This is a genomic window from Janthinobacterium sp. GW822-FHT07H11, assembly GCF_058798615.1.
In genome coordinates, this window is the sequence record NZ_CM179507.1 from 2844193 (window position 1) to 2897888 (window position 53696).

Here is a 53696-nt window from a genome sequence, read left to right on the forward strand (position 1 = left end):
TCGGGCATCGAACAGGTGAACCAGGCGATCGCGCAGATGGACCAGGTGACGCAGCAGAACGCGGCCCTGGTGGAAGAGGCGGCCGCCGCGGCGGAAAGCCTGCAGGACCAGGCCAGCACCCTGGCGCAGGTGGTGGGCGTGTTCAAGCTCGATGCGGGACAGGCGCCGGCCGTGGCGCCGCAGGCGGCCAGGCCGGTGGCGCGGCCGCCCGCCCCGGCGCGCATCGCGCAGGCGCCGGCCGCCAGGGCCGCAGCGCAGCGCAAGCCGGAATCGAACGAGGAGTGGGAAACCTTTTAAGCGGGGCCTCAAGCGCGGCGTGGCGCCAATGCCGGCGCCAGCTGCCGGGCCACTTCCAGGAAGGCGCTGGTGGCCGGCGTGTTCTGGCGCCGGTCGCGCACGGCCAGGCCCACCTTGCGGCTGACGGGCGGATCCAGGGGCAGGGCCACCAGGCCCGGGTATTGTTCCTGGAGCCGCTGCGGCAGCGCCAGTTCGGCCACGATGGAGACGCCGTCGCCGCGGCTGACCATGTCGAGGATGGTGATGACCTGGCTGATACGGTAGGGCACGTGCGGCTGCAGCCCCGCGTTGGCGAACAGCGGTTCGATCAGGCAGGCGCAGCCCGCCTCGGACATGATGAACGGCGCATCGCACAGCTGCGCCAGCGTGATGGCAGCCGCGTTCGCCAGCGCGTGGCTGCGCGGCAGCAGCGCCATCATCTGGTCTTCCACCAGCGGCACCGTATCGTAGCGCTCGTCGGGCAGCACGACGAAGCCCACGTCGACGCGGCGCTCGCGTATCCATTGCAGCACTTCATGGTCGGCGCCTTCGTCGATGCGCAGGGCGATGCCCGGATAGCGCAGGCGGAACTGCGCCGTGATGGCCGGCAGCAGGTTCAAGGACGAGGTGGGGCCGAAGGAGCCGATGCGCAGGCTGCCCTGGCGCTGGCCCAGCACGTCGGCCGCTTCCTGGCGCATGGCTTCGGACAGGCCGAGGATTTCGCGCGCGCGCACCAGCAGCTGGCGGCCCACGTCCGTCAGCTCGGCCGACGCCTGGTGGCGCACGATCAGGTCCACCCCCATCTCCTTCTCCAGCGCTTTCAAGGCATGCGAGACGGCCGACTGGCTGATGCCCAGCTGCGCGGCGGCGGCGGAAAAGCCGTGCAGTTCGGCCACCAGCGTAAAGATTTCCAGTTGCGTGAAGGTCATGCCGTGGCTTTCCTGTGTTATGAGTATTTGCTCATTATTTCATGAGTTGATATTAGTATTAGTATATGAGTATACCGCAGGTGCAGCGTCCGCCGCACGAGCGACATCATAGGACTTTCCATGCGCACTACCGCCTTGCCCTCCGCCGCCTTGCCTGCCGTGCAATCGCCGCTCGTCTATCTGAAACTGATCTGCGTCGCCCTGTTCTGGGGCGGCACTTTTATCGCCGGCAGGGTGCTGGCGCAGCAGATGCCGCCCATGACGGCCGCCAGCGGGCGCTTCGGCGTGGCCGTGCTGCTGCTCGTCGTGCTGGCGTGGAAACTGGAAGGGGGCTTGCCGCGCCTGGACCGCAGGCAGTGGATGACGACGGCCGCGCTGGGCCTGACGGGCATCTTTTTGTACAACCTGTGCTTCCTGGCGGCGCTGTCGCGCATGCCGGCCGGGCGCACGGCCCTGTTCGTGGCCCTGAACCCCATCGTCACGGCGCTCGCTTCGGCCTTCCTGTTCCGCGAGCGGCTCGGATCGTTCAAATGGCTGGGCATCGTGCTGGCGTTTTGCGGCACGTCCATCGTCATCACGCGCGGCGATCTGGCCGGCGTGCTGCATGGCACGGGCGGCGGCATCGGCGCCGGTGAAATCTTCATGTTCTGCGGCATTTCCAGCTGGGCCGCCTACACCCTGATCGGCCGGGTGGCGCTGAAGGGCCTGTCGCCGATTGCCGCCACCACGTATGCGTCGATGTGGGGCCTGGCCTTTTTGCTGGTGGGCGCGGCCGTGGAGTTCCCGAGCGTGCCGTGGCGCAGCTACGGCTGGCAGGTGTGGGCCGCCATCGGCTACCTGGGCGTGTTCGGCACGGTGATCGGCTTTGTCTGGTATTACGAGGGCGTCAAGGCGCTGGGACCGTCGCGCACGGCCGTCTTCAACAACCTCGTGCCCGTGTTCGGCATCGTGCTGGCGGCGGGATTGCTGGGCGAGCCCGTGCTGGCCTCGATGCTGGTGGGCGGCGCGGTGACGATTGCCGGCGTGGTGATGACCAACCGGCAAGCGAAGTAATTATTTTGCGCGGCGGCGCTTGGACGGTTTCGCCGGCGCCTTCTTGTGCCGGCTGACGGAAGCGCGCGTCACCTTCGGTTCTTCGATGCCGTTCTCGGCCGCCAGCATGCGGCGGATGTTGACGGCGTCCATGGCGCGCACGGAATTGGCGCGCGCGTTGAGCAGGATCATGGTGGCGAACTTGCCGGCCGACTTGATGCGCATGATCAGGCAGCGCCCCGCTTCATTCGTGTAGCCCGTCTTCGACAGGCCGATGTCCCAGCCCTTGGCGCCCACCAGGCGGTTCGTGTTGTGGTATTCCACGTCGCGCCCCTTGATCTGGATCACGTCCTTCGAATCGGTGGTGATGCGGCTGATTTCCGGGTAGCGCGAGGCGGCCACGGCCATCTTGACGAGGTCCGCCGCCGTCGACTGGTTGTTCGGTGACAGGCCTGTCGGCTCCTCGATCACGGTCTGGCGCATGCCCAGCGCCTTGATCTTGGCGTTGACGGCCACGGCGAAGGCCGTCGGGCCGCCGGGAAAGGTGCGTGCCAGCGAGGCGGCGGCGCGGTTGTCGGACGACATCAGCGCCAGTTGCAGCACGTCATGGCGGCTCAGGGTGGCGCCCACGGGCACGCGCGAGGTGCTGTGCTTCAAGGTGTCGACGTCTTCGCGGTCGATGCTGATCTCTTCCTGCATGTTCGCCTTGGAGTCGAGCACGACCATGGCCGTCATCAGTTTGGTCAGCGAGGCGATGGGCACCACCACGTTGGAATTTTTTTCAAGCAAGACTTTGCCCGTGCCGTCTTCGACCACCAGGATGGACTGGGAACCGAAGGGCACGGCGATGGCCGCTGTCGAAAGCGTCATCAGCACCGCAGCGAATATTTTTTTGAGCATGGGATCGTGTCTGGGAAAACAGTGTTGGGGCGCCACCGTGGGCGCTGCGCGCAAATCCGGGAGCAGGTCGCGGGGGAACGCGACGTGTATCTCGGAGGCAATATTTGCCAAGTGTAGACAATACCATTAAAAATGTTGCGATGTCTACGCCGCGCGGGCGCCACAGGCCGCTTTGCGGGCCAAATCGTGAAAAAAACCGTGATCCCGGCTGTAACTATTGCCCGAGTGAAAATTGTTCTCCAATTATTGATTTCAGTTCGGAAACTTCGTACTATTTCCACCATCTTGTTGCCGGACTCGGCATCCATCGGCTGGCATGGCCGGAAAGTTCGTCGCTGGTACCCGTCAGTTCGTGTTTCGTCGCTTGCCGCCGTGGCGCGGGCCGCCAGCATCGTAGACTGCGTTCATGCATGATGAACTTGCCAAGGAGAACGCAATATGTGGGGGAAAATAGCCAAGTGGCACAGGCAAATGGATGACGATGCCTTGCTGGTGTTGCAGACGCCGGAGGCCGCCGCCACGCTGCCGCCTGGCCATCGGCGCTTCATCGGCACCCGCCTGGCCAGCATGTCGCTGATCGAGCGCCAGCAATTTCGCGACTTCCTGCTGAAGTACAAGGGCATCCGCTTCTACCAGGCGGCGGCCAAGCTGCTGCTGCCTTTCAGCGCGGCCGGCGTGCTGCTGCATCTGCTGTTGCCGGAAAGAACGAGCTGGATGGAGGCGCTCATCCTGAGCAATCTGATCGGCTTCTCGCTGGCCTGCGGCCTGATGGGCGTGTGGTTCAGCTACCGCAAGCTGGTGTCGGGCAATCTCGCCATGCCGGTGCTGCGCATCGTGCTCGCTTGCCTGGGCGGCCTGGCCATCGGCATGGGCGCGGCCGCCGTGTTCGGCGACAAGCCTGTCGATATCTCGCCCGAAAAATTGGCGCGCAATGTCGGCGTGGCCCTGCTGGTCGTCGGCTTGCTGTATATCATTCCGATCGGCATCGTCGCCATGTGGCGCAACCGCCAGTTCGAGGCGCTGACCTTGAAACTGCAGCAGGATGCCGAGCGCGACCGGCTGGCGCGCGAGTTGAGCGAATCCCAGCTGCGCCTGCTGCGCGCCCAGATCGAGCCGCATTTCCTGTTCAACACCCTGGGCGCCGTGCAGCAGCTGGCCGAGCAGGGCGCGCCGCGCGCGGCCGCGCTGACGGCCGACCTGATCGCCTTCCTGCGCGCCAGCCTGGCCGAGATGCGCAGCGAGCGCGTGCCGCTGCAAAGCGAGTTCGACATGGTGGAAGCGTATTTGCGCGTGATGCAGGCGCGCATGGGGCCGCGCCTGCGCTTTCGCCTGGACTTGCCGCCCGCCTTCGCGCAGGCCATGATACCCAGCATGATCGTGCTGACCCTGGCGGAAAACGCCATCAAGCACGGCATCGAGCCAGCCTTGCGCGGTGGCGAAGTCAATATTTCAGCAGAGCAAGTTGACGGCATGCTGCGCCTGCGCGTGCAGGATACGGGCGTGGGCCTGGCCCGGGCGCCCGTGCCGCCGCCTGGCGGCGGACTGGGCCTGGAAAACGTGCGCAGCCGCCTGCAACTGGCCGCGCACGGCGGCGCGCCGGCCGGCCGGCTGGACATGCGCGAGGGCGAGGAGGGCGGCGTGCTTGCCGATATCCTGCTGCCGCTGCCTGCAGCCCTCGCTGCCGGAGCGATGGCATGAACACCAGGATCATGATCGCCGAGGATGAACCGCTGATGCGCGAGCGCCTGGAAACGATGCTGGCGCAGGCGTGGCCGCAAGCGCAGCTGGTGCTGGTGGCGGAAAACGGCAACGACGCCTGGGACGGCTTCCTCGAGCACGAACCGGACGTGGTCTTCCTCGACATCCGCATGCCTGGGCTGTCGGGCCTGGAAGTGGCCGAGCGCATCGGCAAGCGCGCCCACGTCGTGTTCGTCACGGCCTACGACCAGTATGCGGTGGACGCGTTTGACGCGGGCGCCGTCGACTACCTGTTGAAACCCGTGCAGGCCGAGCGCCTGGCGCGGGCCCTGCAGCGGCTGCGCGACAAGCTTGGCGCCCAGCCGGCCGACATGGCCCAGTTGCTGCAGTCGCTGCGCGCGGCGCTGCCGGCGCCCCCGCGTGAAAAACTGAAATGGATCAGGGCCAGCGTGGGCAAGCAGATCCGTTTGATCGACGTCAATGAAGTACTGTTTTTCCAGGCCGACACCAAGTACACGCGCGTGGTGCTGGCCGGCTCGGAAGCGCTGGTGCGCACGCCGCTCAAGGATTTGCTGGGCGGGCTGGACCCGGAACAGTTCTGGCAGATCCACCGCGGCACCATGGTCAACGTGAAAGCCATCGAGGCGGCCGAGCGCATCGACGCCGAGCGCATGCAGGTGCTGCTGCGGGGCAGCACGGAAAAACTGCCCGTCAGCCGCACGTTTACGCATTTGTTCCGCGATTAGCCTGCCATGCGAACGCCCCGCTCGGGGCGGGGCGTTCGGGTGGCGGCGGTGGCGCTTACTGGATCTTGGCGATCGACACCTCCGTCGACTTGACCAGCGCGATGACTTCGCTGCCGACCTTGAGATCGAGGTCCTTGATCGAGCGCGAGGTGATCACCGAGGTGACGATGCCGTGCGGCGTTTCGACGTCCACTTCCGACACCACGGGGCCGAAGATGATTTCCTTGATCTTGCCGCGAAACTGGTTGCGTACATTCACTTCCGAGATAGCCATGCTGTTTCCTTTGTACCCGTAATACGCCATGCGGCGCGACAAGGCCAGAGTACGGTGCGCGGCAGGTTTTGGCTACGAATCGATGCGCATATGGTTATGCGCAAACAGGCTCGGACATGAAAAAACCGGGATACGTCCCGGTTGTTTGTTGATGCAGATCAGATTACTTCTGATAAATCTTATCGAACTCGCCACCATCGTCAAAGTGTTTCTTTTGCGCCTGCTTCCAGCCGCCAAACACCTCGTCGACGGTGAACAGGGTGATCGGCTTGAAGCTGGCCGCGTATTTCTTGGCCACCGCCGCCGAACGGGGGCGCAGGAAGTGCTTGGCGGCAATTTCCTGGCCCGGTTCCGAGTACAGGTATTGCAGGTAGGCCGTGGCTTCCTTGCGGATGCCGCGGCGGTCGACCACCTTGTCGACCACGGCCACGGGCGACTCGGCCAGGATGGAGACGCTCGGATAGACGACTTCGAAGTTGTCGCCGAATTCCTTGCGCACCAGCTGTACTTCGTTTTCAAACGTCACCAGCACGTCGCCGATCTCGCGCTGGGTAAACGTGGTGGTGGCGCCGCGGCCGCCGCCGTCGAGCACGGGCACGTTCTTGAACAGCTTGGTGACCAGCTCGCGCGCCTGCGCTTCGCTGCCGCCTTTTTTCACGGCATAGCCCCAGGCTGCCAGGTAGGTATAGCGGCCATTGCCCGAGGTTTTCGGATTGGGCACGATGACCTTGATGCCGGGCTTGGCCAGGTCATCCCAGTCCTTGATCTGTTTCGGATTGCCTTTGCGTACCAGATATACCATGGTGGAATAAAACGGCGCCGCGTTGTTCGGGAATTTCTTCGCCCAGTCGGCCACCACCAGGCCGCGGTCGGCCAGCAAATCGATGTCGTTGGCCTGGTTCATCGTCACGACGGACGCTTCCAGGCCGTCGGCGACGGAGCGTGCCTGCTTGCTGGAGCCGCCATGGGATTGCTTGATAGTAATGGTTTCACCGGTTTTCTTTTGCCAGTCGGCGATAAAAGCGGGGTTCACATCCTTGAACAATTCGCGCATCACGTCATAGGACACGTTCAGCAAGACCACCGGTTCGGCGGCGCTGGCGGCCATGGGCAGGCTCATGGCGGCGGCCGAGGCGGCCAGGGCGCTGGCCAGGAACCAGCGGCGCGAGCGTTGGGCGAGCGCCAGGGCGGTGGTCGATACGGCGTTTTGATTGGACATGTTTAACTCTTGTTGTGAGAATAGACAGCCATAGTCTAAAATTCCGGCCGGAAAAGAAACGAATTTTTCGTAATATGCTTAGATCCGATTCCCGTTTGCTCCAAAAAACATATATACATTTTTGAAATGATTCGTGGGCAAGGCGCGCATCAGGGCTTAGCCTGCAAGCATTGCGTCATAGGCAAAAGCGACTCGTGGCGTTGCGCGAAAAAACCCGATCGCGCCGCTTGGTGTATAGTCGAATCGCGCGATACAGGGTGAAAAACCGCCTGCATCGGCAACTGGAATATTTTGTGAGCGTACATGAGTCTTGAAATTCGTATTGCAACATCGACTGACGCTTTCGAGGCGTGCAATGTATTACGACGCTCGATCGTCGAATGCTGCAGCCTTGATCATCGCGATGATCCGGCCATCCTGGAAGCATGGCTGGGCAATAAAACACCGCAGATGGTGGCGTGCTGGTTTGCGTCGCCCACCAATTTTTCGCTGGTCGCCGTCGACGCGGGCGCCGTCGTCGGCGTGGCGCTGCTGACGCGCGCCGGCAAGCTGGCGCTGTGCTACCTGTTGCCCGAGGCGCAAGGCCGGGGCGCGGGCAGGGCCCTGGTCGAACGGCTCGAAGCGCAGGCCAGGGAGTGGGGCATCAAGGCCCTGCAACTGCACAGCACGGCCAGCAGCCAGGCCTTCTTCGTCAAGCACGGTTATGTGGAAGCGGGCAATGTGCGTTCGCCATATGGCGTGGAAACTATTTTTTGCTGGAAACAAATTGATCCCGCGGGTATCGGCAGCGGCGACCCCAAGCGCAAGCGCTTTTGCAACTGCAATTCGGCCTGACGGCCTGCCTTCCCTCTGCCCGTCCATCCGGCGGGCCTTTCCCGCGCCTGGACGCGCTCCTCAGTAACTGATCTGGATATACACGCCGTGCGGCGGCGCTGCCGTTGCCGCTTGCAGGGCGCCGCCCGCAAACAGGTGCAGTTCGCCGGGCGCGCATGCCACCCACGCTTCGTCTTGCGTCAGCGGATGCGTGGCGATCACGGCGATGCGGTCGTCCAGGTGGTTGTGCTGGCGAAAATCGATGCTGCGCTCGCAATCGATCAGCTGCGCCACGGAAAACGGATACTCGCGTATCACATAGTGCAAATGCGTGGAGCAGTGGGCGAACAGCACTTCGCCGTCCGACAGGATGAAGTTGAAGCTGCCGTGCGCGGCGATCTCCGCGGCGATGGCGGCGACCGCCTGCCGCAGCAGGTCGCGCGCCGGTTCGCCGCCGGGGAAGCGCGCGCGCAGGCTGGCCAGCAGGTGGCAGAAGGCCCGCTCGCTGTCCGTGTCGCCGCTGGCGCGGTAGTGCGCGTCCGGCGGCGCGCTCCACGTCTTCAAGTCGCCATTGTGGGCGAAGGACCAGGTCTTGCCCCACAGTTCGCGGGCGAACGGGTGGGTGTTTTCCGGCGCGATGCGGCCCTGCGTGGCCTTGCGGATGTGCGCGACGATGTTCCTGGCCTTCACCGGATGGCGCAGCAGCCGCGCCGCCAGCGGCGAATCGATGGCCGCCAGGTGATCCGTCAGCAGCGTGCAGTGGCCGCCGGAATGAAAGGCGATGCCCCAGCCGTCGCGATGTTCGTCCGTGCGTCCCCCCCGTTCGGCAAAGCCGGCGAATGAAAAATCCAGGGTGGCGGGCTTGCTGCTGTTCATTGCGAGTAACTGGCACATGATGGGGCCTTCCTGATGATATCGGTACGGGGAAACAGTAAAGGCTGGGGCAGGGGGGCGGAACGATTGTTTCCGCATATCGATATGCGCGCGCCGCCGCGCGCGCTTATGCGCTGGCTGCATATCAAATGGCGAAACCATTCGTTCTCCTTTGGTCTGCCCCGTCTTATTCTGCACACTTTGGCAGCGGCCGCCCCACGCGGCAGCCGCCGCAGCCTTTGAAGGAGCATCCATGCCGTTTCCCGTCCTGAAGAACTATCTGGCCCGCCTGTCGCATCAAACCCAGGCCGGCACCAGTGTCTGGCTCGACGAGGAGGGGCGGGCGCTGGGGCGCTTTTTCAACTGCACCATGACCAGCGCCTTCCAGCCGCTGCGCGAACTCGACAGCGGCAAGCCGGTGGCGTTCGAGGGCCTGGCGCGCAGCGTGTCGAAGGCGGACGAAGGCCTGTCGCTGTGGCGCCTGCTCGACCACGCGGCCAGCGACGACGAATCGGTGGAGCTGGACAGGCTGTGCCGCATGCTGCACGCGATTAATTTCTTCCGCCAGCCGGAAGCGGAGCAGTCGGACCTGTACCTGAACGTGCATGACCGCCTGCTGAGCGCCGTCAGCAGCAATCACGGCCATGCCTTCCAGCGCATCCTCGACGCGCTGGGCCTGCCGATCGAGCGCATCGTGCTGCAATTGCCGGCGGTCACGCCGAACCAGGGTTGGCTGCTCAATTACGTGGCGGACAATTACCGGCGCAATGGTTTCCGCCTGGCCATCAACGTGGCCAGCGTGCAGGAGGCAAGCGGCTTGCTGGAGCGCTTGCACCCGCACGCGTTCAAGCTCGATGCGGGCAACCTCAGCGACGAGCAGGCCGTTGCCAGCTTCGTCACCGTATGCCATGCGGCGAAGATACGCGTGGTCTTCAAGCGCCTCGACACGCCGGCGGCCCTGGCCGCGCTGCGGCGCATCGCCGCCGCCACCGGCTTGCCCATCGTGGCACAGGGTTATTTGCTTGACAAGCCCTTGAGCGCGCTGGCGCAGGCGCAGGCGGGCGGCGCGCGCATCGCGGCGGTGGCGTGAGGCCAAATGCGGTGCAATCAGGCCGGTACGATAGGCGTGGAGGGTTTTTCTTCTGCGCACAATACGCTATAGTATTCGTATCGTTACATTGGACTGACTATGGCATCGCGCAGAAATTTTCTACACCACGGTATGGGCCTGGCCGCGCTGGGCCTGGTAGCCACTCCGCTCATCGGCTGCGCTTCGCGCACGGCCGCCCCCGCATCGGCCTCGGCCAGCGCCAAGCCGCGTCCCCCGCGCACGGCGGTGCCGCCGCAGCCGACGCAACTGGCCAGCGTCGACCGCTCGCTCACCTCGCCGGTGCGCCAGCCGATGACGGAACTGGAACCGCCGCCCGACATCTTTGACGCGCAGGCGCTGGACCTGGAATTCTGGCTCAAGCCGCGCACGCTGGAAGTGGTGCGCCCGGCCAGCAATGAAAAGGCGAAATTGCTGTACTGGAAAGATGGCGAAGTCATCGATTCGGCCTACCAGGAACTGTGCCACTTGCTGCGCGACGTGAACGGCAAGAAGACGGCGGCGATCGACCCGAAACTGCTGGAAACCCTGTGGGGCACGCAGGCATTCGTGGCCCGTTACGGCATCGAGCAGCCGCTGGAGATCCTGTCGGGCTACCGCACGGCCGAGTCGAACAGCCGCCTGCGCGAAGCGGGCGTGCCGGCCGCGCGCCAGTCGCTGCACATCTCGGGCCGCGCCGCCGACATCCGCGTGGCGAATCTGAACGCGGAAGTGCTCGGCTCGCTGGTGCGCAGCTTCAAGCAGGGCGGCGTGGGCTTTTATTATCGCTCCGGCCCCCGCGGCGGCTGGATCCATGCCGATACGGGCTTGCAGCGCACCTGGAAGGGCTAAGGTTTTTTAGTCGTAGTGATACGGCGGCTCCGGCACGCTATCGGTGCCGGCGCGCCGCCATGCGTCGAAATTCACGGGGCGTTCCCAGTAAATGCGCCAGCCTTGGCGCTGGCTCGTTTGCGCCTCGGGATGGTCGCGCAGGTAAGCGTCGATGAAGCGCGTGAATTCCGAGACATAGCCGCTGCGGCGGTAGGGCAGTCGATGGTGCATATGGCCTCCTTCCATACACGATTCGACCGCCGGCGCGCCGGAAAGTGCCGCCTTTTTGGATCCCCATGAAACTGTCCAGCCATAACATCGAACTGTTCCTGGCCGTCGTCGACGGCGGCTCGTTCTCGGCCGCCGCGCGCGCGCTGCGGCGGGCGCCGTCCGCCGTCAGCATGGCCATCGCGCACATCGAGGCCGAACTGGGCATCGTCCTGTTCGACCGGGGCGCGCGCGAAGCCGTGCCCACGCCGGCCGCCACGGCCCTGATACCGCATGCGCGCCTGATCGCCGAGCAGCTGAAGCAGCTGCACCTGCATGTGCAGGAATTGTCGCAGGGGCTGGAAAGCCGCATTTCGCTGGGCGTGGCGGCTGAACTCGACCATGCGCCATTCTTGCGCGCCGTGCGGGCGCTGTCGCAGCGCCACCCGCTGCTCGACATCGAAGTGCTGACGGCGCCGCAGGACGACGTGCTCGACATGCTGCACCGGGGCCGCATCAGCGCCTGCATGGCCTTCGCGGGCGGGCGCATCAATCACGCGGAACAGTTCCAGTTGGTGGGCAGCGATGCCTTGCTGGCGATTATTTCCACGCAGCATCCGCCCAGCGCGGCCGGGCAGCCGCTGTACATCGAGGAATTGGTGAACTTGCGCCAGATCATCGTTGCCAGCCGGGAACTCGACCTGGCCGATGCGCGTCCCGTGGTGGGCCTGTCCTACTGGCGCACGGACAGCTTGCCGATGGCGCTGGCGATGGTGGAGGCGGGACTGGGCTGGGGTAATTTTGCCGCCTCGGCCATCAAGGATGCGCTGGCGGCAGGAAGGGTGCGCCGCGTGGCGTTCAAGAATACGGGCAACGGCCTGGTCGTGCCCATCCACCTGGTGTGGATGAAGGACCGGCCGCTGGGCATGGCGGCGCGGTCCTTTCTTCAGTTGCTCAGCGAAGCTGCCTGAACCTCTGCGGGCTCTTCTTTCGGCTGCTGCGCCGACAGGGGCACGCCGAACAGGCCGTCGAAGAAATAATTGAAGATGAAGCTGTAGCAGGGAATGATCAGCATCAGCGCGAAGTCCAGCACGAAGGCTTGCCACAGGCTGATATCGAGCCACCAGGCGATCAGCGGGATCAGGTAGACGACCAGGGTGATCTGGAAGCCGATCGCATGCAGGATGCGGCGCCACACGGTGCGCGTGCGCGATACCTGGCGGATTTCCCAGTATTCGAAGGCCGTGTTGTAGAGCAGGTTCCAGATCACGGCAATGCTGGTGATCATGATCGCCAGCGGCCCCGTGCTGGTGGGCGACTCGCCCGAAAGCAGGGTCAGCCAGAGTGTGGAAATGGCCATACCGATGATTTCAAAGGCGGTGACATAGACGATTTTGCGCTTGATGCCTTGCATGTAAAGCCTGTAAGGAAGAGTAGCTGCGTATGTTAAGTCAGTCTTGCTGATGTTAAAAGTTAATAGCTGTCAGTTTTTCTGATGTATATGCGCCAGCAATACCATGCTGGCCGTGAACGGTGGATAATGGCGGCTGGCGGGCAACCGCTCCCGTGCATCACCGCGGAACATCACCGCAGAAAAGGTCAACGAGCATGCAAGGCGCAGCAGACAGCAACATCCCCGATACCCCCGCCAGCGCGGACGAGCGCCCGCGTTTCCGTCCCCGTCCCTGGGAACACCTGGAAACACCGTACGACGTGGAAGTGTGGATCGAGGAACATAACCGCAGCATGCAGGACAATATCCGCGCCACGGAAACGGGCGTGGGCATCTGCTTTACCCTGGCCGAAGGCGGCGACATCTATATGCAGACGAGCGCCGACGGCGCCGTCGTGCTCGACGTGACGCCGGACGCGGCCTGGGTGGCACCCCTGATCAGCGCGGCCACGGGTTGCGAGACGCCGGACTCGTCGCTGTGGATCTTGCCTGATGATAAGCTGATCCAGCTGATCGTGGGGCTGTCGAGCCTGGTGGCCAGCACCTTGCTGGTGGTCGGACACGACTTTGGCCTGCGCCGGCGCCGCATGGGACGCTGAGCCGTTTTCCTTGCTGGCAAGGCGGCCATGCCGCTTGTCGGGAGGTGGTTTGCGCTGTATGATGCGGCGTTGCAAAATATGCCACGCCCGGCGCGTGCCTTCCACCGTGTTCACCGACGAAATACCCACCATGCATAATGACAAGCTGGACCTGCGCGATATCAGCCTTGTGTGCGTGGAAACGCGCTATCCTGAGCTGGCCAGGTTCGCCATCGAGCGCTGCCTTGCCGGCGCCGAGTTCAAGGAATGCCTGCTGTTTACGTCCCGCCTGCATGACTTGCCCGCGCATATACGCCAGGTGCTGATCGCCCCCATCGAGAGCGTGGAGGCGTATTCCGCATTCATGGTGCATGAGCTGGGCGCGCATTTCAGCGGCACGCATGTGCTCATCATGCAATGGGACAGCTTCATCGTGCATCCGCGGCAATGGCAGAGCGCGTTCCTGGCCTGCGACTATATCGGCGCGCCATGGTCGCATCGCCCGGTGGCGGTCGGCAATGGCGGCTTTTCGCTGCGTTCGCGGCGCCTGTACGATGCCTTGCCGCAGCTCTCCATCGCGCAGCCCCATCCCGAGGATTATGCCATCTGCGAACTGCATGGCGACCGCCTGCGCCAGGAATTCGGCATGCGCTTCGCCGATGCGGGCCTGGCGTCCCGCTTTGCGTTCGAAGGCATCGCGCCCACCGGTCCCACGTTCGGCTTCCATGGCTTCTTCAACTTCGGCCAGGTGCTGGACGACGCGGAACTGGGCCGCTACCTGGGCCTGTGCGACGATGCCACGATGCATGCGCCGGCCGCGCGCGGGATGATCAAGCAGTTGTATCGCTCCGGCCGCTACCGGATGGCGGCGCGGGTGCTGCGCCGGCGCGTCAACGGCGGCGCGGCGCTGCTCGGCGATGCCTGCCTGCTGGCCTTGCGCGCCGGCCTGCACGCGCTCACGCATGGCCGTGCGCGCCCGGCTGCGCCGCCGGCGTAGCCGTTCCCGTCGCGCCTGTGGCGAAAGTGGCATACTGGCATGCTTCGCTCGACACTGCGCGCCCTGCATGCTAGTCTCGGGTCTGCGTCCGCCTGAACGCGATGGCGGTGGTGCAAAGGACAAGCATGGACGACATACCACATGCGGCACACAGTCTGGATTCCTCTGCGCGCGCCGACGAGCGCGCGCTGCGCCCTGCCGCGCCCCTGATCGACGATGGCGTGTTCAGCCCCGAGCGCGTCAGGGTGGAGCGCGAGCAAGCCTATTTCAATGATTTGTACCTGCTGGCGCCGGTCGCCTATTTCGTGCTCGGCCTCGATGGCGTGATCCTGCAGATCAACCTGGTGGCAGCCGAGCTGTTCGGCTTGCCGCGGGAGCGGCCCGGCCATGTGCTGTTCCGCGCCTATGTGCATGAGGCGTTCCGCCACGATTATGAGCAGTTCGTGCAGCGCGTGCTCAATAGCAGCGAGCCGGAGCGCATCCAGTTGCAGGTGTGCTTGCGCCCTGGCGCGCACGAGCCGGGTTTGCCGGTGAGCCTGCTGGGCAGCGCCGACCCCGGCGGCCAGACGCTGCGGCTGGTGCTGGAGCAGGCCGAAGGCAAGCTGGCCGCGCTCGAACGCAGCGAGGAGCGTTTCCGGCGCATCGTGCACAGCGCCGAGGAGGGCATCTGGGAAATCGACGCCGAGGCGCTGACCAGCTTTGTCAATCCGAAGATGGCGCAGATGCTCGGCTGCCGGATCGAGGACGTGCTGGGCAAGCCGCTGCTGGCGTTCATGGATGACGAGGGGCGCGCCATCCTGGAGCGCAACATTGCACGGCGCCAGGACGGTATCGCCGAGCGCCATGAATTCAAGTTCCTGCGCCGCGACGGCAGCGCCCTGTGGGCGACGCTGGCCACCAATCCCATCTTCGATGCGCATGGCACTTACCTGGGCGCGCTGGCGCTGGTCAGCGATATCACGGCCCGCCGCGAGGCATCCGAACGCATCTGGCAGCAGGCCAATTTCGACCAGGTCACGGGCTTGCCCAACCGGCATATGTTTCTTGACCGCTTGCGCAACGATGCGCGGCGCGCCAAGCGCGAGGGCGGCTACCTGGCCCTGCTGTTCATCGACCTTGACCATTTCAAGCAGGTCAATGACAGCCTGGGCCACGAAAAGGGCGACCAGCTGCTGCGCGAGGCGGCGCGCCGCATCACCGAGCGCGTGCGGGCGACCGATACGGTGGCGCGCCTGGGCGGCGACGAATTCACCGTCATCCTGGCCGGCGTGGGGCAGCTGGGCGGCATCGAAAGGGTGGTGCAGGAACTGATCGCGGCGCTGGCCATGCCTTTCCTGCTCGACGGCGACAACGCGCAGGTGTCGGCCAGCGTGGGCGTGGCGCTGTACCCGGCCGATGCCGATGATACGGAGACCTTGCTGCGCCATGCGGACCAGGCCATGTACGCGGCCAAGAACGCGGGCCGCAACTGCTACAGTTATTTCACGCCGGCCCTGCAGCAGGCGGCCGAACTGCGCCGCAACACGGCGCGCGAGATGCGCCAGGCGCTGGCGCAGCAGCAGTTCGAAATCCACTACCAGCCCATCATCAGCCTGCGCGACGGCAGCATGCACCGGGCCGAAGCGCTGCTGCGCTGGCGCCACCCGCAACGCGGCTTGCTGAGCCCGGCCGACTTCATCCCGTTTGCGGAATCGAACGGCTTGATCGCCGATATCGGCGACTGGGTCTTCCGCCAGGCCGTGCGCCAGGCGCAGCTGTGGCAAGCCGAGCATGGGGCGGACTTCCAGATCAGCATCAACAAGTCGCCGATGGAGTTCCGTTGCGACGCCGCCTTTTACCAGGGCTGGAGCGAGCACCTGGCGCGCGAAGGCCTGCCGCCGCGCGCCATCGTGATCGAAATCACGGAAGGGGTGCTGCTCGACGAGGCGCGCCAGGTGATCGACAGGCTGCGCCAGTTCCGCACCATGGGCCTGGAACTGGCGCTGGACGATTTCGGCAGCGGCTACGCTTCGCTGTCATGCCTGAAGAAATTCGATATCGACTTTCTCAAGATCGATCCTTCGCTGGTGCAGGCGCTGGAGCAGGGCGAGGCCGAACTGGCCCTGTGCGAAGCGATCATCGCGCTGGCGCAGCGGCTGGGACTGAAGGTGGTGGCGGAAGGGGTGGAGACGGCGGCGCAGCGCGACTTGCTGCGGGCCGCCGGTTGCGACTATGCGCAGGGCTATGTATTTTCAGGCGCGGTGCCCGCCGGGCAATTGAGTGCCATGCTGGCGGCGCAATGCCCGCCTAGCGCAAGCCCAGCAGCGCAACCACCCGTTCGCGGCTGATGCCGACCAGGGCCGAACTGATCGCCAGCAGCGATTCATAGCCGGGCTTGCTGGCCTTTTCGGTGAAGTGTTCGGCCAGCGTATCCATCTTGACATGGCTTTCCACCGGCTGCGCCCTGGCTACGCGGCCGGTCGCCTGTGCCAGTGCCAGGCTGACGGAGCTGCGCGCCTGCTGCAGATGGGCCAGCGCCTGCACCACCTGCTGCAGGGTGGCGCGCAAGGCTTCCACGTCGCTGGTATCCCACTCTTCGGGGGCGATGGCGGCCGGTTCCATATCGGTCCGCACGCGGTTCATCTGGCCGGTGGGGAAGCGGATGCCGTTGCCGCGCACCGACAGGCTGTCGCGCACGCCGGCCCAGGAAGCCTCGGGCGTGCTGAACACCAGTTCGCCATTCTCGCCCTGCTTGACGCGGATATTCGACGGCATCAGGGCGCGGTCGAAACGGGCGACGATTTCCGCCTCGCTCAGGCCTGGTTCGATATTGACCGAACGCAAAGCCTGGTTCGCGCCGCCCACGGAGAACGCCAGCACTTCCTGCGGACCTTCCTGCAGGCTGGCCATGGTCAGGCCGCGGATGGTGAAATTCTGCTGCGCCGCCTGCGGGCTGGTGTAGCCGAGCTGTGCGTCGAGCGTGCCGCCCGAGGCGCTGGCGCGCTGGCGCCAGGTATTGCTGAACTGGCGCACGCGCGCCTCGACTTGTCCGTCGCGGCCCTGGCGCGCGGCCAGCTTGGCGGCCAGTTCGCTTTTCAAGGCTTGCAGCTGGCTGCTGCTGCGTTCCAGGTAGTCGAGCGTTTGCTGGGCGTTGGAAATCTCGCCCTGCAACTGGTGGTCCCAGTTGCTCAGGCCCCGTTTCAGCGTCGCCGCCGACCCCCGCGAGGCCGCCCCCTGCGCACGCGTGCCGGCGCCGCCATCGATGGCGGCGGACGCGTCATCGGCGACGCGCGTCGTGCCGGTGCCCTTGGCCGATAGGCCGGAAGAAGACGAGGTCTGGACGATTTGCATGATGGTCAGAGAAGATCAAACAAGGAAAGATTGCCCACTTTCGAGTACGCCTTGTAGGTGGCCTGCAAGGCGGTCTGATAACCGGTCAGTTCGATGGCGGCGGCGCCGATATCGGCCTTTTTCAGGTCCGTCAGCGCGGTCTGGTTCGACAGCGACACGTTGGCCAGGTTGCTGTCGAGCGTGGTCAGGATGTTTTGCGCGCCGCCGAAGATGGCGACTTTGCCCGAAAGTAAATTCATGCCGTCATCCGTGCCATCGAGGCCCGCCAGGACGATGGCGCGGGTGGCCGGGTCGGCCGGATTGACGTTGGCGGCGCTCAGCGCCGCGATGGTGGTATCCATCTTGTTGAGCCAGGTTTCCAGGTTTTTCACGTCGACGTTCGCCGCCTGCGTCACGCCATTGCCGACGACGACGGTCTGGCTTTCCGTGTTGCCCATGTAGCTGTAGCGCGAACCGACGGGCTTGCTGTCGTCGTACTGCAGCGCCGGCGTATCCGTGGCCGTGCCGGAGAACATGTAGCGGCCTTCCTGGTCCTTCAGGTTCGAGGTGTAGAACACGCTGTCGCGCATCGCGCGCAGCGATTCGGTCATCGCATTGAGGTCGCTTGGCGCATTGCTGCCGTCGGCGGCCCAGACCAGCAGGTCGCGCGCCTGGCCCATGTCCGTCACCATGCTCGACAGGTAGTTTTCATTCTTCAGCAGGCGCGTTTTCACGGACGCGATGTTTTCCTTGTACTGGGTCACCATCGCCTGCTCGCGCGTCAGGCGCGAAATGCGCACATTGCCGATCGGATCGTCCGAGGGCAGCTGGATGCGCAAGCCCGACGACATTTGCTGCGTCAGGAAATTGATGCGGTCCTGGTTTTGCTGAATTGAAATATTGATCAGCGATTGGTACTGGTTACTGGCGACACGCATTTCTTCTCCTTAGCCCATCATTTGCAGGGTGGCGTCAAACAGGGTATTGGCTACCGAAATGACTTTCATGTTGGCCTGGTACATATTCTGGAATTCCACCAGGTTCATCGCTTCTTCGTCCTTGTTGACGGCGCTGGTGGATTTCCAGTCGTTGACCGCCTGGGTGCGCACCGTGTCGGCCGTTTTCAGCAGCGACTGGTTTTGCTGGCTGTAGATGCCCAGCTTGCCCACGAGTTGCGTATCCGCATCGCTGATCAGCACCTTGCCGACCCAGGTGACGTTGGCGGACTGGTTCTTGATGTCGATCAGGGCTTGCAGGTTCTTGCTGTCGCCGGCCGCGCCCGTGGGCGACGCCAGTGCCAGGTCGGCGGCCGTGAAATTCTTGGTGATGGACAAGCTGCCGTTGGCGTACACCAGCAGCGGGCCGCCCACACTGCCGGCCATGGTCTTGCCGGCCGCCAGCTGGTCATTGACCTTGGTGGACAGCGTGCTGGCCAGGTCGCGCACCGATTGCAGCATCGGCTTCAAGGTATTTTCCTCGAATTCGCCCAGGCCGCCCAGCTGGCCGCCCACGGCGACACTGTCGAGCTGAAAGATCGAGTTGGCGAATTTCACGTCCAGGGTCTGCTCGCCCGAGGCGGACATTTTGCTGCTCAGGGTGCCGTTCATTGAGCCGAGCACCAGCGGCTGGCCCGATTTGAGCGAGATATCGCGCGAACCGTCCGCCTGGTCCGTCACTTCGATGGCCATTTGCGAAGCCAGGCCGTCGATCAGCTGGTCGCGCGCATCGATCAGTGCCGAGACATTGGTGCCGGCGGCGGTCGAGGTACTGATGCGTTCGTTCAGCTTGGCAATGCTGGACAGGGCGGTATTGGCTTGCGGCACGATCGCTTCGCGTTGCTGGCGCACCGACAGCAGCTGGTTATTCATCACGTTGCTGATGCTGTTGAAATTTTGCGACATGGCATCGGCAGCCGTGATGATTTGCTGGCGCAGCGGCGACGAGGTCGGATCGACGGCGGCCGCGTTCAGGGCCTTGAAGAAGCCGTCGATGCCATTGCTGATGCTCGATGTGTCGTCGCCCATGATGCGTTCCAGCTGGGTCACGTAGGGCTGCGTCTGCGAGCGGAATCCCTGGTCCGAGGCGGCGCGCCACATTTGCTGGCTCTTGTAGGCATCGGCGAAGCGCAGCAGGGCGGACACTTCCACGCCATTGCCCGAGGAGCGCGCGCCGGCGCCGGCGCCAAGCGACGCCAGCAGGACGCCCTGGCGCGTGTAGCCGACCGTTTGCAGGTTGGCGATATTCTGGCTGGCCGCACCGAGTGCGGCCTGGGCGGCGATGCTGCCTGACAAGGCATTGCTGATGATGCTCATTGGGCAATATTCTTTCGTGGTAAGTGCGGCATGCGCCGGGCGGCAAGCCTGTATCGTGCTTATCTACAACAGGCGACGCATTAGACGGGTTTATTAAGCGCCGTTGCAATATTGTCTGTTTGCACAGCGCCTTTGACGGCGGCGCTGGCCGGGGCCGCCGGCAGCAGCTGGCGCAGGATGGCGTCGGCGATGCCGAAGGCGCGCTGGCCGGCCATCTTGTCGGCCACCAGGTTGTCGGCCATTTCCAGCATGTCGCTGTTCACGGGATCCTTATACACGCTGTCTTCGCCGGCCATCTCGCGCGTGCCCGAACGCATCTGGCGCAGCATGTGCGAGATGAAGAAGGCTTCGAACTTGACGGCCGCCTCGGTGGCCTTGGCCGCGTAGCGCGGATCGGCCGGCGCCGCTGCCGCCGGGGACCTGTCTTCCAGCGCCGAGGGCAGGGCGCCGCTGTTGTCGTTGATATTCATCATTATATGACCACCAGTTCGCCTTCGATGGCCCCGGCCTGGTCGAGCGCCTGCAAAATTGCCATGATGTCATCGGGCGAGGCGCCCAGGCTGTTGACCACGTCGATGATGGACTGCAGCTTGGCGCCGGCCGGCCATTTGAACATATTGCCGTTGCCCTGGTCGACGGACACCTTCGACTGCGGCGTGACGGTGGTCTGGCCGCGGCCGAACGGCGCCGGCTGGCTCACGGCCGAGCTTTCGGAAATGACCACCTTGAGCGAGCCGTGCGTGACGGCGGCCGCCTTCACGCGCAAGCCTTCGGCGATGACCACGGTGCCGGTGCGCGAATTGAACACCACTTTCGGCGTATCGACGCCCACATCGACGCTCAAGGCTTCCAGCTTGGCCATGAAGGCCACGCGCTGGGTCGGATTTTCCGGCGCCAGCACATCGACGCTGGTGGCGTCGCGCGTGGTGGCGACGGCGCCAAAGCGGCGGTTCACGGCTTCGACGATGTTGATGGCCGTCTCGAAATGCGGATGGCGCAGGTTCAGGGTGACGGAAGGCCTGGTGGAAAAGTCGCTGAGGATTTCGCGCTCGATATTGGCGCCGTTGGGAATGCGGCCCGAGGTGGGCGTGTTGACGGTCACGGACGAGCCGCTCTTGCCGGTGGCGTTCAGGCCGCCAACGACCACGTTGCCTTGCGCCAGTGCATACGTTTCATTGTCGGCCGCGCGCAGCTGCGTCAGCAGCAAGGTGCCGCCGCGCAGGCTTTTCGCATCGCCCAGCGAGGACACGGTGACATCGATGGCCTGGCCGCGGCGGTAGCCCGGCGGGAACACGGCGCTGACCATGACGGTGGCGACGTTCTTGCTTTTCGCTTCGGCGCCATCGGGCATCTTCACGCCGAACTGCTTGAGCATGTTGACCACGGACTGGCTGGAAAATTTCACCTGGGTGGTGTCGCCGCTGCCGTTCAGGCCCACGACGAGGCCGTAGCCGACCAGCGGATTGTCGCGCACGCCCTCGATGCTGACCAGGTTGCGCAGCACTTGCGCTGCCGAGGCGGGCATGGACAGGCCGGACAGGACGGCCAGCATGGCGGCGAGGGGCAGGGCGGAGCGAAATTTCATGATGTGACCTTAAAACGGCATCCACGGGCCGACGAAGAAGCGCGTCAGCCAGCCCGGGGTGTTGGCTTCGGCCAGGGTGCCCTGGCCCGAATAGGCGATCTGCGCATTGGCGATGCGCAAGGAGGACACCTGGTTGTTCGAATCGATATCGGCAGCGCGCAGGTAGCCGCGCAGGCGCACGAATTCCTCGCCCTGGTTCAGGGTCAGCGTCTTTTCGCCCTGCACGCGCAGCAAGCCGTTCGGCAGCACTTCCTGCACGATCACGGTGATGGCGCCGGACAGCGCATTTTGCTGCGTGCTGGTCGCGTCGCCGGCGAAGTTGCGGTCGGCCGACAGGTCGATGCCGGTCTTGGGGAAAGTCTTGCCGAGGAGGTTGGCCGCCTTCACGCCGACGGACGAGCCCTTGTTGAACGAGGTGCCGGCCTTCTTGCTGGCCTGCGTGGTTTCCTGCAGGGCCACCGTGACGACGTCGCCGACGCGGAAGGCGCGGCTGTCCGAGATCAGGTCCAGGCCCGCATCGGGATTGAAGACGCCGCCGCCCACGCCGCCGCGCGCCGCGCTGCGCGGCGCCACCGGCAGCGGCGTGTCGGAAAAGCTGGGCGCCACGGGCGCGGCCGGGCGGCTGGCGCAACCGGCCGTCAACACCAGCAGCAGGACCGCCGCGGCTTTCATGGCGACCGTCATCAGCGTGCCGCTTGCGCCAGGTATTGCAGCATATTGTCGGCCGCCGACAGCACCTTGGTATTCATTTCATAGGTGCGCTGGGCCGCGATCATGTCGACCATCTCTTCCACCACCTGCACGTTCGAGCCTTCCAGCGCAAACTGTTTCAGCTTGCCCAGCGCGCCTTCGCCGGGACGGCCTTCCGTCGGCGTGCCGCTCGATGCCGTTTCCTGGAACAGGTTTTCACCGAGTGCCAGCAGGCCGGTCGGATTGATGAAGCTGGACAGGTTCAACTGCCCCAGCTGGGTGCCGTTGACATTGCCCGGCACGGTGGCCGTGACCATGCCGTTTTCGCCGATGGTGATCGCCGTGGCATTGTTCGGCACGGTGATCTGCGGCACCAGCGGCAAGCCCTGGGCGTTGACCATCACGCCGTTTTCATTGATGCCAAGCTGGCCGGCGCGCGTGTAGGCCGCTTCGCCGTTCGGACGCAGCACCTGCAGGAAGCCGTTGCCGGTGATGGCGACGTCGAATTCGCGGCTCGTCGTTTGCAGGCTGCCGGTGGTAAACACCTTTTGCGTGCCGACCATATGGGTGCCGTTGCCCAGCTGCACGCCCGAGGGCGACAGGGTATTGTCGGCGCGCTGCGTGCCCGGCTGCTGCTCGACCTGGTAGAACAGGTCTTCGAAGACGACGCGGTCGCGCTTGAAGCCGACCGTGTTGACGTTGGCCAGGTTGTTCGCGATGGCTTGCAGTTTGGCATCTTGTGCCTGCACGCCGGTCTTGCTGATCCACATTGCTGGATTCATGTATTGCTCCTTGAATAGTTAAGCGCGGTGGACTCAGGCGCCCAGCAGGCGGTTGCCCGATTCCGTCATGGAATCGCTGGCCTTGAATACTTTCATCTGCATCTCGAAGCTGCGGTTCAGGCTCATGGTGGCGACCATTTCCTCGACGGCGGATACGTTGCTGCCTTCGAGGTGGCGGTCGCGCAGGCGTACCGCCGGGTCGGCCTGCAAGTCTTCGCCGCTGCGCGCCACGATCAGGCCCGCCTCGTTCTTCGTCAGTTCGCCCGCTTCCGCGTTGACCAGCTTGAGCTTGTCGACGGTCTGCATCTGCGCCGTGCCCGGCACCTGGATGGAAATCGTGCCATCGGCGCCGATAGCCAGGCTGGTGTGCTCGGGTATCGTGATCGGACCGCCTTCTCCCAGCACGGGCCGGCCATTGATGGTCAGCGCGCCCGTTTCATCGAGGTCCATGGCGCCGGCGCGCGTGTAGGCTTCGCCGTTCTGCCATTGCACCGCGAGAAAGCCGTTGCCGGTGATGGCCACGTCGAGTTCGCGTCCCGTTTCCTTGATGGTGCCGGTGCGCGTGCCGATGGCGCTCGACTGCGTCTGCGTCATGTGGCGGTCGTCATAGCCATAGCCGTTTTGCAGCGGCTGGGCGGTGGAGACCTCCAGGTTGGCGCGAAAGCCGCCCGTTTCGATATTGGCCAGGTTGTTGGCGTGTACCTGCTGTGCCCGCAGGGCACGGTCGGCCCCGCTCATGGCGGTATAAATCAGCGCATCCATTGCTCTTTACCCTTGCGTATCGGAGATTACAACGCTTGCATCAGCGATTGCAGCATGGCGTTCTCGGTCGAGATGACCTTCGAATTGGCCTGGTAGTTGCGTTGTGACGTCATCAGGCCGACCAGTTCGGTCGTGATGTCGACGTTCGACTGTTCCAGCGAGCTCGTCGCCAGCTTGCCGGCCATGCCCACGCCCGGACGCTCGTACAGCGGCGTGCCGGAGGTGGTCGAGGCGATCCAGCTGGTGTCGTTGACGGCCGTCAGCGCGCCTTCGTCGGCGAACGTGGCCAGCGCGATGGTGCCGATATTCTGCTTTTCGCCGTTGGTGTACTTGGCCACCAGCGAGCCGTCGTCCGCCAGTTCCACGCCCGTGTAGGTGCCCGACGCATAGCCATCGGACTTGTTGATCGACGTGGTCGCTTCGCCCGCGTACTGGGTGGTATCGTTATAGTCGATCTTGAATGCCAGCGGATTGGCGCCCGCAACCGTCGCGCCCATGTTGATGCTGGCGAACGTCGGCTTCCAGTCGGCCGGCTTGACGGCCGGCGGCACGGGGATGTTGGTGGCCGTGGCGCCATTGATCGATTCCAGTTGGCCGTTGGTGCCGAACTTGAGGATCGTGGCGGTGGCCGGTGCTGCCAGCGGCTTGTCGTCCAGCAAGTATTCCACCTTGATCGTATTGTCGGCCGTCTTGATGAAATACTGGTTCAGCGGATGCTTGGCGCCCAGCGAGTCGTACACCACCGATCCTTTGACGCTGTTGTAGCTTTGCAGGTTGCCCTTGTCGAAAGGAATGGTCTTGGCGACCCAGTCCGAGGACAGGTTGCCCGTATACGTCAGCTTTTCCGATGCCTTGGCAGGGATCTGGCCGGTGGGAATCTTCATGTCGCCCATCGGGCCCAGGGTGGTGTTGCCCGGTACGGTGGCATAGCCTTGCACCAGCTTGCCGTTGGAATCCATCAGGTAGCCGCTGTTGCTGGCCGAGAAGATGCCAACCCGGCTGTAGCTCATGGTGTTTTGCGCATCGCGGCTGACGAAGTAGCCGCGGCCGTCGATGGCGGCGTCGAGCGTGCGGCCCGTGTTGAGCACGCCGCCATTGAGCGACATGCTTTGCGTGACCGAACCGACTTCCACGCCGGTCGCGCGCGCGCCCGCATACATGGACGAGAAGTTGGCGCGGCTGCTGCGGAAGCCATAGGTGCCGGCATTGGCGATGTTGTTACTGCTGGTGTTCAATTGCTGGTTGATGGCCTGGATGCCGGACAGTGCGATGTCAAAACTCATGGTCGTTTCCTTAAATGAAGGACAGGATTAATTGGGCAGGAAGCAGGGGGAGCGGGCCGTATCAGCTGGTCTTGCCGTTAAAGCCGGTAATGGCGCCGGGGTTGATCTCGCCCAGGTTGGCCACGCTGAGTATCATGCTGCCGGTGGCGGACAGGCGCACGCTGTTGAGCTTGCCGGCGATGTCGACCGTCGGCTTTTCGGCGTTGCTGGTGGTGACGTCCATCGTATAGGTGCCTGCCGGCAGGCCCAGCTTGGCCGGATCGATGGTGAACGGCACGCTGCCGGCGGCCTTGGCGCCCAGTTCGATCTTGTATTCCTTGTCGTCGTCGCCCTTCAGGGTCACCGTCGTCTTGCTGCTGTTGGCGGCCAGCGAGATGCTGCCGTTGACCTTGCTGCTGTCGAGCTGCACGGTGGTGCTGTTGACCATCACTTCGGAACCCACCTGGGCGCCCAGTGCCAGCACTTGCATGGTTTGCAGCACGCTGGCATTGGCGCTGGTCAGGTTGGACAGGTTTTGCATCGCTTCCGTTTGCGCCTGCTGCGTCAACTGGTTGACGAACTGGCTGGGATCGGTAGGCGAGAGCGGGTCCTGGTTCTTGATCTGGGCCACCAGCAATTTGGTGAACATATCCTGGGTGGCATTGTTTTGCGACTTGACCGCGTTGCCGGTCGTGCCGCTGCCATTATTGTTTGTAAAAAGGGTAGTTTCCATGGATTACACTTCACCTAATTTGAGGAGCGACTGCTGCATCGACTTGATGCGGCCCAGAACTTCAACATTCGTTTCAAACGCGCGCGAGGCCGACATCATGTCGGTCATTTCCGCCACCTGGTTGACGTTGGGATAGAACACCATGCCATCGGCATTGGCCATCGGGTGGCCCGGTTCGTAGACCTTGCGCAGCGGCTCGTCGCTTTCGACCACGTCCATGACCTGCACGCGGCCGCCCGCGCCGCTGGCGCCGCCGCCATCCATGACGGCGGCAAACACGGGCTTGCGCGCGCGGTAGGTTTCGCCTTCGGAGCCGGCGACGGAATCGGCATTGGCCAGGTTGCTGGCGATGGTGTTCAGGCGCACGGTCTGCGCCGCCATCGCCGACCCGGCGATCTTGGAAATATCCTGGAAGCTCATGCGTATCCTTATTGTCCGGAGATGGCCTTGGCCAGCCCCTTGAGTTTCATGTTGACGAAACTGAGGCTGGTCTGGAAGTCCGTGGCATTTTGCGAGAAGGCCGCCTGTTCGACGCCGATTTCGACGGTATTGCCGTCGCGACTGGGGTGGTAGGGTACGCGGTACAGGGCGCTGGCATCGTCGTCGGTCGACAGCAGGCCAGCCTCGTTATCCTGCAATTGCTGCAGGGCGCTGCCGAAATCCATGTCCATGGCCTGGAAGCCCGGCGTGTTTTCATTGGCGATATTGGCCGCCAGCACGCGCGTGCGGTCGGCACGCAGCGCCAGTGCATCGGCGTGCACGCCCAGCGCATCCTTGAAATTAATCCCCATGGTCATCCTTTGTATTGAATTCGATCGTGCTTTTTGCGGTTCCGGCGAGAAAATAGGTGGCGCAGAGGTAAAATCCCAGCCTGATCATGTTGACGCATGGTAAGGTCATGCCGCTTCAGTATCTTTGATTAAGGTTAGTAATGATTCATTTCTACAAAGACTTCGTGATGCATGACAAGCCAGCGTGTCGTCGCATACTGCTCCCGGGCCTATTTTTACTGACCAGCCTATATAGTAGTGCAGGACGCGCAGAATTGCCAGCCGACAATATATTTTTGCGTGCCGAAGCCATCGCGCGCGCGCAGTTGGCACAGCAGGCGTCCTCTGCGGGAATGCTGGAACCCCAGTTTCAGGTCGCTGTTGTAAAAAATACGCGGCCCCTGCCTGCCTGCCCGGCACCGGTGGCGCTGGAGGCGGCCGATAGCCGTTCGCCGCAGCGCATGCGCTTTGTCGCCGTCTGTCCAGGCACCGGCGGCTGGCGCTATGAACTGCTGGTGCGCGGCACTGTTACGGCCCAGGTCGCCGTGACCAGCGTGCCCGTGACGGCGAATACGCCGCTGCAGGCGGGCGATGTGACCTTGGCGCGGCGCGACGTGACGATGATCGCCGACAGCATTGCGGCCTTGCCCGATGCCGTCGGCCTGTCGAGCCGGCGCAGCTTGCGTGCGGGCGAAGTGCTGCGCCAGGGACAGCTGGCGGCGCCCACGCTGGTCAAGCGGGGCAGCGCCGTCAGCATCGTGGCGCGCAAGGAACAAGTGGAAGTGAGCATGGCGGGCGAGGCCGTCGATGCCGGCGCGCATGGCGACGTGATCCGCGTGCGCAATGCCGCCAGCGGCACGGTGATACGCGCCAGGGTGGTCGATGCGGGTGTCGTCGAGCCCCTGGACGTGCCAGGGCGCTGAACGCTTATGGCGCCGCCGTGCGCTGCAGGCGCGTGGCCAGCTGCGTGAGCTTGGCGGCGTAGTTGGGATCGGTGGCGTAGCCGCCGCGCGCCAGGCCCCGGGCAAAGGCGCCCGCGTCGTCGCCCGTATTGAGCGCGGCGCGGTAGCGCGGATTGTCCAGCAGCACTTGCGCATAGTCGCGGAAGGCGCTGGCCTGGTCCGGGTAGCTGCGGAAACGCTCGGTTTTCTTCAGGGCCGTGCCGCTGCCCGCCTCGTATTCGGTGGTGACATTGCTGGCCACGTCGCCCTGCCATTTGCCGCTGGCCTTGATGCCGAACAGGTTATTCGTGTCCGCGCCCGTGCCCTGGCGCAGCGGGCGCTGGCCCCAGCCCGATTCCAGCGCCGCATGGGCGGCGACGATTTCCGGCGCCACGCCCAGGCGCGCGCCCGTTTCCTCGGTCCACGGCTTGATCGAGGCGAGGAACTGCTGCTGCACTTCGCCGATCTCGCCGCCCTGGTTGATGCTGCCCAGCACGTTGCCGGGCAGGCTGTTGTCCAGGTAGGCGCGGCCTTGCGGGCTGAGCGTGGTGGCGGCAGTGCCGCCGCCCTGTTCGATGAAGCGGGCCACTTCGCCCTGGACCTGCTGGAACACGCTGCTGAAGCTGCCCGTCGACGCGGTCGCGCCCGTGGCGCGCATATTGCTTTGCACGCCCATGGTGGCCGTCGTCGATGGCGTGGCCGCAATGGCGCGGGCGGTCATGAAATCAGGCTGGCGCATAGGTATCTTCCTCGCCACGCAGCACGCGCTGCATGATGCTGTACTGTTCTGTCATTAATTCGCTGTTGCGGGCATTCAGGCGCTTGCATTCGAGCACCATCTGTTCCAGCGCCGCCCAGTCGGCCAAGGCGGCCGCGCGCGCTTCTTCTTGCAGTAATGCAAACAATTGCGGCATATCGCCCTTCGGCCCCAGCAGGGCGGCGACGAGGCTGACGCGCTGGCGGCGGCGCGCATCGAGTTCCTCGACGGCCGCGATCACCTGGTCCGCCAGCAAGGTCAGCTGCGCGCTGCGGTGGCGCAGCGTGGCCTGGAATTGCTCTTCCAGCAAAGCCAGCAGGGCAGGGTAGCCCTGGCGGTCTTCGGCGATGCCCTGCAAGACCCGGCGCACGGCTTCCTGGCGCGTGATGCCCTTGCGTGGCGCGGTCATGATTCGCCGCCGTGGAAGCGCTGGATCAGGCCGGCCAGTTTCGAGGGGTCGAACGGCAATTCGCCCTTGGCCAGCGCATCGCGCAGCATGGCGACTCTTTCATGGTCGATTTCCGGCATGGCGCGCAGCGCGGCCATGGCCGGCTGCAGCACGGCCGACTGCATCTGCGCGCCGGCCGACGCGCCGGCCATGGCCGCGCCGGCGCCAGCGTGTTCGCTGATCGCCTCGGCCGGTGCCACGGCGGCGCCCTGCACGGTGGCGCCGGTGTTGCCAGAGGAGATTTTCATACGTTGTCCCTTGCCTTTAATTTGCATGCTGGTCCCGTTCTTTCTTTGCGGGCAAGCCCAGCTTGTCACGCAGGCGCTGCAGCGTGGCCGTATCGGGTTCCGCCACCTCGACGTCTTCGCCACGGCCCTGCTGTCCCGTCATGCCGAACATGGACGCGATGCTGTCGGCCTGGCCACGCGTCAATATTAACAGTTCGATGCGGCGGTTGATGCCGGCGCTGGCATTTTTCACGTCCAGCGGCGCGCGGTCGGCCATGCCCACCACTTGCAGCACGCTTTCCGGGTTCATGCTGCCTGCCAATAACTGGGCGCGCGCGGACATGGCGCGGTTGGCCGACAGCGTCCAGTTGGAATAGCCTTCATAGCCGGTATTGGCGTATTGCAGCGAATCCGTATGGCCGACGATCAGCATCTGGTTTTCCATCTGCGCGAAGACAGGACCCATCTGGCGCAGCAATTTGCGGAAACGGTCCGTCGGCACGGCGCTGCCGCGCACGAACATGCCCTGCTTGTCCGTATCGTGCAGCATGACGCGCAAGCCATACGGCGTGATCACCGATTGCAGATTGCTTTTCAGTCCCGCTTCATCGCTGAGCTTGTCGAGCGCGCGCGACAGGGCCAGCAAGTCTTCCGGCGACTGATAGCTGACTTTCGGCTGCTGCTGTGCCGCCGAGCCGGCCTTGCCGTCCTGCGTCTGCTTGCCTTCCGTGCGGGTGTCGCCCGTGCCCTTGCGCGGCATGGGGAAGCGCTCGATCAGGCTGCCGCGCGGGCCGCCTTTCTGTTCCGGCATGACGCCCTGGCCTTCGCCCTGGCGGCTGCCCGGGTTGGCATCCATCATGATTTCCTTCATCGCCTGCTGCTCGCGCGCGGCCATCAGCCACAGCACGAGGAACAGCGACAGCAGGGCCAGGCAAAAGTCCGCGAACGCGACTTTCCAGGCGCCGCCGTGGCCATCGTCGTCGTGCTTGCGCCCGGCCCGCTTGATGATGGCCTGTTCATGTTTCTCATGCGGCTTTAGCACGGCGGCCTCCCCGGCCTTGGCCTTGCTCTTGTTCCGCGCCGCCAGCTTCCAGCGCATTGATCCAGCTTTCCAGCTGGGCGAAGCTCGGCTTGATGTTCAGCTGCACCAGGCGGCGGCCCGCATCGATGGCCAGCAGCGGCGGCTTGCCCGCCACGTGCGTGACCAGCACGACCTTCACGCATTCCATGGTCGAGCCTTCTTCGCCCACCAACTGTTTCATCATATTGCACATCGGATCGAGCACGCCGTAGCAAAAGAAGATGCCGATGAAGGTACCGACCATGGCGGCGCCCACTTTTTCCGAAATTTCCGCCGCATCGGCGCCGTCGGCCACGGAATTCATGGCCATCACGATACCGAGCACGGCGGCCAGGATGCCGAAGCCGGGCATGGCTTCGGCGATCTTGTGCAGCGACTTCGACGGTTGCAGCAATTCGTCGTGGATGGCTTCGAGTTCCTGCTCCAGCACGCCTTCGAGCTCATGCGCGTTGATCTTGCCCATCGCCATCAGACGGAAGTTGTCGACGATGAAGGCCAGCAGTTTCGGCTCTTCCAGCACCAGCGGATAGCGCTGGAACAGGGCGCTTTCGCGCGGCGCCTCGACGTGCGCGTCGAGCGCCTTCAGGCCGCCGGCGGCCGTTTGCAGCAGTTCATACATCAGCAGCAGCAACTGGCGCTGGAATTCCGAGCCTTGCTTCTTGTGCGTGACGATCTTGCGCATCTGGTGCAGCATTTCGCCCAGGACATGCTTGGGATTGCCCAGCACCAGGGCGCCGACGGCGGCGCCGATGATGATGATCAATTCGACCGGCTGCCAGATCGCGTGGACGGTGCCGCCCATCAGGGCGAAGCCTCCGAATACACACCCCATCACGATTAAGATACCGATAATTACCATGTCAACTGCCTTTCTGCGTCATTGTGCTGCATCAATTTGATGGGTATTGCTGAAACTTTTGCTGAAACATTGCTGAAACTTAGGTCAGCATGGCTTTCATTTTTCCCAGCGCCGTCTTGTTCAACTGGCATACGCGGGCGTCGCTCAGGTCCAGCACGGCGGCAATTTCCTTGTAGCTCAATTCGAATTCGTAATACATCTGCACCACGCGCTGTTCGCGCTCGTCGAGTGCGCGCAGGGCCTGCTCCAGGCTGCGCCGCACCATCAATTGCTCTTCCGGGCTAGGCGCGCTGTCGGCCTGGCCCAGGCTTTCCTGCAGTACTTCATCGAAGCTGGCGATCAGTTCGGCGTTTTCCGCCAGTTGATACTCCTGATAGGCTTCCGGCGTCAGTTTCAGCGCCGCCATGATTTCCGCTTCCTGCGGTTCGCGGCCCAGGCGCCGGGTCAGCGCCCGCACGCTGTCGCGCAGGCGGTGGCTTTCCTGGCGCACGGCGCGCGGGCGCCAGTCCTGGCGCCGCAGTTCATCGAGGATGGCGCCGCGGATGCGCAGGCTGGCGTAGCTGCCGAAGGACTGGTCGGGCACGCCGTAGCGGCGCAATGCTTCCAGCAAGCCCATCAGGCCTATCTGTTCCATGTCGTCGCGGTCGATGGCGCCCGACACCTGCGAATTGAGCTGGCGCACGATGCGCTTGACCAGCGGCGCATAGGCTACCAGATGTTGTTGCTCTTCGGCAACGCTGAGCACGGCCGCGCAAGCGCTGGCGGCGGCATATTCGCCGGCGCCGTAGGCTTCCTGGTATTGCTCTACATAAGCCACAGGGTCTCCCACTAGGTCGGCTGGCGTGTTGGCGTCGGCTTATTCAATGATCAGCTTGCCGACCATGACTTCGGTGAAAGGCTTTTCCATCTGTTCGCGCTCGTAGCTGACATTGAAGGCCTTGTTGATCTGTTCCGCGTATTCTTCCACCGTCATGGTCTGTGCCTTGTCCAGCGGAAAACTCGACAGGGTGCTGACGGCGATCGAACGCATCAGCGGCAAATGATCCTTGGTCAGTTTTTCCTTTTCTTCGGTGGTGGCGATCACCAGGTCGGCCGACAGGTAGTGCGTGTCGCTGTCGCCGGGACCGCGGCGCAGCATGACGATGACCTTGTCGAGCGTGAGGAACTTGCGCGCCTTCTTGCCCGTGGCGGGCGGCGGCGGGGCCTTGGCTTCGGCGCTGTCGCCGTGGGCCGCGACAGGCTTGGCCAGGTACCACATGGCGCCGCCGGCCGCGCCGGCGGCCAGCACGGCCACCAGCACGAAGCCGCCAATCAGTTTCATTTTTGTATTCATCAGTTTTGCTCCCGCTCATGCATGGCGAAGGTGGTGCCGGCAGTGGCGCCGTCAGACAGGGCGCGGCCCGGTTCCGTCTCGTCATTCTGGCGTCCCGGCTGACGCTGGCCGCGCGCATCGCCTTCGGCGAAGGCCTGCGCGGCAGGGCTGCGCGCGGTGGCGCTGATATTCACGGCCACCTCGGTGTACTGGCGCTGCGCCAGGTCGCTGCGCATGTTTTCGCCGATGCCTTGCAGCTGGCGCAGCACTTCCGAGTTCGACGCCGACAGGTTCACCTGCAGCGCGCCCGCCGTGTGGCGTATCGAAATTTCAATGCGGCCCAGCATGGGCGGATCGAGACGGATCACCGCGTGTTCGCCATTGCGGCCGATCTGCGTCTGCAGCCGGTCGCCCAAGGCTTCGCGCAGCGGTTCCTGCCATTGCTGTGCTGGACCGCTGAGCTTGATCGTGTCGGCGCCAGCGCTCGTCGCGGCGCCACTGCTCACGCCGGCGGCCAGGCCGGGGGCGGCGCTGTTCGGCGCCGGCGTAGCAAGGCTGCGCTCGCCATCGCGGGCGGCGGCGGGCGCCGCAGCCGCAGGCGTGGCGCTTGCCGCCGTTGCCAGCGCCGCCTCGAAACCGGCGGACGGCAGCGCCGTCCTGGCGCCGGCCGGCGAGGCCGGCATTGGCTGGGCCGCCGCCAGCGGCTCGCCCTGTGCCCGGGCTGGCGCCATCCTGGCGGCCGGTACATTGAAGGCGACGGCATCGGGATGCAGGCGGCTGTTCAGGGCCAGGTTCGCTTGCGCGCCGGCTTGCTCGGTGGCGGCGACGCCATCGTTCCGCTTGCCTGCCGCCGCCGTGACGGCCGCCGCGTCGGCTTGCGCCAGCGCCGGCGGCATGGGCGCCATCAGCGGCGCCGCCATGGCGGGCAAGCCCGCATCCTGGACTGTCGCGGCCTGGGCGATGTCGGCCGGCACGTCGGTATCGGCGGCCGGCACGCCAGTGTCCGCGGCAGGAGGATCCTGTGCCAGGGCGGCATCGCCGGCTCCCGGTTCCTGCGCGAGCGGGGGCAGGGCAAACAGCAGCGTGTCCGGTTTGCCGCCAGCGGGCGCGCCCTTGCCCGCAGCCGCGGTAACGCCGGCGTCAACGCCCTTCGATGGCGTGTTCGCGGTGGTCGCTATGGTGTTGAAGCTTATATTCATGCTGGATTCTCATCTTGATACATGGCACTCTCAATCGCATACGCGACCCAGCCTTCTTGTTTCGAATGTATCTCGCCCAGCTGCATGCCCAGGCGATGCTTTTCGTCGGAACACGCCTGCAATGCCTGCGCGTGCGCCTTGCGCAAGGCCAGCAGGGCGGCTTTTTCGCGTTCGCTCAATATGCCCAGGCTGGCAAGGTGCTGCGCCAGTCTGCTGTCGAGTACTTCCAGTGCGCTCCAGTCCCCGCTGGCGGTGGCGGCGAGCACCTCGCGTGCCAGCTGGAGCGTCAGGGGCGTGCTATCCATTCTTGGCCTGTACGCCGAGCCAGCCTTGTTTGATCGTGGTCAACAAGGCGGTCACCTCGTCGATCAGGGTCGGGTCGAGCGTGATGCCGGCCGAGTACAGGCGGCCGGTGCAGTACTCGTACAGGCGGCCCAGATTGGCGACGACTTCGCCGCCATTCTCGAAATCGAGAGAGCTGGACAGGCCATTGATGATTTCCGTGCATTTGTCGAGGCTGATGGCCTTTTGTTCATAGCGCTTGCCGACGATATGTCCGCGCGCGCGCGCCAGTTCTTCCAGCAGGCCGTCCGTGAGCAGCAAGACCAGCTCGACTGGGGTGGCGCGCGACGTCTGCGCATCCAGGTTGACGGCGTGGTAATTACTGTATGCATCGTGGTTCATCATTTTTTCTCACTGTAAAAGCCGGGTACGGCTGGCAGGCTGGCGCCATCGTCACGCGGACGGCACCGGCCTCTATTTAGTCTTGTCGCTGCCGAACAGGGCATCGAACATATCGGTCGTTTGCGACATGCGCGCCTGCAGCGCTTGCAGTTGCGTAAATTGCGCCTTGTAGCGGTTGTACATCGTCGTGTAGTCGGCCTCGAACTTGGTCTGGCGCGCGTCGAGCGACTTTTGCAGCTTGGCGACCGACGTCTCGCGCTGCGACAACTGGCCATTGGTCGACGTCCAGGTGGAGATGAACTTGTCGAGCTTGCCTGCAATGCCGCTGGGGGCGCTGGCGGAATTGTTGCCGATTGCCTTGTCCAGACCGCCCGGATTCGTCTTCAGCGCCGCCACCAGCTTGGTGCTGTCGAGCGCCAGCGTGCCGTTACGCTGTGCCGTGATGCCGAAATTGGCCAGCGCGCCCGTTGCCGTTTCGCGCAGGGTACGCACCAGCTGGTCGCGCAGCACGCGCACGCCGCTGTCGCTGGAAAACACGCCGGCGGCCTTGGCCGAGGCCGGGTCGCCCGGGTCGGTCAAGCCGTCCAGCACGGCCTTGAGCTTGTTGTAGGCGGTGACAAAGCTTTGCGCATTGGTCGTCGTGGCGGACGTATCGAGCGCCACGGTCAGGGTCATCGGCGCGTCGCCGCTCGCCTGCGCCTTGGTGAAGGTCATCTTCACGCCTTCGATATTGCTGAAGGTGTTAGACGGTTGCTTGATGCGGTTGCTGGTGTCGGACGCGTCGGCCGGCTTGCCGCCGACCCAGATGACGGCATCCTGGGCCGTAACCAGCTGCTTGGGCGTGGCGGCAAGCGCATCTTGCAAGGCGCCGGGCGCTAGCGCGCCCGCGTCGAGCGACAGCGCGCCTTCCTCGCCGCTGACATTCGACGTCAGCACCAGCTGGGCGATGCCGCCGATGGTGATGACGGACGCCGTCACGCGCGAGTTGTTCTTCGGTTCCGCATTGATGGCGGCGGCGATTTCCTTGGCCGACAGGGTGGCGCTGTCGGCATCCGTATTGGCCTTGCTCAGGTCCACCGTGAAGTCGGTATTGTTGGCCAGCTTGATCTTCAGCGTGCCTTTGCCCGCGGCCGGTACCGGCGTGCCGGTCAGCCCGCCCAGCGAAATCTGGTCGTTGGTGGCGATCTTTTCCACGAACAGCGAATACGTGCCGGCGGCGGCCGTCTCCGACGCCGTGGCGCTGCCCAGCGCCGTGTTGCTGAAGGTGGCGCCCTGGGCCAGCATGGTCTTGCCGCTGGTCAAGCCCAGCAAGCTGGAGCTGAAGGAGGTCAGGGCCATCTTCAGGTTGACCAGGCCACCCGAGGTGGCCGTGGCGGCCTTGGTCTGGGCGGTGATGCGCGCCTGCAGATCGGCCGTATATTTGTCGGTCAATGCCTGGGCCGACGCCGTCGGGTCGTAGGTATTCGAAGCGGAAGTGGTAAGGGCCATGTCAAACTCCTAAAATTAGCATGCAGGATATACCCAATGACAAGGCGACCAAATATCCACTTTTCTGAAATTATTTCTGTAAAACATTATTTTACCTGCCCGCGGAACCAGAATTGGGTCGCCAGTTCATCCTGCCGCTTTGCGTCAGCCCGATGTTGTTCATTCGCAACATATTTCTGTTTTTGCGTCAATACCTGATCCAGTACTTCGCGCTTGGCCCAGGCCGTGTTGAGGGCCCGCTGCGACACGGCCATATTCGCTTCATGCAGGTGCAGGTCGGTACGGTGCTGGTCGGCCATCTGCATCACGGCTTGCTTGAAATTGCCGCAATTGACGGACAGGGCCAGGGGCAGGGCACCGCTGGGGCCGCTATCCGTGTACAAGCCCGTCAGGCGTTCCAGGTTTTTCTGGTAGCGCTCGCGCACGGCCGTCTGCGACGCCATCTCGCTTTGCAGGCGTTCCACTTCGGTGCTGCGCAGGCCGACCAGCGTGGTCAGGTTGCGTATGGTGTGTGCATTGCTCATAGTGTGCTCATGCCATGATCTGTTCGAGTTGGGCGATGCACGGCCCCATCGGCGCCTCTTCCTTGGTGCCCTGGCACAGGAAGGCTTCGATGGGCGCGTGCAGTTGTACGGCGCGGTCGGTGATCGGGTCGGCGCCGGGCACGTAGGCGCCCAGCGGGATCAGGTCGCGCACGCGCGCATGGCGCGCCATCGAGGCCTTCAGCGCGCGCGCCGCCTGCATGTGTTCGGGACTGATCACCTGCGCCATGCAGCGGCTGATCGAGGCGGCGATGTCGATGGCGGGGTAGTGGCCCCGTTCGGCCAGTTCGCGCGTGAGCACGATATGGCCGTCGAGAATCGCGCGCGCCGTGTCGACCACCGGGTCTTGCTGGTCGTCGCCTTCGGCCAGCACCGTGTAGATGGCGCTCATGCTGCCGTTGGTGTGGGCGCCGTTGCCGGCGCTTTCCACCAGCTGCGGCAGGTTCGAGAAGACGGACGGCGGATAGCCGCGCGTGGCCGGCGGCTCGCCCAGGGCCAGCGCCACTTCGCGCAAGGCCATCGCATAGCGCGTGAGCGAATCGACCAGCAGCAGCACGTGCTTGCCCTGGTCGCGGAAATGCGCGGCGATGGAATGGCACAATTCGGTGGCCATGATGCGCATCAAGGGCGACTCGTCGGCCGGCGCGATCACCAGCACGGCCTTTTTCAAGCCATCGGCACCGAGCGATTTTTCGACGAATTCGCGCACTTCGCGTCCGCGTTCGCCGATCAGGCCGACGACGACGACATCGGCCACCGTCTGGCGCGTGATCAGGCCCAGCAGGACGCTCTTGCCGACGCCGGAACCGGCCATCAGGCCCACGCGCTGGCCCTTGCCCAGGGTCAGCATGCTGTTAATCGCCCGCACGCCCACGTCCAGCGGTTCGATGACGGGCTGTTTCTTCAGGGGGTTGACTTTCGGCGGCGTCACTTCCAGCACGTGCTCGCCGCCGAGGCGGCCCAGGTCGTCGATGGGCTCGCCCAGGCCATTGACCATGCGTCCCAGCCACGACGGGCCGATCTGCAGGCTGGCCTTGTCGGGCAGGGGCAGCACGCGCGCGCCCGTGGTCAGGCCCGTGGCCTTCTTGAACGGCATCAGGTAGGAGAGTTTTTCGCGGAAACCGACGACTTGCGCATCGAGCCACTCGCCGCTGACGGTTTCAATCTGACAACGCTGGCCCGTGTGCAGGCGGCAGCCGGCGCTTTCCAGCAGCAGGCCGGACGCGCCGACCAGGCGGCCGGTCGGGGTCGCGACCGGAATGTCGCCGATCTCGAAACTGCGCAGCGTGTCGGCGATCATGCAGGCGCGCCGTGGTCCGCGTGTTCGGCCGCCAGCGCCAGGTGGCTGCTGACCTGTTCCATGCAGGCCGACAGGCGCTGGTGGCAGCCCGCGTCGACTTCGTTGTCGCCCGCCTTGATGCGGCATTCGCCCGCGTCGAGGCGCGCGTCGGCGATCAGGTTCCAGCGCTTGGCGCGCTTCGGATCGAGTTCGCTGATGCGTTTGAGTTCTTCCGGGTTGAGGAAGACGTCGATTTCCTCGCGCGTGGGCGGCATCGAGGCCAGCGTCTCGTCGACCAGGGCCAGCAGCTGCACCGGTTGCAGCGCCAGTTCCGCGCGGATCACCTGGCGCGCCACCTTGGCCACCAGGTCGACCACTTCCTTGCGCTGCGCTTCGCGGTAGTCGGCGCGCACCTTCTTCAGGTCGCGCAGGATGGCGTCGACGGGGCGCGCCAGGCGGTCCAGCGCCACCAGCGTCTCGTTGCGGCCTTCCTCGCGTCCCTGCGCCACGCCATCGCTGCGTCCGGCGTCATAGCCATCCTGCTGTCCTTGCACCAGGCCCACTTCATAGCCGTCGCGCTGGCCCTGTTCGAAGCCTTCCGACACGGAGGCTTGCCATTGGCCATCCGTATCCTCGGTCGCGCTGCGCTGGCCGGCGGCGATGAATTGCGACAGCGGCGGAAAACGGTAGGAGCGGAAGTGCTTCATTCGATCACCGCTTCGGCAAACAGTTGCACTTCGATCTCGCCCGCGTCGGCAAGGCCCTTGACGGTGGCCATGATTTCCTGGCGCGTCTGTTCGATGCGCGACAGCGGCACGGGGCCGGAACGGCGCATCATGTCTTCGAAGCTTTGCGCCTGGCGGCGCGGCATGGTTTTCAGCACGGCGTCGCGGATGGCCGGCTCCGCGCCCTTCAGGGCGATGGCCCACTGTTCCATCGGCACGTCTTCCAGGATGCGCGTGAGCGTGACATCGCTTTGCGTGGCCAGGATCAGGAAGTCGTACATGCTCAGTTCGATCTCCGAGACGACGTCCGGATCGTGCGCGCGCAGCAGTTCGACCAGCGCGGCGCGGTTGCCCGGCATGCGGTTGAGGATCTCGGCCGCCTGGCGGATGCCTTCCACGCTGGTGCTTTGCGTGTCGAGCGTGCCCAGGCAGCGGCCCACCAGCTCGTCGAGCTCGACCAGCAGGTCGCGGTCGATCTCGTCCAGCCGCGCCAGGTTCAGCAACACCAGGTCGCGGCCTTCGACGGGCAGGGCGTCGAGGATCTGGCCGGCCAGCGCGGGCGGCAGGAAGGCCAGGAACACGGCTTGCATCTGCACGTGCTCGTTGACGATGTATTCGGCCAGCCATTTCGGCGAAGCCCACTGCAGGCGTGCCATTTTCGGACGGATGGCGTCGCCGTAGATATTGTTCAGCACGCTATTTGCGATATCGCTGCCCAGCGCCAGGTCCAGCGAACGCTTGAGGTAGCTGCGCGAGGCGCCGTGCACGCCGCTTTGCTGGCGGTAATCGTCGAAAAAGGTCTGCATGGCCGTTTTTACGGCTTCGACCTTGATGCCGCTCATGCGCGACATCACTTGCGTGACTTCCAGCAATTCTTCGCGCGACAGGCAGCGCAGCACGGCGGCCGCCTGCTCCTCGCCTATGCTCAGCAGCACGATGGCGGCCTGTTCCACGGGACTCAGGTTGACGCTGTCGACTTCTGCGTCTTCGGGGAAATTATTGTTGTTGAGTTCGGCCATTTTTCTGCATCCATTGTTTGACGACTTCGGCGACACGCTCGGGTTCTTTTTCCGCCAGCACTTTCAGGTGGTCGACCATGACGTCGACGGCCGAGCCAGGCGGCGGCAAGTCGTAGTTTTCCAGCAGCGGCACGACAGGCATGTTGCCGCTGGCGGCCACGCCTTCCAGCGCCGGCAAGCCGTTCAGGCCCAGTGCGGGCACGCTGGCGGCGCCATTGGCGGCGGCCACGCCGCCCACGCCCGTGCCGCTGGCGTTCGCGGCATTGCCGGCCAGGGCCAGCGCAGGGTCCAGCTGCTTCAGTTCCGGTGGCGCCAGGCGCGTCGTCAGCAGGCGCAGCAGCGGGCGCAGGATCAGGAAATAGCCGAGGACGGCACCGAGCGCATACAGCAGCCAGCTGCTGAAGTCGACGACGGTATCGCGCTCTTCCCACCATTGGGCCACGGGCTGCTTGGCGGGGAAGGCCAGCGCCGTCAGGCTCAGGCTGTCGCCGCGCTGGGTGTTGATGCCCAGGCCGCTACGCAGCATCTTTTCGATATTCGCCAGCTCGGCCGGGGTCCAGCCCGTTTTCGCGTTCGGTGCGGCGGCGCTGTTCAGGACGACGGCCACGCTGAGTTTCTCCAGGCGGCCGCGGCTGCGCTTGATCTGCGTGATGCTGCGGTCATACGCGTACTGGCGCGTGGTGGCATTCTTGCGCGCGGTGCCGTCGTCGGCCGGCTTCGGCGCGCCATCGGCGGGCGCGGCGCCGGTCGGGGAGGGCACGGCGGCGGCCGGCGGACGGTTCGACAGGCTGCCGGGGATGCCGGCCACGGTGCGGTTGCGTTCCTGCTCTTCGCGCATCGCTTCGCTGGTCACCTTCGGCGCTTCGCCATACTTTTCCAGCGTTTCCTCGACCCGGTCGTTGTCCACGGCGGCCGTCACGCTGAGCTTGAAATTGTCTTCGCCGATGACGGGGCCGAGCAGGCCCGTCACGTTGCGGCGGATCTCGTCCTGGAAGCGCCTGGCGCCTTCATTGCCGGCGGCCGAGGCATCGAAGCCATCGGACAGGTCGACGTGCGAGGACAGCAGGTTGCCGCCCTGGTCGACCAGGCTCACGCGGGTCGGCGCCAGGCTGGCCACGCTGCCGGCCACCATGTTGATGACGGCGGCGATCTGCTCCGGCGCCAGCGTGCGGCCGGGCTTGACGGCCACCACGATGGAGGCGGACGACTTGTCGCCATCGCTGGACACGAACGAGGTCGACTTGGCGATCGACAGGTGCACGCGCGCCGAGGCGATGGCATCCATCGTCATGATGCTTTGCGCCAGCTCGCCTTCGAGGCCGCGGCGGAAGCGCACGTCCTGCACGAATTGCGACACGCCCAGCGGGTCATTCTTGTCCATCAATTCCAGGCCGGCCGGCAGTTGCGCCGTCACGCCCTTCGACGCCAGCAGCATGCGCACCTTGCCCAGCATGGCGTCGGGCACCAGCACCTGGCCGCTGTCCGGATGCAGGCGGTAGGGGATGTGTTCGGCATCGAGGGTGGCCATCATGTCCGTCACGGCCACTTTTTCGCGCGCGCCGAAGACCGGTTTGTAGTTGGCCTGGTCGCGCCAGAAATACATCATCACCAGGGCGGTGATGCCGATGGCCAGGACAAGGATGGGAACCAGGTTTTTCAGCAGGGCAGGCGGGATGGCGGGCTGGGCGCCAAGGCGCCAGCGCGCGAATGCGGACTTCATGGGGGTAATCACGTGGGATAACTTTCGCTGGGAGGCTGGGCGTGGAGCTTACAAAGGCAATTTGATCAGTTCGTCGACGGCGCCCATGACCTTGTTGCGCACTTGCATCAACATGGAAAAGGACAGGCTCGCTTCCTGGCTGGCCAGCATGGCGCCGACCAGGTCGTCGCTCTTGCCGCTGTCGACATCGCTCATTTTTTGCGCGGCCATGCGGTCGTCATTGTTGACCTTGCCGACCGCATCCTTCATGCTTTGCGCGAAGGAAAATCCGGAAGCTTCCGGCGCGCCGAAGCTGGCCGCCGGCGCAATGCTGGCGCCCAGGGCGCGTGCGTCATTGCTCAGTGCTGCCAGATCGGCCTTGATCAGACCTGCGAGTTCGTTGCTCATCTTGCCCTCTACTTTCAATATGCGGTGACGTATCAATCAGAAATACTGGTGTTGCCATTCCAGCCAGAATCGCACGCCGGTCCTGCCCGTGCCATTCCCGCCCGGCCCGATTCCCAGGGCCCATCAGTCTTATCAGTTGTCACACCATCCGCTGCGAGCAGTACTCAGGCAACCCACGCTGACGAACGCAAATAATTTGCAAGGCCATGGCAACTAATATATAGCTGATAAAGTTTCTACAAATGGCAGGAAGAGGTGTTGAAAAATGCCATGAAAACCGGAATCAGAGTAAGTGGAATGGCGCACTGCAAAGCTAAATTTTGTCGCCATAAGCTTACCTCGTGGCAACTATAAAGTAAAGGGTGCATTGCCTCAATGACTATTGATGCATGGCAATATTTAAGGATTTCCTGTATTGTTCAGCACCATAGTCATCTGTCATGCGTTAGGATGCGCCATTGTTTGCCGGCGTCGGGGGAAACGCGCTTTGTCAATGCCCGGGGCGACGTCAAGATGATGCTGTATTTAATTCCGCGCGATCCGTATAATTTGTTCTGCCACCGCAACACCGACATGACCCATGATAACCACTAAGACAGATCAAACTTTGCGCCATCAAGTCCTGGATTCCTGTCTGCTTGGACGTCCTGTCCACTTGCTGCATGTGTTCGGCGCCCAGTTGCGCGATGACCTGGCGGCGGCGCTGCGCCAGCCCATGAGCCGTCGCTACTGGGGCAACTTCCAGATCGACGGCGTGAGCCTGTCGCGCGTCGAGGGCGAGGACAGCGTCAACCGCTGGCTGAGCTTTTCCACGCCTGCGGGCCAGGCTGGCTTCACCCTGGAACGGCGGATACTGCTGAGCGTGTTGAACTACCGCTATGGCAACGCGGGCGCCAAGGGCAGCCCCTTGCCCGATCCCGCGCTGGTGCGCGTGACGGCCACCGAGGAGCGCCTGGCTGTGGTGTTGGGACAACAATTGCTTGCCAGCCTGTTCGCCCGCATCCACAAGAACCTGCAGGCGCTGGGCAAGTCCAGCGATATCGACACGGCCGCCGAGGTGGCCGTGCAGTCGGGCGTGCATCCGGCGCGCGGCACCTGGGTCGTCAACGTGGCGGTCAGCGATGTCGAAGCGGGGCAGAGCGGTAACTTCTGGTTCTCGCTGGACAAGCGGCTGATGGCCGACGTGCTGCGCGGCCTGCTGCCCGAACGGGCCCAGGCCAAGAAGGCCCTGCGCAGCGTGCGCCCGCTGGCGTCGCGCCTGCAGGTGACGCTGGAGGGCCGGCTGGTCAGCAAGCAGGTGCAGCTGGGCGCCCTGTTCGACTTGCGCGTGGGCGACGTGATTCCCGTCAGCCTGAGCCGCACCGACGTGATGCTCGATGATTCCCGCCTGTTTACGGCGGCCGTGTCGGAACACAAGGGCAAGCTCTGTTTAACCTCATTTGAAGATGTCGAATAATATGAATATGACTGATACCAACCAGAGCGAAACCCTGCTGGAAGACCTGGGCGACGATATGATCATTGACCAGGGCGACGTGGCCGACCTGGCCAGCGGCCGCGCGCGGCGCGACATTCCGCAGATGATGCGCAAGATTCCCGTCACGCTGACCCTGGAAGTGGGCTCGGCCCGCATTTCGCTCGAAGAGCTGATGGCCATCGGTCCCGAAAGCGTGATCGAACTCGACATGCTGGCCGGCGAGCCGCTCGTCATCAAGGTCAACGGCACGCCGATCGGCCGCGCCGAAGTGGTGGTTGCCGGCGAAAACTATGGCCTGAAAGTCATCGACCTCGACGGCCTCAATCTCGACATGATGACAGCATGAGGCTGGCGGTACCCGGCTTGGGCCGGCGCCGCGGCCTGCTGGCCGCCGCGCTGGCGGTTCCCGTCCTGATGCTGTGCTGCGGCGCCGCCGGCGCGCAGGACTTGCTGGCCGGCATCGTGCCGGGCGCCAAGACCGACCTGTCGGTCAAGATGCAGATCCTCGTCGTCATGACCCTGCTCGGGCTGTTGCCCGTGATGGTCATGATGATGACCAGCTTTACCCGCTTCGTCATCGTGCTTTCCCTGCTGCGCCAGGCCCTGGGCCTGCAGCAGGGCTTGCCCAACCGCATCGTCACCGGCATCGCCCTGATCCTGACCCTGCTGGTCATGCGTCCCATCGGCGACCAGGTGTGGAAGGACGCCTTCGTGCCTTACGACCGCGACCAGATCGGCATGCAGGAAGCGCTGAAGATCGCCGAAGTGCCGATTTCGCGCTTCATGCTGGCGCAGACGAGCAAGGCGGCCCTGGCGCAGATCGCGCACCTGGCGGGCGAGCCGACGACCATGCGTCCGCAGGACCACAGCTTCACGGTCAAGTTGGCGGCATTTGTCTTGTCCGAACTCAAGACGGCGTTCCAGATCGGCTGCATGCTGTTCATACCGTTCCTGATCATCGACCTGGTGGTGGCGTCCGTGCTGATGGCGATGGGCATGATGATGCTGTCGCCGCTGGTCATCTCGCTGCCGTTCAAGCTGCTGCTGTTCGTGCTGGTCGACGGCTGGACCCTCACCGTCAACACTTTAGTCACCAGCATACAGGCGTACTGACCCATGTTCACCCCGGAAGTCGCCGTCGACCTGGTCGTTGAAGCACTGCACATCGTCATGCTGCTGGTGGTGATCCTGGTCGTCCCCGGTTTGCTGACGGGGCTGGTGGTGGCGCTGATACAGGCGGCCACGCAGATCAACGAGCAGACCCTGAGCTTCCTGCCGCGTTTGCTCGTCACCCTGCTGGCCCTGATACTGGCCGGCCGCTGGATGTCGGGCTACCTGATGGATTATTGCGTTTCCATTTTTCAGCGCGCGGCCACCCTGGTCGGATAGCGGGGCGCGCCCATGGAACAGATACTGACCCAGGTGCTGCCGTTTCTGCTGGCCGTGTGGTGGCCGTTCTGCCGCATCCTGGCCATGCTCAGCGCCTCGCCCGTGATCGGCGACGGCGCCGTGCCCGTCACCGTGCGCATCCTGCTGTCGCTGATCCTGGCCATCCTGATGCTGCCCGCGATGCATGCCTCGGGCGCCTCGCAGGACTTGCTGAAGATCGATCCGTTCTCGCTGCATGCCATCGTCGCCACCCTGGAGCAGGCCGTGATCGGCTTCATCCTGGGACTGGCGTTCCACTTTGCCATGTCGGTGATGTCGGTGCTCGGCTACCTGGTGTCGAGCCAGGTGGGTTTTTCCATGGCGGTCATGAACGACCCGCTCAACGGCACCTCGTCGGACGTGGTCACCGGCCTGCTGACCATCATGTGCATGATCGTCTTCTTTGCCGTCGACGGACACCTGGTGCTGACGGGCGTGATCGGCGCCAGTTTCAAGGCCTGGCCCGTGGGGCAGGGCTACGCGCCGCTGCTGTTGCAGACGGTGGCCTACAACGTGGCGTGGATCTTTGCCGCCGCCATGCTGCTGGCCATGCCCATCGTCTTTTCCACCATGGTGGTGCAGCTCGGTTTCGGTTTCCTGAACCGCGTGGCGCCGTCGCTGAACCTGTTTTCGCTGGGCTTTTCCATGATTACCGTGTTCGGCCTGCTGATGCTGGCGCAGATCGTGCGATACGTGCCCGAGCACTATATCGCCATGACCAACCGGGTGCTGGACATGATCACCGAACAGATGCGAATGGCCCATCATGTCGGATAGCAGCACGGGCGACAAGACAGAAAAGGCTTCACAGCAAAAGCTGAAGAAGTCGCGCCAGGAAGGGCAGGTGGTGCGTTCGCGCGACCTGTCGACGGCGCTGGGCATCCTGATCAGCATGAAGGTCTTCATCTACCTGCTGCCGGGCTACCTGGAAAGCTTCCGCGAACTGTTCGCCATGGCCTTCATGCCGCTCGACAGCACGGGCGCCCTCGACAATGCCATGTCGATGGCCTTCACCACCTCGGTGGGCCTGCTGATCAAGATGGTCGTGCCCCTGTTTTGCGTACCCCTGTTCGTCGTGCTGGGCTCCTTGATTCCCGGCGGCTGGGTCATCAGCACAAAAAACTGGATGCCGAAGATGGAACGCCTGAGCCCGGCGAAAAACCTGGGCCGGCTGCTGACGCCCAAGCATGGCTTCGAATTCCTGATTTCCATCGCCAAGGCGGTGGTGCTGGGCATGGTGCTGGTGCACGTCAGCCGCTCCAGCCTGTCGCAATACGTGGACCTGCAGCACCGGCCCCTGCAGCAGGCCATGCTCGATGGTTCGGCGCTGATGCTCGACGGCCTGATGGCGCTCATTTCCGTCTTCATCCTGTTCGCCATCATCGACGTGCCGGCGCAGGCCTTCTTCTTTGCCCGCAACCAGCGCATGAGCAAGCAGGATGTCAAGGAAGAGCATAAAAGCAGCGAAGGGCGGCCCGAAGTGCGCCAGCGCATCCGCCAGCTGCAGCAGCAGATCGGCCGGCGCAGCGTGCGCAAGACCGTGCCCGGGGCCGACGTGGTGATCGTCAATCCCGAGCATTACGCCGTCGCCCTGAAGTATGACCAGGACCGCGCCGAAGCGCCGTTCGTGGTGGCCAAGGGCGTCGACGAGATGGCGCTGTACATCCGCCAGGTCGCCCGCGAAAACAATATCGAGACGCTGGAGCTGCCGCCGCTGGCGCGCGCCATCTACAACACCAGCCAGGTGCAGCAGCAGATTCCCGTGCAGCTGTACCAGGCCGTGTCGCAGGTGCTCAACTACATCCTGCAATTGAAAGCATTCCGGTCCGGGCAGCGTGCTGCCCAGCCCGTATTACCCACCGAGATGGCCGTGCCATCTCATCTGAGCGAGGTCGTACCGCCATGAATTTCCTGAACCGGTTGGTTGCCGAAATGCGCCGCCACAAGTTCGCCACGCCGCTGTTCCTGCTGGTGATCCTGGCGATGATCATCCTGCCGCTGCCGCCCGTGCTGCTCGATATCCTGTTCACTTTCAATATCGTGCTGGCACTGATCGTCATCCTGGTCAGCGTCTCGGCCAAGCGGCCGCTTGATTTCTCCGTCTTCCCGACGGTGATCCTGGCCACCACCATGCTGCGGCTGACGCTGAACGTGGCGTCCACGCGCGTGGTCTTGCTGCATGGCCATACAGGGGCGGACGCGGCCGGTAAAGTGATCGAGGCCTTCGGTAACGTGGTTATCGGCGGCAACTTCGTCGTCGGCATCGTGGTCTTCGTGATCTTGATGATCATCAACTTCGCCGTGGTGACCAAGGGTGCCGAGCGCATCTCGGAAGTGTCCGCGCGCTTTACCCTCGATGCCTTGCCGGGCAAGCAGATGGCCATCGATGCCGACCTGAACGCTGGCCTGATCAACCAGGAAAAAGCCCAGCTGCGCCGCAAGGACGTGGCCGCCGAAGCGGACTTCTATGGCGCCATGGACGGCGCCTCGAAGTTCGTGCGCGGCGACGCCGTCGCCAGCATCTTGATTTTGATCATCAACATGGTGGGCGGCGTGGCCATCGGTTCGCTGATGCACGACCTGTCGTTCGGCGATGCTTTCCGTCAATACGCACTGCTGACCATCGGCGATGGCCTGGTGGCGCAGATCCCGGCGCTGCTGCTGTCGGCCGCCGCCGCCATCCTGGTGACCCGCATCAGCGATTCGGGCGACTTCGAACAGCAGGTGGCCGGACAGGTACTGACGTCGCCCACGGTGATCTTCAGCTCCTCGGGCATGATGGTCGCGCTGGCCCTGATTCCGGGCATGCCGTGGTTCATGTTCATGACTTTCGCCGCCGTGCTCGCTTTCGTCGCCTGGCGCCTGACCAAGCGCGTGAAGGGGCCCGATATGGCCGGCATGGCCGCCATCGAGGCGGCCCTGCGCGAAGAAAAGCCGGCCGAGCTGGAGTGGCAGCAATTGCCCGCCGTGCAGCCGCTGATGGTCATGCTCGGCTATAAGCTGGTGGGCATGGTGGATAAGACGCAGGGCGAACCTTTGACCAAGCGCGTCAAGGGCGTGCGCCAGAGCCTGTCCGAGTCCATGGGCCTGCTGCTGCCGGCGATCGGCGTGCGCGACGACCTGACCCTGAAGCCGTCGCAGTATTCGATCGTACTGTCGGGCACCGTGGTGGCGCAGGCGGAAGTGCAGGCCGACCGCCTGATGGCGATTCCGTCGCCGAACGTGTATGGCCAGCTCGACGGCATTCCCGGCATCGAGCCGGCCTACGGCATGCCCGTCACCTGGATCGAGCCCGGTGAAAAGGCGCATGCGCTGGGCCTGGGCTACCAGGTCATCGAGGCGCCCAGCGTGATCGCCACGCATTTGTCGAAGATGGTGCGCGAGTACCTGCCGGAACTGTTCCGCCACGAAGACGTCTCGAACATGATGGAGCGCCTGACGGCGCTGTCGCCGAAGCTGGCCGGCGCGCTGGACAAGGCGCTCACGCACACGCAGCTGCTGCGCGTGTTCCGCGTGCTGCTGGCCGAAAACATCTCGCTGAAGGATATCGTGCCGATTGCCACCACCTTGCTCGACGGTGCGGAAACGACCAAGGACCCGATCCTGCTGGCGGCCGAGGTGCGCTGCGCGCTGCGGCGCCAGATCGTCAGCGGCCTGTTCGGGCAAAAGATGGAAATGCAGGCGTTTAACCTGGGTGGCGAGCTGGAAAACATGCTGCTCGGTTCGCTGAACCAGGCGCGCCAGGCGGGCAAGGTGACGCTGGACAATTATCCTATCGATCCGCACCTGCTGTCGCAGTTGCAGGTGAACATGCCGGTGGCGCGCGAGCAGATGAAGCAGCAGGCCACGCCGCCGCTGCTGCTGGTGCTGCCGCAGATCCGTCCGCTGCTGGCCCGCTATGCGCGCCTGTTCGCACCGGGCCTGCATGTGCTGTCATACAACGAAATCCCGGAAAACCGCGAAGTGAGCATCATCGGCACGGTGGGATGACATGGTGGAATAACAATAAAAAACGGCGCTTCGGGCGCCGTTTTTTATTGTGCTGTATCAATCCCGCCGTTGTATCAATCCCGTTGTATCAATCCTGTGTATCAATCCCGTTATATCAATCCTGTTCGTCGATGGGCGGCAGCAAATCCTGCTCCGGCGCCGCCGGCCCGGCCAGCAGCACCTCCTCTTCCCGTCCGTCCGCCGCCGCGTCGCCATAGTCGTAACCGAGCGGTGCCGCCACTTCCTTCGAGGTGAAGATGGTTTCCTCTTCGGTTTCGGCCGGGGGTGTCGCGGGCGCGTCGGGATCGGCCGCCGCTTCCGCTTCCGGCTGCGTCAGCAGCAGCGCCACTTCGGCCATGGCGCGGAACAGGGGTAGCGAGAGGGCGGCGGCGGCCGCCTGCATGGGAAAATTATTGTGCACGCGCTGGACGTGCAGCTGGCGGTTCAGGCGGCAGCGCACCACGCGCAAGCCGGCATGGCGCACGGCGTCGGCGATCGCCGGCAAGGCCAGGCGCAAGTGGCGCAGCGCGTGTTCTTCGTCGGCGGCCAGTTCCAGCAGCACGCCGTCGGCCACCGGCTCCATCTGGATCAGGACGCGGCCGATGCCGATGATGATCAACTCCACGCGCAGGGCCACCTTGCCCTGGCGCCGGCGCGGCGTGTTGTCCTCGTCGCCATCGCTGGCCAGCACGCGCAGCATCAGTCGTTGTCCGCCCCAGCCGTAGACGGCAAAGCGCCACGCTTCGCCATCCATCGACAGCGGCGGCCGGGCGCCTTCGCGCAGCAGCGCCGGCTGCTGCTCGGCCATGAACAGCTTGCCGGGCAGGTGCTGGCCGCGCGCCTGTTCCTGCAGCGCCGCGTATTGTTCGCCATACGTCTTGACCATCACGCGCCAGGAGGCGGCCAGCTGCGCCGCGTCGGGCGGCTGCCAGACCAGCTGGCGCGTGAAGAACAGTTGATTGACCTGCATGGCGCTGCTGTCGCGCGCCGTCGCGCCGGCACCGGCGCCATCCGCATTCGGCTTGATCAGCGCGGCCAGGCCATCTTGTGCCTGCTGCAATTGCGCGGGCAGGGTGCCGGCGTCGGGCGCAGGCGCCATGAAGGGGCCGACGGGCACCAGCGGCTGCACCACGCCCGGTGTCATCGGCGTGGCATTGCTGACGTCGAGGCGCTGGGTAATCAGGGGCAGGGGATTGCCTGCGGACACACGGTCTATCGCCATTGCTGCTCCTCCCGCATGGGATGAATAAAAAAAAGCCAACTGCTTGCGCAGTTGGCTCTGGTCGGCCTGACCTGAGCCAGGTCAGGACGGCGGCTACGATTATTGCAGCAAGGACATGACCATCGAGGACATGCTGTTGCTTTGTTTCAGCATCGCGGTACCAGCTTGCAGCAGCATTTGCGAAGCGGTCATGTTCGAGCTTTCGGTCGCGAAGTCGGTGTCCATGATGCGGCCCGAAGCAGCTTGCGTGTTGGTGCTGACGTTGGCCAGGTTGGTGGCAACGTGGTCCAGACGGTTACCAGCGGCACCCAGTGCGGAACGCGTGGTGCCGACGGCGTCGATGGCCGTTTGCAGCTTGTCGATCGTGGTCGAGGCGGTGCCAGGAGCGGTCAGTTCAGCACCTTTGACATTGGCTGCCAGGCCAAATGCGTTGTACTCACCAGTTGCATTACGAATCGAGGTATGCATGGCGCTCAGTTCGGTCGACAGATCCAGGCCCATCTTCTCAGTGGTGGAGGCGCCAATCTGGAAACTGATCGATGTATTGAATTTGCCACCAGTATCGCTGCTGGCGAGCGAGGCTGCAACTGCTGTTGCGTATGCGGATGCGACGTCGGCTGCCTTGGTAGCGTCGTCCAGATCAATTTGAGCCAAACGCATGGTTTCAGCCGTCGATGCCACTGCAGCAAGCGTTGCTGCGGTTGGCGTTGCATTCGCGGTTACGGCGTTGTTATAAGCGGTGGTTGCAGTACCCAGATCGGTGGTTTTTGTCGTCTTATTGGCGTTAGCTGACGTAAACGCGCCGCCAGCTGAAGTGGAATCATTTGCTGTTGCCTTGCTGGTCAACAGCTTTGCGCCACCGAAAGAGGTATTGCCCACAACATTGGTCAGCTCAGCCGTCAGGGTGTCAAATTCAGCTTGCATTGCTTTTTTGTCGTCTGCGGTTGCCGATGCATCTGCCGCTTGCGTGGCCAGGTCTTTCATGCGGACCAGGATGTTGACGGTTTCGCCCAGTGCGCCGTCGGCGGTCTGGATCATCGAGGTGGCGTTTTGCGTGTTGCGCATGGCCATGGCCATACCGCTGGTTTGTGCTTTCAGGCGGGTTGCAATTTGCAGGCCGGCAGCGTCATCCATTGCCGAGTTGATGCGGAAGCCGGTGGACAGGCGCGTCATCGAAGTCGACAGCGATTGTTGGGTTTTCGAGATCGAATTTTGTGCGGACAAGGCCGCTGCGTTGGTGTGAAGGCTCAGCATGAAAGGTACTCCAGTTAGTTGGTTACGGTGCGGAGCAGCATACTCTGCGCTCTCCCAAGTACAAGACGACCGTTTCCTTGGGAAAATTAAATTCTTATGAGAAATTTTTTCAAATTATTTTTCCTCGCCGTGCGCGTACTTCCTGGCAGCCACGCGACATCGCCCCACCGTCGGCTGTTTTCCTACCGACTGCGCGGATGCTTGCGGCTGTCCAGATAGGCTTTTACCGTGGCAGGCGGATTCCACATCAGGACATCGATGATGGAAAGGTGTTCGACAAATTGATGGCGGCCGGTCGCATAGCTGAACGACACCATGCTTGTAAAATCCAGTTCGATACCGCGCTGCGCCCATTCGGCAGGGCGAAAAATGTCCTTGCCGCCGGGTGGGTTGAGGTAGCGCCGGGCACCGAGCAGGTCGCAAATTTCCAGTGCCCACTGGCCGGCATGCTGTATTTCCGGCAGGGGCAGGTGCAGGTCGGAAAGATTGTCTGGATGGAATGGCAATTCGAGGTAGGTGCAGACGGCCGCCAGGGACGCCACATTCACGTCGCGCAGCCGATCACTGGCTGCCTTGGTGAATGCCTGGCTGATCAGCGCCGAGACGGCATGGAAAAAGGGGGCGCCGGCGGCCCGGTAATGCTGTATCTGCCCCTGGATCTTGTCGTGGGCCGCTTGCGGGTCCAGCAAGGGCACGTCGAGGATCAGCCCTGTGCCCGCATGCCTGTCGACCGGCAAGCTGACATATTGCCAGCCGGCCGAGGGATGCAGGATGCGGTTCCGGTTCATCCAGCTTTTTGGCGCATAGCGCACCACGTCGAAAACGATCCAGCGGTCGGTACGGTTGATCAGGTCGAAGTAGCCGAGATAGGGAAAAAAATACGGCTGCATGATGCCGAGCGTGATTTTTTCCGACATGTCAGCCCTGCATGGCCTGCTGGATGGCTGCTGCATGCCGTTGGGCAAGCGCCAGTATCTGGCAAATGCGCGCGATATCGAGCTGCGACAGCAGCGCTCCGACGGGCAGTTGCATGACATTCGCACACAGCGCGTCGGTTTGCGGCAGCCGGTCCTGGTACTGGGGAAAATCATCAATGTAGGGAATGCAGCGGTGTACGCCCGGATAGAAATAGCGGCGTGCCAGCACGTTTTCCGCCTTCAGCAAGTCCATGATCAGGTCGCGCGGCATGCCGAACGCCACGGCGTCGATATTGCAGACTAAATATTGATAATTAGAAAAACTGACGCCGACCGGCCTCATCAGGCTGATGCCGGGGATGTCGCGCAAGCCCAGCGCATAGGCTTTATATTGCTGCTCATTATTTGCCTGGTTGACAGGAAAGTCCTCCAGGCTCATGAATGCAATGGCCGCCTGTGCCTCGGACATGCGCCCGTTGGAGGTCTTCACCACCGGCACGGCATGGCCGGCGCCGTAGCTGCTGCGGATATTGCGCAGGCGCGCCGCCAGGATATCGTCATTGGTGCAGATGCAGCCGCCTTCGCTTGCGCTGAGCACTTTTGTTGCATGAAAAGAAAATACTTCCGCCTGGCCGAAGTTGCCAATTCTTTTACCCTCCACGGCGCAGCCAAAGGCATGCGCGGAATCGAAATACAGTTGCACATTGTGCTTGCGCGCCAGCGCTTCAAGTGCCAGCGGGTCGCAGGCGCCGCCCCACAGGTTGACCCCCATGATGGCGCTCGTGTCGCTGTCGATCAAGGCGGCAATCTGGTCCAGCGCAATCTGTCCGGTCTGTTGGTCGACATCGCAGAACACGGGTTCAATGCCGGTCCAGCTCAGAGACTGGGCCGAGGCGGCAAAGGTAAATGCCGGCAGGATCACCTTGCCGCGCAGCTGCAGCGCTTCGGCGACCATCATCAGCCCGATGGTGGCGTTGCTGACGCAGATGGCATGGCGTACCCCGAGGAACTCTTGCAACCTGCCTTCCAGTTGTGCCGCCAGCGGCCCCTGGTTGGTATAGTACTGGCGCTCGAAGATGCCGCGGAACGCCGCTTCATAGCGCTCCCATGCGGGAAAATACAGCTGTCCGACGGGAATCGGACGCTCAAAGGCAGGCGCTGCGCCCAACAGTGCAAAGGCCGGCACGTTCATAGGGATTCCAGTTGGCGTTGGATGAGTGGCGCTTGCTGCTGCAGCATCGCCAGCAGCGCGGTAATCTGACGTATATCATGTTCGTCGACAAGGTGACCGCAAGGTAACAGCATGAATTCTTCCGCCAGCCGCTCGGTGTCCGGCAGGTCGGCGGCGACATGCGGGTAGGCCATGGGTTTCTGATGCAGGGCAGGAAAGTAGTACGGACGCGCGACGATCTGTTCGGCATGCAGGATGCGCAGCGTGTCGGCCCGTGTCAGCGGCCATCCGGCTGCCAGGCGCACGACTATATTCTTGTAGCTGGTCTGCTGGCTTTCATCGAATTCAAGCAGTTGCAGGCCCGAAATTGGTTGCAGCAATGATTGGTACAGCCGGTAGCGTGCGCGATTACGGGCGACCTGATCTTCCAGGTCATCCAGACTGGCCAGGGCCATGGCGGCATGCACTTCGTTGAGCTTGGCATTCATGCCACCGGGCACGGCGATATTGTCGGCCTGTTTGAAGCCAAAGCCGCGCACCAGCGCCAGGTTTTCCGCCAATTGCCGGTTATTGGTGGTGAGGTAGCCACCTTCGAACCCATTGATGAGTTTACTTGCATGCATGGAAAAAATTTCCGCATCGCCAAATTGTCCCACCTTGCCGTTTGGCACCGTCTCGTACACGGACTCCACCGCGTCGAACAGCACGGGGATGCCATGGCTGCGCGCCAATGTGCACAGATCCGCCGCATCGCAGCAGTTGACGATGGGGTGGACGCACAGCATGAGGGCAGTCTCATCCGTGATGCACTTTTCCACGGTGGCGGCGCTCATGGCCAGGGTAGTCGGATCGACCTCGCAGAAGCGCGCTTGCAGCCGATTCCATGCGGCGATATCGGCCATGCGGCGATACGTCAGCGATGGCATGATGATTTCGCTCTTCCCTGTGCGTGCCAGGGCAGAAATGGCCAGTACCAGGGCCCAGAAGCCGCTGCAAAAAGTGACGCAGTAGTCAGTCTGGTGCAGTGCCGCCAAACGCTTTTCAAGCTGTTGCACCAGGGGACCATTGTTGGTGTATTGGCGTCGCAGATAGAATTGTTTCGAGTAGGCAAGAAAATTGTCGATATCGGGACGCACCAGATTCGAGGTTGATTTCGGCGTGGCAAAGAGGCTGTTGCCGCCAAACAATGCCAGGTCGGCTGCGGTATTTTTCATGGGCTGGGAAGCGCCGCGCTAGCGGCTCAGAATGGCGTCGTAGCGGTAGTGGGCCGCATAGAACTGCGGGTTGGCGGTGATGAACCGCGTCGTCCATCCCGCTGCGCTGGCCAGGGCGGCAAATTCGTCCTGGCTGCGCCAGATGCCGATGCGGGATGCGTGGTCGGCCAATTCCTCTTCGCCGGGACGGTTTTCCTTGTAGAACAAATCCAGCTTGTCGCGGTCCGGCAGGTTGCC

General features: G+C 63.8%; 61 protein-coding genes (2 of these 61 only partly in view). 19 read left to right on the plus strand and 42 right to left on the minus strand.

The window, feature by feature from the left end; all coding sequences use genetic code 11:
- On the plus strand, nt 1-297 hold the final stretch of the coding sequence (locus AC3RCJ_RS12730) for a methyl-accepting chemotaxis protein (protein ID WP_492958634.1). 1641 nt of this gene lie to the left of the window's left edge; 297 of the gene's 1938 nt are visible here — the last part of the coding sequence; the start codon falls outside the window, past its left edge; it ends in the stop codon at nt 295-297.
- An 8-nt stretch (nt 298-305) separates the two neighbouring features.
- Here the strand turns inward: AC3RCJ_RS12730 and AC3RCJ_RS12735 are convergent, their stop codons facing one another.
- Nucleotides 306-1205, minus strand: a complete 900-nt coding sequence (locus tag AC3RCJ_RS12735; protein WP_492958636.1) for a LysR family transcriptional regulator — start codon at nt 1203-1205, stop codon at nt 306-308.
- A 120-nt stretch (nt 1206-1325) separates the two neighbouring features.
- Between AC3RCJ_RS12735 and AC3RCJ_RS12740 the strand changes: the two genes are divergently transcribed.
- Complete coding sequence (locus AC3RCJ_RS12740; RefSeq protein ID WP_492958638.1) at nt 1326-2258, plus strand: DMT family transporter; 933 nt, start codon at nt 1326-1328, stop codon at nt 2256-2258.
- Here AC3RCJ_RS12740 and AC3RCJ_RS12745 read toward each other — a convergent pair whose 3' ends face one another.
- Entirely contained in the window at nt 2259-3137 is an 879-nt protein-coding gene (locus tag AC3RCJ_RS12745) for a serine hydrolase (protein WP_492958640.1), read from the minus strand.
- Nucleotides 3138-3575: 438 nt separating this feature from the next.
- On the opposite strand from AC3RCJ_RS12745, the gene AC3RCJ_RS12750 reads away from it, so the two are divergent.
- On the plus strand, nt 3576-4835 hold the full coding sequence (locus AC3RCJ_RS12750; RefSeq protein ID WP_492958642.1) for a sensor histidine kinase: 1260 nt from the start codon (nt 3576-3578) through the stop codon (nt 4833-4835).
- Complete coding sequence (locus tag AC3RCJ_RS12755) at nt 4832-5581, plus strand: LytR/AlgR family response regulator transcription factor (RefSeq protein WP_492958644.1); 750 nt, start codon at nt 4832-4834, stop codon at nt 5579-5581. Before AC3RCJ_RS12750 ends, AC3RCJ_RS12755 begins: the two co-directional genes overlap by 4 nt.
- Nucleotides 5582-5636: 55 nt before the next feature.
- Here AC3RCJ_RS12755 and AC3RCJ_RS12760 read toward each other — a convergent pair whose 3' ends face one another.
- Nucleotides 5637-5855, minus strand: coding sequence for a TOBE domain-containing protein (locus AC3RCJ_RS12760; RefSeq protein WP_034757699.1), 219 nt, complete (start codon nt 5853-5855; stop codon nt 5637-5639).
- A 163-nt stretch (nt 5856-6018) separates the two neighbouring features.
- A complete protein-coding gene (locus AC3RCJ_RS12765) occupies nt 6019-7074 on the minus strand; it encodes a sulfate ABC transporter substrate-binding protein (RefSeq protein WP_492958646.1) in 1056 nt (351 codons plus the stop codon).
- Nucleotides 7075-7377: 303 nt separating this feature from the next.
- Between AC3RCJ_RS12765 and AC3RCJ_RS12770 the strand changes: the two genes are divergently transcribed.
- The gene (locus AC3RCJ_RS12770; RefSeq protein WP_492958648.1) at nt 7378-7908 is read left to right on the plus strand and encodes a GNAT family N-acetyltransferase; all 531 of its coding nucleotides are present in this window, start codon (nt 7378-7380) and stop codon (nt 7906-7908) included.
- A 60-nt stretch (nt 7909-7968) separates the two neighbouring features.
- Here AC3RCJ_RS12770 and AC3RCJ_RS12775 read toward each other — a convergent pair whose 3' ends face one another.
- The gene (locus tag AC3RCJ_RS12775) at nt 7969-8781 is read right to left on the minus strand and encodes a class II glutamine amidotransferase (protein WP_492958650.1); all 813 of its coding nucleotides are present in this window, start codon (nt 8779-8781) and stop codon (nt 7969-7971) included.
- Between the two features lie 232 nt (nt 8782-9013).
- On the opposite strand from AC3RCJ_RS12775, the gene AC3RCJ_RS12780 reads away from it, so the two are divergent.
- Both AC3RCJ_RS12780 and AC3RCJ_RS12785 read left to right on the plus strand, forming a co-directional pair.
- On the plus strand, nt 9014-9850 hold the full coding sequence (locus AC3RCJ_RS12780) for an EAL domain-containing protein (RefSeq protein WP_492958652.1): 837 nt from the start codon (nt 9014-9016) through the stop codon (nt 9848-9850).
- A 99-nt stretch (nt 9851-9949) separates the two neighbouring features.
- A complete protein-coding gene (locus tag AC3RCJ_RS12785; RefSeq protein WP_492958654.1) occupies nt 9950-10699 on the plus strand; it encodes a YcbK family protein in 750 nt (249 codons plus the stop codon).
- Nucleotides 10700-10705: 6 nt separating this feature from the next.
- On the opposite strand, the gene AC3RCJ_RS12790 is transcribed toward AC3RCJ_RS12785, so the two are convergent.
- Nucleotides 10706-10909 carry a DUF3460 family protein gene (locus tag AC3RCJ_RS12790; protein ID WP_492958656.1) on the minus strand — a complete coding sequence of 68 codons (204 nt, stop codon included), beginning with the start codon at nt 10907-10909 and terminating at the stop codon, nt 10706-10708.
- A gap of 65 nt (nt 10910-10974) precedes the next feature.
- Here AC3RCJ_RS12790 and AC3RCJ_RS12795 point away from each other — a divergent pair, with 65 nt between their 5' ends.
- A complete protein-coding gene (locus AC3RCJ_RS12795) occupies nt 10975-11856 on the plus strand; it encodes a LysR family transcriptional regulator (RefSeq protein ID WP_492958658.1) in 882 nt (293 codons plus the stop codon).
- On the opposite strand, the gene AC3RCJ_RS12800 is transcribed toward AC3RCJ_RS12795, so the two are convergent.
- Nucleotides 11832-12299 (minus strand): PACE efflux transporter, encoded by a 468-nt coding sequence (locus AC3RCJ_RS12800; RefSeq protein ID WP_492958660.1) that lies wholly within the window; start codon nt 12297-12299, stop codon nt 11832-11834. The two genes, AC3RCJ_RS12795 and AC3RCJ_RS12800, sit on opposite strands and share 25 nt — an antisense overlap.
- A gap of 194 nt (nt 12300-12493) precedes the next feature.
- Between AC3RCJ_RS12800 and AC3RCJ_RS12805 the strand changes: the two genes are divergently transcribed.
- From AC3RCJ_RS12805 to AC3RCJ_RS12815, 3 genes are all read left to right on the plus strand, one after another.
- On the plus strand, nt 12494-12937 hold the full coding sequence (locus AC3RCJ_RS12805; RefSeq protein WP_492958662.1) for a hypothetical protein: 444 nt from the start codon (nt 12494-12496) through the stop codon (nt 12935-12937).
- Nucleotides 12938-13067: 130 nt separating this feature from the next.
- A complete protein-coding gene (locus tag AC3RCJ_RS12810; RefSeq protein WP_492958664.1) occupies nt 13068-13913 on the plus strand; it encodes a DUF5672 family protein in 846 nt (281 codons plus the stop codon).
- A gap of 125 nt (nt 13914-14038) precedes the next feature.
- Nucleotides 14039-16240 carry a putative bifunctional diguanylate cyclase/phosphodiesterase gene (locus AC3RCJ_RS12815; RefSeq protein ID WP_492958666.1) on the plus strand — a complete coding sequence of 734 codons (2202 nt, stop codon included), beginning with the start codon at nt 14039-14041 and terminating at the stop codon, nt 16238-16240.
- Here the strand turns inward: AC3RCJ_RS12815 and AC3RCJ_RS12820 are convergent.
- From AC3RCJ_RS12820 to flgB, 12 genes are all read right to left on the minus strand, one after another.
- Nucleotides 16200-17243, minus strand: coding sequence for a hypothetical protein (locus tag AC3RCJ_RS12820; RefSeq protein ID WP_492958668.1), 1044 nt, complete (start codon nt 17241-17243; stop codon nt 16200-16202). The genes AC3RCJ_RS12815 and AC3RCJ_RS12820 overlap by 41 nt on opposite strands.
- Nucleotides 17244-17248: 5 nt before the next feature.
- The gene (flgL, locus tag AC3RCJ_RS12825) at nt 17249-18160 is read right to left on the minus strand and encodes a flagellar hook-associated protein FlgL (RefSeq protein ID WP_492958670.1); all 912 of its coding nucleotides are present in this window, start codon (nt 18158-18160) and stop codon (nt 17249-17251) included.
- A 9-nt stretch (nt 18161-18169) separates the two neighbouring features.
- Nucleotides 18170-19534, minus strand: coding sequence for a flagellar hook-associated protein FlgK (flgK, locus tag AC3RCJ_RS12830; protein WP_492958672.1), 1365 nt, complete (start codon nt 19532-19534; stop codon nt 18170-18172).
- Nucleotides 19535-19614: 80 nt separating this feature from the next.
- Nucleotides 19615-20007, minus strand: coding sequence for a rod-binding protein (locus AC3RCJ_RS12835; protein WP_492958674.1), 393 nt, complete (start codon nt 20005-20007; stop codon nt 19615-19617).
- Nucleotides 20007-21119: a flagellar basal body P-ring protein FlgI gene (locus AC3RCJ_RS12840; RefSeq protein WP_492958676.1), complete on the minus strand. Its 1113-nt coding sequence runs from the start codon at nt 21117-21119 to the stop codon at nt 20007-20009. The genes AC3RCJ_RS12835 and AC3RCJ_RS12840 overlap by 1 nt, the downstream gene beginning before the upstream one ends.
- Before the next feature lie 9 nt (nt 21120-21128).
- Nucleotides 21129-21791, minus strand: coding sequence for a flagellar basal body L-ring protein FlgH (gene flgH, locus AC3RCJ_RS12845; RefSeq protein WP_492958678.1), 663 nt, complete (start codon nt 21789-21791; stop codon nt 21129-21131).
- Nucleotides 21792-21802: 11 nt separating this feature from the next.
- Nucleotides 21803-22591: a flagellar basal-body rod protein FlgG gene (gene flgG / locus AC3RCJ_RS12850; RefSeq protein WP_167389655.1), complete on the minus strand. Its 789-nt coding sequence runs from the start codon at nt 22589-22591 to the stop codon at nt 21803-21805.
- Between the two features lie 33 nt (nt 22592-22624).
- Entirely contained in the window at nt 22625-23353 is a 729-nt protein-coding gene (locus tag AC3RCJ_RS12855) for a flagellar basal body rod protein FlgF (RefSeq protein WP_492958680.1), read from the minus strand.
- A gap of 26 nt (nt 23354-23379) precedes the next feature.
- A complete protein-coding gene (locus tag AC3RCJ_RS12860) occupies nt 23380-24636 on the minus strand; it encodes a flagellar hook protein FlgE (RefSeq protein WP_492958681.1) in 1257 nt (418 codons plus the stop codon).
- A 61-nt stretch (nt 24637-24697) separates the two neighbouring features.
- On the minus strand, nt 24698-25348 hold the full coding sequence (locus AC3RCJ_RS12865) for a flagellar hook capping FlgD N-terminal domain-containing protein (RefSeq protein ID WP_492958683.1): 651 nt from the start codon (nt 25346-25348) through the stop codon (nt 24698-24700).
- Between the two features lie 3 nt (nt 25349-25351).
- Nucleotides 25352-25768 (minus strand): flagellar basal body rod protein FlgC, encoded by a 417-nt coding sequence (gene flgC, locus AC3RCJ_RS12870; protein ID WP_492958685.1) that lies wholly within the window; start codon nt 25766-25768, stop codon nt 25352-25354.
- An 8-nt stretch (nt 25769-25776) separates the two neighbouring features.
- Nucleotides 25777-26139, minus strand: coding sequence for a flagellar basal body rod protein FlgB (flgB, locus tag AC3RCJ_RS12875; protein WP_492958687.1), 363 nt, complete (start codon nt 26137-26139; stop codon nt 25777-25779).
- Between the two features lie 332 nt (nt 26140-26471).
- Here flgB and flgA point away from each other — a divergent pair, with 332 nt between their 5' ends.
- A complete protein-coding gene (flgA, locus tag AC3RCJ_RS12880; RefSeq protein WP_492958689.1) occupies nt 26472-27041 on the plus strand; it encodes a flagellar basal body P-ring formation chaperone FlgA in 570 nt (189 codons plus the stop codon).
- A gap of 4 nt (nt 27042-27045) precedes the next feature.
- On the opposite strand, the gene AC3RCJ_RS12885 is transcribed toward flgA, so the two are convergent.
- The 17 genes from AC3RCJ_RS12885 to fliE form a co-directional block, all read right to left on the minus strand.
- Nucleotides 27046-27798, minus strand: a complete 753-nt coding sequence (locus AC3RCJ_RS12885; protein ID WP_492958691.1) for a glycoside hydrolase family 73 protein — start codon at nt 27796-27798, stop codon at nt 27046-27048.
- Entirely contained in the window at nt 27785-28225 is a 441-nt protein-coding gene (flgN, locus tag AC3RCJ_RS12890; RefSeq protein ID WP_492958693.1) for a flagellar export chaperone FlgN, read from the minus strand. The genes AC3RCJ_RS12885 and flgN overlap by 14 nt, the downstream gene beginning before the upstream one ends.
- The gene (flgM, locus tag AC3RCJ_RS12895; protein ID WP_492958696.1) at nt 28222-28512 is read right to left on the minus strand and encodes a flagellar biosynthesis anti-sigma factor FlgM; all 291 of its coding nucleotides are present in this window, start codon (nt 28510-28512) and stop codon (nt 28222-28224) included. Before flgM ends, flgN begins: the two co-directional genes overlap by 4 nt.
- Nucleotides 28513-28528: 16 nt before the next feature.
- On the minus strand, nt 28529-29533 hold the full coding sequence (locus AC3RCJ_RS12900; protein ID WP_492958697.1) for a flagellar motor protein MotB: 1005 nt from the start codon (nt 29531-29533) through the stop codon (nt 28529-28531).
- A complete protein-coding gene (gene motA / locus AC3RCJ_RS12905; RefSeq protein WP_436509372.1) occupies nt 29517-30431 on the minus strand; it encodes a flagellar motor stator protein MotA in 915 nt (304 codons plus the stop codon). The genes AC3RCJ_RS12900 and motA overlap by 17 nt, the downstream gene beginning before the upstream one ends.
- A gap of 79 nt (nt 30432-30510) precedes the next feature.
- A complete protein-coding gene (locus AC3RCJ_RS12910) occupies nt 30511-31248 on the minus strand; it encodes a FliA/WhiG family RNA polymerase sigma factor (protein ID WP_492958700.1) in 738 nt (245 codons plus the stop codon).
- Nucleotides 31249-31287: 39 nt separating this feature from the next.
- Nucleotides 31288-31752, minus strand: coding sequence for a flagellar basal body-associated FliL family protein (locus AC3RCJ_RS12915; protein ID WP_492958702.1), 465 nt, complete (start codon nt 31750-31752; stop codon nt 31288-31290).
- An 11-nt stretch (nt 31753-31763) separates the two neighbouring features.
- Nucleotides 31764-32942 (minus strand): flagellar hook-length control protein FliK, encoded by a 1179-nt coding sequence (locus AC3RCJ_RS12920; protein ID WP_492958704.1) that lies wholly within the window; start codon nt 32940-32942, stop codon nt 31764-31766.
- Nucleotides 32939-33247, minus strand: coding sequence for a hypothetical protein (locus AC3RCJ_RS12925; protein ID WP_492958706.1), 309 nt, complete (start codon nt 33245-33247; stop codon nt 32939-32941). The genes AC3RCJ_RS12920 and AC3RCJ_RS12925 overlap by 4 nt, the downstream gene beginning before the upstream one ends.
- Entirely contained in the window at nt 33240-33629 is a 390-nt protein-coding gene (fliS, locus tag AC3RCJ_RS12930; protein WP_492958708.1) for a flagellar export chaperone FliS, read from the minus strand. The genes AC3RCJ_RS12925 and fliS overlap by 8 nt, the downstream gene beginning before the upstream one ends.
- A 69-nt stretch (nt 33630-33698) precedes the next feature.
- A complete protein-coding gene (gene fliD, locus AC3RCJ_RS12935) occupies nt 33699-35114 on the minus strand; it encodes a flagellar filament capping protein FliD (RefSeq protein ID WP_492958710.1) in 1416 nt (471 codons plus the stop codon).
- A gap of 86 nt (nt 35115-35200) precedes the next feature.
- Nucleotides 35201-35638: a flagellar export protein FliJ gene (locus AC3RCJ_RS12940; protein ID WP_492958712.1), complete on the minus strand. Its 438-nt coding sequence runs from the start codon at nt 35636-35638 to the stop codon at nt 35201-35203.
- Between the two features lie 7 nt (nt 35639-35645).
- Nucleotides 35646-36956 carry a flagellar protein export ATPase FliI gene (gene fliI, locus AC3RCJ_RS12945; RefSeq protein ID WP_492958714.1) on the minus strand — a complete coding sequence of 437 codons (1311 nt, stop codon included), beginning with the start codon at nt 36954-36956 and terminating at the stop codon, nt 35646-35648.
- Entirely contained in the window at nt 36953-37642 is a 690-nt protein-coding gene (gene fliH, locus AC3RCJ_RS12950; protein ID WP_492958716.1) for a flagellar assembly protein FliH, read from the minus strand. Before fliH ends, fliI begins: the two co-directional genes overlap by 4 nt.
- A complete protein-coding gene (locus AC3RCJ_RS12955; RefSeq protein ID WP_492958718.1) occupies nt 37639-38679 on the minus strand; it encodes a flagellar motor switch protein FliG in 1041 nt (346 codons plus the stop codon). The genes fliH and AC3RCJ_RS12955 overlap by 4 nt, the downstream gene beginning before the upstream one ends.
- Nucleotides 38657-40399, minus strand: coding sequence for a flagellar basal-body MS-ring/collar protein FliF (gene fliF, locus AC3RCJ_RS12960; RefSeq protein ID WP_492958720.1), 1743 nt, complete (start codon nt 40397-40399; stop codon nt 38657-38659). Before fliF ends, AC3RCJ_RS12955 begins: the two co-directional genes overlap by 23 nt.
- Nucleotides 40400-40447: 48 nt before the next feature.
- The gene (fliE, locus tag AC3RCJ_RS12965; protein ID WP_492958722.1) at nt 40448-40786 is read right to left on the minus strand and encodes a flagellar hook-basal body complex protein FliE; all 339 of its coding nucleotides are present in this window, start codon (nt 40784-40786) and stop codon (nt 40448-40450) included.
- A gap of 664 nt (nt 40787-41450) precedes the next feature.
- Here fliE and AC3RCJ_RS12970 point away from each other — a divergent pair.
- The 7 genes from AC3RCJ_RS12970 to AC3RCJ_RS13000 are packed head-to-tail and all read left to right on the plus strand — an operon-like array spanning nt 41451 to nt 47681.
- A complete protein-coding gene (locus tag AC3RCJ_RS12970; RefSeq protein ID WP_492958904.1) occupies nt 41451-42242 on the plus strand; it encodes a FliM/FliN family flagellar motor switch protein in 792 nt (263 codons plus the stop codon).
- A gap of 1 nt (nt 42243) precedes the next feature.
- On the plus strand, nt 42244-42609 hold the full coding sequence (locus tag AC3RCJ_RS12975; protein ID WP_492958724.1) for a FliM/FliN family flagellar motor switch protein: 366 nt from the start codon (nt 42244-42246) through the stop codon (nt 42607-42609).
- On the plus strand, nt 42606-43376 hold the full coding sequence (gene fliP / locus AC3RCJ_RS12980; RefSeq protein ID WP_492958726.1) for a flagellar type III secretion system pore protein FliP: 771 nt from the start codon (nt 42606-42608) through the stop codon (nt 43374-43376). The genes AC3RCJ_RS12975 and fliP overlap by 4 nt, the downstream gene beginning before the upstream one ends.
- Nucleotides 43377-43379: 3 nt before the next feature.
- The gene (fliQ, locus tag AC3RCJ_RS12985) at nt 43380-43652 is read left to right on the plus strand and encodes a flagellar biosynthesis protein FliQ (protein WP_492958728.1); all 273 of its coding nucleotides are present in this window, start codon (nt 43380-43382) and stop codon (nt 43650-43652) included.
- A 12-nt stretch (nt 43653-43664) separates the two neighbouring features.
- Nucleotides 43665-44468: a flagellar biosynthetic protein FliR gene (locus tag AC3RCJ_RS12990; protein ID WP_492958730.1), complete on the plus strand. Its 804-nt coding sequence runs from the start codon at nt 43665-43667 to the stop codon at nt 44466-44468.
- Nucleotides 44458-45597 carry a flagellar type III secretion system protein FlhB gene (gene flhB, locus AC3RCJ_RS12995; protein ID WP_492958732.1) on the plus strand — a complete coding sequence of 380 codons (1140 nt, stop codon included), beginning with the start codon at nt 44458-44460 and terminating at the stop codon, nt 45595-45597. The genes AC3RCJ_RS12990 and flhB overlap by 11 nt, the downstream gene beginning before the upstream one ends.
- Entirely contained in the window at nt 45594-47681 is a 2088-nt protein-coding gene (locus AC3RCJ_RS13000; RefSeq protein WP_492958734.1) for a flagellar biosynthesis protein FlhA, read from the plus strand. Before flhB ends, AC3RCJ_RS13000 begins: the two co-directional genes overlap by 4 nt.
- 115 nt (nt 47682-47796) lie before the next feature.
- Here the strand turns inward: AC3RCJ_RS13000 and AC3RCJ_RS13005 are convergent, their stop codons facing one another.
- The 6 genes from AC3RCJ_RS13005 to AC3RCJ_RS13030 form a co-directional block, all read right to left on the minus strand.
- Entirely contained in the window at nt 47797-48903 is a 1107-nt protein-coding gene (locus AC3RCJ_RS13005) for a hypothetical protein (RefSeq protein WP_492958736.1), read from the minus strand.
- Nucleotides 48904-49002: 99 nt separating this feature from the next.
- Entirely contained in the window at nt 49003-50157 is a 1155-nt protein-coding gene (locus AC3RCJ_RS13010; RefSeq protein WP_492958738.1) for a flagellin N-terminal helical domain-containing protein, read from the minus strand.
- A gap of 182 nt (nt 50158-50339) precedes the next feature.
- Nucleotides 50340-51074, minus strand: coding sequence for a WbqC family protein (locus AC3RCJ_RS13015; RefSeq protein WP_492958740.1), 735 nt, complete (start codon nt 51072-51074; stop codon nt 50340-50342).
- Between the two features lies 1 nt (nt 51075).
- A complete protein-coding gene (locus AC3RCJ_RS13020; RefSeq protein WP_492958742.1) occupies nt 51076-52266 on the minus strand; it encodes an aminotransferase class I/II-fold pyridoxal phosphate-dependent enzyme in 1191 nt (396 codons plus the stop codon).
- Nucleotides 52263-53459: an aminotransferase class I/II-fold pyridoxal phosphate-dependent enzyme gene (locus AC3RCJ_RS13025; RefSeq protein ID WP_492958744.1), complete on the minus strand. Its 1197-nt coding sequence runs from the start codon at nt 53457-53459 to the stop codon at nt 52263-52265. Before AC3RCJ_RS13025 ends, AC3RCJ_RS13020 begins: the two co-directional genes overlap by 4 nt.
- Before the next feature lie 18 nt (nt 53460-53477).
- Nucleotides 53478-53696, minus strand: partial view of a class I SAM-dependent methyltransferase gene (locus AC3RCJ_RS13030; RefSeq protein ID WP_492958746.1) — the end only. The gene runs 498 nt beyond the window's last position; the window shows 219 of its 717 coding nt (coding positions 499-717); its start codon lies off the right edge, out of view; it ends in the stop codon at nt 53478-53480.

Coding starts and splice junctions, on each gene's coding strand:
- flgA (WP_492958689.1), top strand. CDS start 26,472: ATGCTGGAACCCCAGTTTCAGGTCGCTGTTGTAAAAAATACGCGGCCC.
- flgG (WP_167389655.1), bottom strand. CDS start 22,591: ATGAATCCAGCAATGTGGATCAGCAAGACCGGCGTGCAGGCACAAGAT.
- AC3RCJ_RS13000 (WP_492958734.1), top strand. CDS start 45,594: ATGAATTTCCTGAACCGGTTGGTTGCCGAAATGCGCCGCCACAAGTTC.
- AC3RCJ_RS12780 (WP_492958652.1), top strand. CDS start 9,014: ATGCCGTTTCCCGTCCTGAAGAACTATCTGGCCCGCCTGTCGCATCAA.
- AC3RCJ_RS12785 (WP_492958654.1), top strand. CDS start 9,950: ATGGCATCGCGCAGAAATTTTCTACACCACGGTATGGGCCTGGCCGCG.
- fliS (WP_492958708.1), bottom strand. CDS start 33,629: ATGATGAACCACGATGCATACAGTAATTACCACGCCGTCAACCTGGAT.
- AC3RCJ_RS12920 (WP_492958704.1), bottom strand. CDS start 32,942: ATGAATATAAGCTTCAACACCATAGCGACCACCGCGAACACGCCATCG.
- flgM (WP_492958696.1), bottom strand. CDS start 28,512: ATGAAAATCTCCTCTGGCAACACCGGCGCCACCGTGCAGGGCGCCGCC.
- AC3RCJ_RS12740 (WP_492958638.1), top strand. CDS start 1,326: ATGCGCACTACCGCCTTGCCCTCCGCCGCCTTGCCTGCCGTGCAATCG.
- AC3RCJ_RS13015 (WP_492958740.1), bottom strand. CDS start 51,074: ATGTCGGAAAAAATCACGCTCGGCATCATGCAGCCGTATTTTTTTCCC.
- AC3RCJ_RS12885 (WP_492958691.1), bottom strand. CDS start 27,798: ATGCGCCAGCCTGATTTCATGACCGCCCGCGCCATTGCGGCCACGCCA.
- AC3RCJ_RS12820 (WP_492958668.1), bottom strand. CDS start 17,243: ATGCAAATCGTCCAGACCTCGTCTTCTTCCGGCCTATCGGCCAAGGGC.
- fliH (WP_492958716.1), bottom strand. CDS start 37,642: ATGAAGCACTTCCGCTCCTACCGTTTTCCGCCGCTGTCGCAATTCATC.
- AC3RCJ_RS13005 (WP_492958736.1), bottom strand. CDS start 48,903: ATGGCGATAGACCGTGTGTCCGCAGGCAATCCCCTGCCCCTGATTACC.
- AC3RCJ_RS12815 (WP_492958666.1), top strand. CDS start 14,039: ATGGACGACATACCACATGCGGCACACAGTCTGGATTCCTCTGCGCGC.
- AC3RCJ_RS12915 (WP_492958702.1), bottom strand. CDS start 31,752: ATGAAACTGATTGGCGGCTTCGTGCTGGTGGCCGTGCTGGCCGCCGGC.
- AC3RCJ_RS12745 (WP_492958640.1), bottom strand. CDS start 3,137: ATGCTCAAAAAAATATTCGCTGCGGTGCTGATGACGCTTTCGACAGCG.
- AC3RCJ_RS12925 (WP_492958706.1), bottom strand. CDS start 33,247: ATGGATAGCACGCCCCTGACGCTCCAGCTGGCACGCGAGGTGCTCGCC.
- flhB (WP_492958732.1), top strand. CDS start 44,458: ATGTCGGATAGCAGCACGGGCGACAAGACAGAAAAGGCTTCACAGCAA.
- fliI (WP_492958714.1), bottom strand. CDS start 36,956: ATGATCGCCGACACGCTGCGCAGTTTCGAGATCGGCGACATTCCGGTC.
- AC3RCJ_RS12775 (WP_492958650.1), bottom strand. CDS start 8,781: ATGTGCCAGTTACTCGCAATGAACAGCAGCAAGCCCGCCACCCTGGAT.
- AC3RCJ_RS12800 (WP_492958660.1), bottom strand. CDS start 12,299: ATGCAAGGCATCAAGCGCAAAATCGTCTATGTCACCGCCTTTGAAATC.
- AC3RCJ_RS12770 (WP_492958648.1), top strand. CDS start 7,378: ATGAGTCTTGAAATTCGTATTGCAACATCGACTGACGCTTTCGAGGCG.
- fliF (WP_492958720.1), bottom strand. CDS start 40,399: ATGAAGTCCGCATTCGCGCGCTGGCGCCTTGGCGCCCAGCCCGCCATC.
- AC3RCJ_RS12955 (WP_492958718.1), bottom strand. CDS start 38,679: ATGGCCGAACTCAACAACAATAATTTCCCCGAAGACGCAGAAGTCGAC.
- fliE (WP_492958722.1), bottom strand. CDS start 40,786: ATGAGCAACGAACTCGCAGGTCTGATCAAGGCCGATCTGGCAGCACTG.
- fliD (WP_492958710.1), bottom strand. CDS start 35,114: ATGGCCCTTACCACTTCCGCTTCGAATACCTACGACCCGACGGCGTCG.
- flgN (WP_492958693.1), bottom strand. CDS start 28,225: ATGACCGCGCCACGCAAGGGCATCACGCGCCAGGAAGCCGTGCGCCGG.
- AC3RCJ_RS12860 (WP_492958681.1), bottom strand. CDS start 24,636: ATGAGTTTTGACATCGCACTGTCCGGCATCCAGGCCATCAACCAGCAA.
- AC3RCJ_RS12760 (WP_034757699.1), bottom strand. CDS start 5,855: ATGGCTATCTCGGAAGTGAATGTACGCAACCAGTTTCGCGGCAAGATC.
- AC3RCJ_RS12835 (WP_492958674.1), bottom strand. CDS start 20,007: ATGATGAATATCAACGACAACAGCGGCGCCCTGCCCTCGGCGCTGGAA.
- AC3RCJ_RS12765 (WP_492958646.1), bottom strand. CDS start 7,074: ATGTCCAATCAAAACGCCGTATCGACCACCGCCCTGGCGCTCGCCCAA.
- AC3RCJ_RS12810 (WP_492958664.1), top strand. CDS start 13,068: ATGCATAATGACAAGCTGGACCTGCGCGATATCAGCCTTGTGTGCGTG.
- AC3RCJ_RS12940 (WP_492958712.1), bottom strand. CDS start 35,638: ATGAGCAATGCACACACCATACGCAACCTGACCACGCTGGTCGGCCTG.
- AC3RCJ_RS13020 (WP_492958742.1), bottom strand. CDS start 52,266: ATGAACGTGCCGGCCTTTGCACTGTTGGGCGCAGCGCCTGCCTTTGAG.
- flgB (WP_492958687.1), bottom strand. CDS start 26,139: ATGGGGATTAATTTCAAGGATGCGCTGGGCGTGCACGCCGATGCACTG.
- flgL (WP_492958670.1), bottom strand. CDS start 18,160: ATGCGTGTCGCCAGTAACCAGTACCAATCGCTGATCAATATTTCAATT.
- AC3RCJ_RS12755 (WP_492958644.1), top strand. CDS start 4,832: ATGAACACCAGGATCATGATCGCCGAGGATGAACCGCTGATGCGCGAG.
- flgC (WP_492958685.1), bottom strand. CDS start 25,768: ATGAGCTTCCAGGATATTTCCAAGATCGCCGGGTCGGCGATGGCGGCG.
- AC3RCJ_RS13025 (WP_492958744.1), bottom strand. CDS start 53,459: ATGAAAAATACCGCAGCCGACCTGGCATTGTTTGGCGGCAACAGCCTC.
- fliP (WP_492958726.1), top strand. CDS start 42,606: ATGAGGCTGGCGGTACCCGGCTTGGGCCGGCGCCGCGGCCTGCTGGCC.
- AC3RCJ_RS12865 (WP_492958683.1), bottom strand. CDS start 25,348: ATGGAAACTACCCTTTTTACAAACAATAATGGCAGCGGCACGACCGGC.
- motA (WP_436509372.1), bottom strand. CDS start 30,431: ATGGTAATTATCGGTATCTTAATCGTGATGGGGTGTGTATTCGGAGGC.
- AC3RCJ_RS12790 (WP_492958656.1), bottom strand. CDS start 10,909: ATGCACCATCGACTGCCCTACCGCCGCAGCGGCTATGTCTCGGAATTC.
- AC3RCJ_RS12990 (WP_492958730.1), top strand. CDS start 43,665: ATGGAACAGATACTGACCCAGGTGCTGCCGTTTCTGCTGGCCGTGTGG.
- fliQ (WP_492958728.1), top strand. CDS start 43,380: ATGTTCACCCCGGAAGTCGCCGTCGACCTGGTCGTTGAAGCACTGCAC.
- AC3RCJ_RS12735 (WP_492958636.1), bottom strand. CDS start 1,205: ATGACCTTCACGCAACTGGAAATCTTTACGCTGGTGGCCGAACTGCAC.
- AC3RCJ_RS12805 (WP_492958662.1), top strand. CDS start 12,494: ATGCAAGGCGCAGCAGACAGCAACATCCCCGATACCCCCGCCAGCGCG.
- flgK (WP_492958672.1), bottom strand. CDS start 19,534: ATGAGCATCATCAGCAATGCCTTGTCAGGCAGCATCGCCGCCCAGGCC.
- AC3RCJ_RS13010 (WP_492958738.1), bottom strand. CDS start 50,157: ATGCTGAGCCTTCACACCAACGCAGCGGCCTTGTCCGCACAAAATTCG.
- AC3RCJ_RS12840 (WP_492958676.1), bottom strand. CDS start 21,119: ATGAAATTTCGCTCCGCCCTGCCCCTCGCCGCCATGCTGGCCGTCCTG.
- AC3RCJ_RS12975 (WP_492958724.1), top strand. CDS start 42,244: ATGAATATGACTGATACCAACCAGAGCGAAACCCTGCTGGAAGACCTG.
- AC3RCJ_RS12855 (WP_492958680.1), bottom strand. CDS start 23,353: ATGGATGCGCTGATTTATACCGCCATGAGCGGGGCCGACCGTGCCCTG.
- AC3RCJ_RS12750 (WP_492958642.1), top strand. CDS start 3,576: ATGTGGGGGAAAATAGCCAAGTGGCACAGGCAAATGGATGACGATGCC.
- AC3RCJ_RS12795 (WP_492958658.1), top strand. CDS start 10,975: ATGAAACTGTCCAGCCATAACATCGAACTGTTCCTGGCCGTCGTCGAC.
- flgH (WP_492958678.1), bottom strand. CDS start 21,791: ATGAAAGCCGCGGCGGTCCTGCTGCTGGTGTTGACGGCCGGTTGCGCC.